The sequence below is a fragment of the Rania fehmarnensis genome (genome assembly GCF_056494185.1).
This window is the reverse complement of record NZ_CM151398.1, coordinates 9,244,052-9,301,722: the sequence shown is the minus strand read 5'-3', so window position 1 is coordinate 9,301,722 and position 57,671 is coordinate 9,244,052. Positions and strand designations below refer to the sequence as shown.

Genomic DNA, 57,671 nt, shown 5'->3' with positions numbered 1-57,671 from the left:
GCATTCGCACCGACGACATCATCATGCGCGCCGTGAAAGAACTGCAAACGAAGTGACCATGAGTAACCCGCTGCTATCGGCTGCCGATCGCGACAAGCTGGCTAAGTTGCAACTCTATGCGCGGCAAGTCGTCGAGGGTGTGACGGTGGGTATGCATCGTTCGCCTCACAAGGGCTTTAGCGTCGAATTCAAAGAGCATCGTCCCTACGTGCGCGGCGATGAAATTCGCTCGATCGATTGGAAGTTGTTCGGCAAAACCGACCGACTGTTCATCCGGCAGTATGAAGAGGAGACCAACCTCCGCTGCACCATTATTCTCGATCAAAGTGGTTCCATGGCCTATGGTGCCAGCGGGCCTCAGAAGATTTCCAAGCATGAGTTTGGTGTCCGACTGGCCGCGTCATTAGCCTACATGCTGGTCGGCCAACAGGATGCCGTAGGCCTGGTTACCTTTGACACCGACACGCGCGAGTATATACCGCCGCGCAGCAAGCCCAGCCACTTGCGTAGTCTGCTGACCACGCTCGTTGGAAGTGAACCGGCAGGTGAAACGGCTATCGGTGATGTGCTGACTCGCCTGGTGCCCAAGATTCGCAAACGCGGTCTGCTAGTGCTGATATCCGATTGTTTTGATGAAGTCGAAAATCTGCTCAAGACGCTTAGCTACTTTCGGCACGCGCGAAACGATGTCGTGGTGTTTCAAGTTTGGGATCGTGATGAACTGGAGTTTCCATTTCGCGGTCGCACTCAGTTTCGTTCGTTGGAATTACCAACCCATATGCGGATGCTCGATAGTTCGCTCCTGCGCAAGTCCTACATCGAGAATCTGGAACGCTTCCGCACAGCGTTGTCGCTCGGTTGTGGCAAACAAAAGATCGACCTGATTAGTTGCACGACCGATCAACCGCATGCTTCGCTCTTGGCGTCGTACCTGGCTGTGCGAGGCAAGCAGATATGATCTTTCTCAATGCGATGTTGCTGGCAGGAACCGCCGCGGCATCCATTCCGCTGATTATTCACTTGCTCAATCGCACGCGCTTCAAGCTAGTGGATTGGGGCGCGATGCACTTGCTCGAATCGGCCCTCAAGATCAACACTCGTCGCGTGCAGTGGCAGGCGCTCCTGCTCTTGCTGCTGCGGATGTTGATCCCCGCGATACTGGCCCTGTGCTTGGCGCGGCCTGTGCTGACTGCCTGGCGCACAGCAGTGGGCGGTAACGAGCACTCGGTTGTGCTGGTGATCGATAACAGCCTGAGCATGGAAGCCCCCAGTAATTCGACCGACAAAGATGCCGCCAACGCCACCTGCTTCGATAGCGCCATCGCCCAGGCTCAATCGCTAGTGGAACGTTTTGGCAAAGCGACCGAAGTAACCGTGCTGTCGGCCGGTGGCGGTGTGATCGATCAAACGTCGGGTGCTACCTTCGATTCCCAGCGCGTGCTGCGCCGACTGCGCGATGTGCGCGTGGGCACTGGCCCGGCTGCCATCGAAGAAGCCATCGCCACAGGCATCAATCGCCTGGCCAAAGCCAAACAAGCTCGTCGACACTTATTGTTGCTCAGCGATTTCCAGCGCACGCAGTGGGAGAGTCTTTCGCCAGAAGCCTTGAGTGCGTTGCGAACCAGCACACAATCCAAAGAAGCTCCCATCGAAATTACGTTCATTCCAATCAAGAGCAGCGGTCCAGATAATGTCTCAGTGCAAATTGATCGACCACTTGGCCCCAGCGTAGCTACGCCCCAGCAAACGCTCGAAGTTCGCGTAGCTGTACGAAATCATGGTCGTCAACGTGTCAAGAATTTGCCGGTGGTACTCTTTTCTGATGGCCAAGCGCTGGCGACCAAGAATGTGGAAGTCGCCGGTGACTCCCAGATATTTTTAGCCTTCGGTTGCCAGCTGCAAACGTTGGGCACTCATGTGCTGAGCGTATCGATTGGGGACAAGGCTCGCACCACGGATAACAAACAATCGACAGCCGTTAACCCGGCTAATCCCGTAACTGGTGACGATGTCTCGCGGTGGAGTGTCGAAGTTATCGAACCGGTGCGCGTAGGCATCGTCAGTGCCCGTTCACCCAACGCCAAGACGATCGATGATGCTGCCTATTTGAATTTAGCCTTGTCACCTTTTGCGGTCAGCCTGGTAGGCGCCGCTACTAGCGAAGAAGCCGCCGGGTGGGCGGAGGCTCACGCAGGGGCCGATCCAATTCAGTGCGAGATCATCGGTCCGCAAGAGATCAATGCCCAGTGGTTAGCAGATCGTCAAGCGGTGGCGCTGATGAACATACCCAAGCTGGATGATTCGACGGCGGTGGTGTTAGAAGAGTTTGTGCGCAGCGGCGGCATGTTGATGATCTGGGCCGGCGAAGGCTTGGATGCTCAGTGGTATAACAGTCGCTGGGGAGCAACCAGCAATTCAAAACTGCTGGCCGCCGATTACAGCGGGCTCTCACGGGCCAAGGATCGCTCGCAAGCTTCACTGAAGATTCAGAATCAATCGTACGAGCACCCTGCCCTGACCTTCTTCAATCGCAGCAGCAATGGTCGACTGGATAGCATCGATTTCACTACCTGGATGCAATTGAAGACAGCGCCCGGTTCCTTGCCGCTGCTCAGTCTTGAAAACGGTGACCCACTGCTTGTAGAACGCGTGGTGGGTCGAGGGCGCGTGCTGCAATGGGCGATCAATGCAGGCCAGCGCTGGAGCAACTTGCCTCTCCGCGAAGTGTTTGTGCCGCTGGTGCAGCAGATCGTACTCTATGGCGCGACATCTTCGATGCCACGATTGAATCTGGAAACCGGTTCGACGGTGGCCGTGGCTTTGAACGAAACCAACTCTGCACCGGCAACTCCCGCGACCAATGCCGAGATCGAACTGTTAACACCGGCCGGGTTGCGATTTCGACTTGAACCGCAAGTGCAAGGTCCCGAGCGCACCGTGCAGTTCGCTTTGACACACTTTCCAGGCGCTTATCAACTCAGCGGCGTACGCGAGCGACCGTTGGCGATTGCCATCAGTCCACCGGCCGCGGAGTCGATCTTGGATCCACTGGATGATGGTGCCATGAATGAATGGGCCAAGCGGTTGGATGCGCAGATTCAACCCTCGGCCGATGCATTTTGGGAAAGTGAACTCGTCAAGCAAACGGGTCGCGAGATCTGGCGGCCATTGTTGGCTGCGTTGGTGTTGTTTTTGATTGCTGAATTGCTGCTGCAGCAGAGCCTCACTCGGACGCCCACATGAGCAGTTTGCGATTCATTGGTGATATTCCACTCTGGCTGGGCTTGCTGCTAGCCTGCGCTGTGGCTGGCCTGTGTTGGTGGTTGTACTGGCGCGAAACGAAGGTCCTATCTGGACCGGTGCGGTGGTTGCTGCCGACGCTGCGCAGCCTGGCGATTGCTTTGGCCATTCTGGTGCTGACTGCGCCGGTGCTGCATCATCGCTATCGCGAAGGCGAGCCGGGGCGCTTGCGATTTCTGATCGATAGTTCACGCAGCATGTCGATTACCGATATGCATTTGGATGACGCCACCAAACAAAAGATCTCTGCCTCCTTGGGGTGGAGTGACCCGAGTCCCGTCGCCAGCAGCGACCCGTCTTTGGCCAATCCAACCGAAGATGCCACGCAACCTGTCACGGAGTTCGATCGAGCCACGCGCTACGAGCGAGCTCTCGAGCGATTGCTGGGTACCGAAGCAGGAGTGCTCAGCGAGTTAAGTGACGAATTCGAAATTGTGGTCGAACGCTTCGATGCCACGCGTACCAAGCTCTGGGAATCCACGCTCAGCGAAACTTCGCCACTACCCAAAGATCCTCGGCAGTGGATGCCGCCCAACTTTGCAGCTACCACGCAATTGGGCGCAGCTCTGGCAGGCAGCGACTCAACCAAAACCACCGCCAAGAATGCCAGTGCAACGAGTGACCCCGATGCAACACAAGAACTAGCGTTTAGCGGCGCTGCGGAAACTATTGTTTTATTGAGCGATGGGCGCAATACGGCCGGAGTTTCTCCGCTGGCGATCGCTGAAAATTTAGCCGTTGAACGCCGGCCCGTATTCTCGATCGGTATCGGCGGTACACAAGCACCCGCTGACGTCAGCCTGGTATCGATTGAACATCCCGAACGCGTCTTTGAAAAAGACATGTTGCGGGGCACGCTAGTTATTCGCCGGCGCATGCCACAGCCCACTCCGCTGAAGCTGACGATCAACCTGGCCGGCAGCCAGGAAACGTTGTGGGAAGAGACTCGCACCTTGGCCAGCGAAGAACGCGGACGTATCGATTTCGCCTTTCCGGTTAAAGCCATCGTCGAAAAGATTCAACAACAGGCCGGACGCTCCACCAGCTTCACCGCGGTCCCACTGCATTTGGAAGCCAAGATCGAACCACAAACTGGCGAAGCCGACCTGTCGAACAACGCGCGCGTCTTTCATGTGTCAGTCATAACCAAACGCAGCCGTTTACTATTGGTAGATGGTCGCAGTCGCTGGGAGACTCGCTATCTGCACAATATGTTTGATCGTGATCCAGCCTGGCAAGTTGATTTAGTTTTACCTGACTATCGCGATGCGCCACCGAAACTGCCGCGCGGTGGCGCTACCAATCAGTTTCCTGCGACCAAAGAGAAACTGATGGAATATGACCTGATCGTCTTGGGCGAATTGCCCGCTGGCGTGATGCCCAAAGAGACGCTCGAATGGATCAAGTCGTTTGTAGAGAACAGCGGTGGTGGTCTGATCATCGTCGATGGTGCTCGCGGCATGCTGCGCGATGCGGCGTTTCAACCTATTCAATCGATGCTGCCTATCGATTGGATCGAAGATAAAAAGATCAAGCCTGATCCGGTCCCTATTCGACTCACTTCCACCGCTCGGCAACTGGCTGCTTTCCAGTTAACCCCCAACGATCCGGTGAAGAACGAAGCGGCTTGGAGCAGTTTGCCCCCGCTGCACATGACCACTTCGGTGAAGTCCTTGCCCGGGAGTGAAGTGCTAGCCACTTATACGCTCGACGGCGAAGAGATGCCGCTGATGGCCACGCGTCAATTTGGGGCTGGTCGCGTTTTCTATTCGGGCACTGACGAGACGTGGCGCTGGCGGTACAAAGTTGCCGATACCTATCATCAACGCTTTTGGAATCAGATTGGTCGCTGGGTAATGCGCTTGCCCATGTCGGTTCAAGGTCAATTCGTAGCGATCGATTCTGGCAAGTTGGTCTATCAACCGGGTGAGACCATCGCCATTCGATCGCGAGTGCGCGACGCTCAAGGTCAACCTGCCAGCGACCTGGCGGTCGAAGCCATCATCACGGCTGTCGATTCGATTTCTGGTCCAGCGGCGACAACTGGGGCTGCGCCTGGCACAGTCGACTCTACCAATGCAGCCGGCACTATCAATGCGGCTAGTAGTGGGCGCGTGATCGCCGTCGTGCCTCTGTCGGCCGAACCGGCCATTGCAGGTGTGTATTCGGGTCAGATTAATGCACCGGCGGCGGGTAACTATCGCGTGTCGATTGTGGCACCAGGACTGACCAGCGATGCCCTGGCCGTGCATAGTGAGTTTGCGGTGATGGAACCCGATAGTGGCGAGATGGATCAACTCAGTTGTGATCAAGCTCTGCTGAAGAAGCTGGCCGAAGTTACGGGTGGTCAATTCTTGCCCGAAGAAGATGGCCAAGGCCTAATTGACTTGCTCCGCCCGCTCAGCCGCGGGAAAATCTTGGAGTCCGATACATTGCTGTGGCAGAGCTACTGGTGGTTTGTACCTATCGTGCTCCTGCTGACAATTGAATGGTGGCTCAGAAAACGCGTGGGGTTAATATGAGCGCAGCACTAGAACCGATCACGCGCCAGCGATTGACGCAGTTTCGACGTCGTTGGCAGACATTAGAAATTGCTAAGGGCATAGCGGTAGCTTTGCTACTGGGTGTCGCTTTCTTGTTGGTTGTAATCATTGTCGATGCCAGCCTGGTGGTACCGACTGCTGTGCGCTGGTTGCTCAGCAGTACGATCTACGTTGCCTGCCTGGCTGCGCTGCTGGGTACCTGGCTGCGGGTGGGGCGCGGTCAGCAACTGACCGCCACGGCTCGACAATTCGAAGCGCATGATCCACGTTTGAGTCAGCGTCTGCTGTCTGCTGTCGAGTTGAGCGAAGACAATGTGAGCAACAGTCTCTCGTCATCCAGTTTTCGCGAGCGCGTTCAAGCCCAAGTGGCCAAGGCGATTGCACCAGTCCGCGTCTCAGAGTTGTTGCCCTGGTCTTCCATCGCGCGCGGATTAATAGCAGCCACTGTTGGATTGGCCCTGATGACTGGCCTGGCGTGGGTGCCTGGTTTGCACTGGCCGCATCGCGTGGCTCGGGCTTTGTTGCCCGGGGCCAACTTGGGCCGCATATCGCAATTCGACATCACTGTTCTGCAACCCAGTCCCGCTTCGACACAATTGCCCGAAGGTTCGGTGGTCGCCATCGAAGCCAGCGTCGCTGGGCCACTGCCCGACAGTGTGATGTTGGAAACTCGGACAGCCGGCCAGGCTGATGCAGTCGCCATGCGTGGCGTGACGCGTGCGCAAGTGGCCTCGCCCACCGAGGCACGCTCCGGCTCACAGGCGACAGCCATCGAACTCAACGCCGATAACCTGGTGTACACCGCTAACCTGACGATGGAAGACGAGCCAATCGAATATCGAGTCGTGGCCGAAGATGCGCATACACCTTGGTACCAATTGTCCAGTCGTCCCAGGCCCACAGTCGAACGATTCGTGATGCGCATCGTGCATCCAGCCTACTCATTGCTACCGGACAAGCTATTGGACAGTGAGCTGGGAGACTTGGAGGCCCTGCGCGGCAGTCGAGTTCAATTGCAGTTGTTTTGCAATCAACCGATTGGACGGGCCTGGTTGAATGTCAGCTTGCCCGAATCAGCAGAACCAAAAAAAGTTCAGCTCGAGCCGCTGGCCAGCGAAGCCTACTTGATGAAGGCTGAGGCGGGCGAAACCATTTCCTACGATCGACGACTGTTCCAAGCAGAACTGCCCATCGATGGAGACTTTACTTATCGCGTCCATCTGGAAGCAGCCAACACAGGATTTACCAATGCGTTTAGCAGTGAGTATCAAGTTCATGCCCTGATCGACGATGCGCCGCAGTTGGCCTGGATCCAGCCTGAGGCCAGCATGCTCGTGGTTGAGCCCAATCAACTCGTACGCCTGGAATTGGAGGCCCGCGATGAGTTGCCGGTTGCCGAGGCATTGTTGATCAACAGTCTCAATGGCGAAACGCCAGTGACTTCGACGATTGATTTGAGCAAATCGCTGGAACTAAAGCAGACAGCTCCACCCCAGAGTGACGAAATCGCAGCTGATGAAGCCGAAGAGTCGACCTCGCCACTGGTACGCACGCCGGTTATTCAAGAGTTGGATCTTTTGAAATTGCAAGTGCGTATTGGCGATACGTTGCGCGTGGCTGTGCAAGTCAAGGATCGCGCGGGCCAGGTTACGATCTCGTCGCCCTTGGAGTTCATTGTGTCCAGTGCGGCAGTCGACCCAGAGCGTGGACCGGCCACCGCCCTGCGCATCGAACTGGCGGCCGAACTGCGCAAGTACGCCGAACAGATGCAACCGCAGCTGAAGCAGATTCGCCAACTACAGCAAACGCAGCAAGAGCAAGAAAAGCTGCCACCCGATCAACGCACCGACCATTGGGATGAAATCAAGGAAGTGAGCGCCCGCTTTGCCGAGCAAGCTCGCGATAACGCAAGTCAACTGCGCCAGAAGGTCGAAGCTAACCTGAAGCAACCACAAGATTCGGTCAGTTTGTCGGAGCTGGAACGCACCGGACAGGTACTGGCTCGCATCGAATCGCAACTGTCGGCCGAACTGGCAGGCTTGTCAGAATTACTTGATACATCAAGTAATTCTGCAGAGCAAATGAACGAACGTATGAACCGGGTGCGAAGTTCAGCCGAAAAGTTGGGCGACTCGATCAGCGTCATCGATCGCAGATTTCGTGAGTTCGTCGCCTACGATGTGCTGAGTGAAGTTGCCCGCGGCATGCGCACCATCCAGGATTACCAACAAGAACTCGTGGCTGGTGCCGAAGAGGCTTCACCTGCTCAGCTCAAGCGTCGTCAAGTTGTGGTGGCGCGGCAGCTGCGTGAACTGGAGCAAGTCATGGTGGATCGTTCGCCGCTGCTGCGCGAACAAGGCACCCACGGCTTGCGAGGCTGGATCGAATGGTCCGGGCAAATGGCCGAACGGATCGAACGCGCCGCCAGCGATCCAGACGATAACCCGAACTTTAAAGAGTTCAGCAAGCAAATCTTGGCCGAAGTCAAACAGCATCAAACCGTAATGAGCGTCGATGGCGGCCTGGATAGCGAGATCCTGAACGGTCGTCGCGAACTGGATGCGCGCAGCGATTCGTCGGCCACAGCCTTGGGCGAGCTATCCAACCTGGTGGCCGAAGCCACCAGGCAAGAAGGCGGCAAGTTGACACCTGCCCAGCGCGATCAATGGAATCGCGATCTGCAAATGTTGCAACATCGCAAAGAGCTGCAGCAGGCGCGCGGTGATGCCGATGCCCATCACGTCAGCGACATGGGCAATGCGATTCGCGCGACGCGACAATTGATGGATAGCTCCGGCGATCGCTTTACACCCGAACATGCGGCCACTATGCAAAGGACGAGTGGTGCACTCAGGAAGCTCGAAGCGGTACATAACTTCAACGAAGCCAACAAACACCTGGCCGATCTAGAGCAGATCGAACGCTGGAGTTCGACATCGATCGAGGCGCGAACCGAAAGTCCACGCGCGTGGGACGCGCTGAAGCATCGCATCGAACAAACAGCCCGCGCCTTGCGCGAAGCGGGTGTCGATGGCAAAATCGCCGAACAGGTCGATCGCGTTCGCTATGAAGCAGCTGCTAACGAAGCGGGACAGAAGATCCAAGCCCGCCGCTGGTCTCCTGATGCGGAAGCCTCAGCCGAAGCCGAGTTGGCTCACATGCGCGACCAAATGAATGCCGCTAAAGAACAACTGGATGCGGTAGCCCGAGATGCCCGCGTCGATCTGATGGAAGCTGCTCCGAGCGTTTCTGAATTGGCCCGCAAAGCTGCAGATAAGACCGAGCAACTGCAAAAGGAAACGGAAAAGCTGGCCGAGTCGGCCGCGGCCGATGAAGTGCCCGACGTGCGCCAAAGCGTTCAAGAACTGAGTCAACAACAAGAGCAAACGGGCCAACCGATTAACGATCTGCGCGATGCCTTGACCGAGATGGCCAGTACGCAGGACCTGCTGGACGATGGCGAGCGGGCCATCGCCCGCGATGCCGATACCAGTCAACAAATCATCGACCAGGCCAGCGAACAAATTGCCGAATCGATGAAGCCGGTCAAGGAAGCACTTACCAGCAACGCCGCCAAATCACCGCTCGAAAAAGCCGCTCAAACTCAAGGTGAAGCCAAACAGGCACTCGAGCAGATCGCCGATCACTTCGAGCGTTTGCAGTCGGGCAATATGGCGGCCGATGAACTGGCTGATTCCCGACAATCGCTCAAACAAATGGCCAATGAAATGGAAATGGCCGCCATGGATGAGTGGTACAAAACTGCCGAGTCCTTGAGCAACCTGGCGGGCGGTGATCCGCAACAGGTGCTAAAGAAGCTAGAGGAAGAACTCAATCGTAACGCGCGCATGCGCGAAGAACTGAGCGACATTGCCAAGAAAGCTCTGGATGAGTCGGTCAAGTCGCTAGCGTTTTCAGCCGACCAAGAACGCAACCTGCAATCGCAATTGGAACAGTCCGACCCGGCCTATGCCGCGCGCAAACAATTGCTGCAACAAGATATCCAGGCCGCCAATGAACGCATGCACCAGTGGATGCAGCAGCTATCCAGCGAAGCCCAAAATGTATCAGGTCGCGCCGGTGCACGTCAGCAACAACAAGAGTTGCATCAAATGCAACAACAGATGCAGCAGACGATCGCCGACGCCAGCGCTGCCCACAGCAGTTTGCCGCTGGAAGATCTGCAGCGCGTGGCCGATGCGGTGGTCAAAAGTCTCGAAGATGCCGAGCGCGAATTCAAGGGCATCGCCGATGATCTGAAAGAGGAAGTCGCTCAGCCCGCGCATGCCAGCGAACAAGAACTCAAGAATCGCAAACGCGATATGGAGGACTGGGAACGACGCATACTGCAGCAGCAGGCGCGTGGCGCTCAATCGGTTGAACGCTCGCATGAACAGCGAGCTCGCCAGGCCGATAACGCCGCTCGCAACGCGGAGTCGCTCAAACGCAATGCCGAACGCACTCGCGATGAAGTGGCCAAGCAACTGGAGGCCAAGCCTGATGCGCTAGATGTGAAACAACGTTTGTTAGAAGCTGAGCGCCAAGTAAGTCGCCTGGAGCGCGAAGCCGAAGTTGCCCGCGGTCGCGAAGCCGCTCTCAAAGAACGATTGGCCACAGCCAAACAAACACAGCAAGAAATGACGGCCCGCAAACCAACGGAACTGAGTAGTCAGAATCCGACCGCTGAATTAGCGACGCGCCTGGCCAACAGTGCCGCAACTTCGTCCGAGGTCATCGCGGCGGAACTGAAGAAGGCACTGGCCGATACAGGCTGGATGCAACAACTGGCTGCCGCCCAAGGGCAATTGGCGGCTGGTCAGCAGCAACAGGATCGAGTCGAGCAGAGCGTACAGGGTGTAGCGAACAATCTCCAGCGCGCCTCGCGGCATGAACAGCGACTGGATCATCCTCAAGCGGCCGAGCGCATCGGTCAGCAGGCATCGCGCGTGGAAACATCGCGCCGCGAAGAAGTGCATACGGCGCTAGAGCAACTGACAACTGCGGCCGAGCAGGCGCAGCAAGCGGCTGAGGCCAATGCTGCCTCCAGCGAAGCCAAAGATGCGGCACCGCCTGAGGCCTCGCTGGCCGCACGCGGGGCAGTTAGCGCAGCGGAAACCGAACTGCGTCAGCGCATCGGCGAACTAAAAGAAATGATCGATGGTCCGCAACCGGAAGAAACCGGTCCAGCCAAAGACCAGGCGATCGATGCACCTGCTCAACCCAGTGTGCCCTTGGATCCCAAGATGCTCGCCCGCATGCTCGATGAACTCGATCGTCAAGTAAGCGACGCGGAAAGCGATGCTCAGCCACAAGAGCCAGGCGACGAGAATCAACAGTCCGATCCTAGCCAGGCCGGCCAGTCTCAAGATGATAACAACCAATCAAGTTCCCAGCAGAGTTCGCCCACGGGCAAGAAAAAGAACTCGCAGACATCGACCATGCAAGAAGCCTCGCGGCAGCTGGCTCAGCAAATGAATCGCAGTCGTTCGCAAGGACGACAATCGACCGCCGCCTCGCGTCAAACCGGCAACACTGCCGACACGAAAGCGGCTGCTCCTTCCGCCGTCCGCGTTTTGAGTGTCGATCGTCGCAACGGCGAAGACTGGGGCAAGCTGCGCGAACAAGGTGCCGAACAAACAATCGAATCTGCTCGACAGACCATAGCGCCCCAATACCGCAATTCCGTAGAGACCTACTTCCGTGTACTCAGCGAGCGAGGCAAGTAATGAGTAGCCCATTGTCTCCTTTCGCTCCGCGAAAGGCATCTCGCAGAGTTTCACGCACGCTGATTGCCTGGCGTTGGTTATTGTTGATCTTTTGTATGCTGCCTTTCGCGGAGCGAAAGGAGACAATGGGGCAAGACGATGCGGTGGATCAAACGGTGGGTCGAGCGATCAAGTATTTGATCACCAAGCAGCGGGCCGACGGAGCGATCGTGGAGCATCAAAACGAAACCACGATGACGTCGCTGGCGATCATGGCCATGGCCAGTGCCGGCGCGACCACTTCGGAGAATTCGCCGCGCGGCGAAGCCATGCGCAAAGCACTCAGCTTCGTGCTCAGCGGTGATCGTCAAGACAAAGATGGATACTTTGGCAATCGAGATGGCTCGCGCATGTATGGCCACGGTATCACGACACTCATGCTGACCGAAATGCTGGGTATGGGTGCTAGCGCTGAACAAGATGTGCTCATCCACGATGGTTGCCAAAAAGCGATCAACCTGATCTTAAGCGCGCAGAAGCAATCCAAACGCGTTCAAGATCGAGGTGGCTGGCGATACACGCCTAATTCCAATGATTCGGATTTGTCGGTATCCGTTTGGCAATTGATGGCCCTGCGTTCGGCTAAGAATGATGGCCTGGATGTGCCGGCCGAATCGATTCAACAAGCCATCGATTATTTGAAGCGATCGTATACTTCGCGACTCGATTCGCGTGGAGTACCGATTGGAGGTCCGGCAGGGTTTAGTTACATACCGGATCAGAATAATCCCACCTACACGATGACCGCGGCGGGACTGCTGGCGATGCAAGTCTGTGGCGAGTATGAATCGCCTTTAGTAGCCGGGGCTGCGGACTGGTTAATGGCTCATCCTCCGCAATGGAACGAGCGGTTCTTTTTTTACGGCACGTATTACTACGCTCAGGGCATGTATCAGCGCGGCGGCGAACATGCCGAGACGGCCGATCGGCTGGTCAAGCAAATGTTGCTCGATCGGCAGCAGCCCGATGGCTCCTGGACGGCACCTAGCGGCGAAGAGGGTGGAGCAGGCAAGATTTATTCGACCAGCCTGGCCGTGCTCAGCCTCTCGGTGAAGTACCACTACCTACCGATCTATCAAAAATAGCCGTAGCGGATCTCGCCAGAGATTGGAAGCGATTCGCTCAAGCGTCGCTATCGAGTTTGGCGATTGTTTCGCTGATCATGCGTTGGACGCGGCCTCGTGCCACATAGACGCTGGAGATTTGTATTTGCAGGCGCTGGGCAACTTCGGCCCCTGGCAAGCCTTCGATGGCCGACAGTTCAAAGGCCTGCCAGGTAGCTTCGTGAACTCGCTGCTTGACCGATTGGAAGGCGATGTTGACCAGTTCGCGATGGGCTTCCTGATCGAAGCTATCGACCAATTTTTCGCAGGCCAGTTCGGTCGATTCAAGCGTGGCGGCACCGGCAGCCGGATTGCGCACGTAGTGTTTGATCAACTGAGCGAAGCAGCGGCGAGCGATCGTTTTCATCCAGCCGCGAAAGCTGCCTGTCCCACGATGTTCGAAATTCGCCAAGCTTGATATTACAGCGATAAGTGTTTCCTGGACGACATCGTCAATATCCGAACTACCCACGCCCCACTGCCTACACCAGGCTTTCAGCAAATTGGAGTATCGGGTGACGAATTCTTGCCAGGCTGGGTCAGCCGCTCCATTCTGACGCAGCCGATCAAGCATGCTGATCCGCGTGTCGAATCTCGAATCGTAAAGATCCATGGAAGAGCTCGGTGACATGATCAAAAGGAAAAGACGAGAGACATAGTGGGGAAACGAGAACAGTCAGTCTAGGCCAAGAGCGTTCTGTGTTAAGCGTTTTGCAGGTGGTTGGAGGAATTTGTGCCAGATTCTTGGCAAAAAAAATGCAAAACGGTGTCAGATTCCAGGCACAACCTGCCATTGATGGGTGTCGGCACACAGTTGATCGCGCCCGAGCGGCTGTGAACGGCCGTCGCTCATGAAATTTTCGTTCAAATTTTCAGAGGCGATTGTGACTGAGAGTAACTGGAGCTATCAGCGGGTCTTTCTGAGACCCAATGCCCGGCTGATGCCCAGTCTTCGCCCGAATGGGAAGCATGGGAGGTCTGGGTAGGCCAGATTTATGCCTGCAGATGAGCACCCGCTGTCTGCCTGGATTTCGCGTGCTTCCGATCTCAGACAACGTCATCAGGGGACCAAACTCTGATGATCGTCGCTCGACCACGGGTCACTTCTCAGGGGTGCCTTTACGCCTAAATCCCTGTGAGGTGCCCAAAGGTCGGGGCGATTCTAATTTCTCCAAGCAGTATTGCGCGCGTCTGGAGCGCTCATCGTTAAGGCTCGCACAATGCGAATGGTGCGGCGCTCCAGCCGCTCTTGCCGTGTTAGCTGAGCGTCAGGATCGGCTAACCGTTCAAGTTTGTCGTTGATGATGCGGTAGAACTCGAGTGTCAACTTGGCTTGATCTTGCAGGTCTACGCCCAGCTGTTCTTCCAGACTGGCCTCCGTATCCAACACTAACCAACGTGCTTCGTTGGGCGCCTGTTCCACTTGCACAAAGATGTCTTCGATGGCTTGATGATTGTCACGCAGCCATTGCCGAAACTCATCGGCGCTTAGTTCCACAGCGCTGTCGATGCCCCGCTCCAGCTGCCGCACGGTAAGTGTTTCGAGTTCTTCACGCAGCTGAGGCAAACGTTCAATCAGTGAGTGGCTGAAGTTTTGCGCGAGGTGAGGTGTCTGTTGCTCAGTCGCGCTGAGCCATTGGCGTTTGATCTCAGGGTAGTTTTGGATGACCGCTTGCTCGACGCGATCAACCAACCGCTGCGGCTGAGTTTCGCGGCGAATTTTGTGGTAGACGCTGTAGGTCAGGCCGCCACATTCGATGACAAGCACAAAGGCCAAGAGCGTCGAGAGCCAAGACAAACTGCGTGTCATGATTGGGCAATACACCTTAACATTGGTTCAGGAACCGTAAAAAAATAAATGTCCGGACTAATCGCATCAGAGGGAATGAGTTCTTGATTTTGAAATTGTTCGTTCATCACTGCAGGCATCGGTTTGAACCGCACGGTTGGGCATGGACCCGTTTTACCAATTTAACAGCCAAAACCGGCGATTCTTGCATCCAACTGTCGCAGCGAGCTGCATCGAACCGCTACTCTGCGTGCCAATGAACATTCTTGGCTTGAAGTCAATGGCTCTCCGCAGCACTGTCAGTCCGGACATTTATTTTTTTACGGTTCCTTAGCGTAGTTCAATCGGAGGCAGGCGCTGGCCGACTGACCGTCAACAACCAATCTTGAGCCGTCTGAGCCAATTGCTCTTCTAACGCCGGTTCATCGTATTCAGGTAGTCGGGCGGGCGGAATAGAACGCCAGAGATGTTCGGTGCGGGCAGCTTCTTGACGGAAATGGTCCAAGTAATATCGATCAACCAGTTCGGCAAAGGTGGCTTCGAACGCAGCCAGCACGCGCTGCACATTTTCCCGCGTGGCGTGTTCAGGAAATTCGCTCGTCAAAATCTGCCGATGTTGCATCAAATAATCATGGTAGCGAGTTTTGACTTTGACCAGAAAAGCGTCTTCGACGTTATTGAAGTACACGGAGCCTTCATGCTCCAGGCTTCGGGCCAGAAGTGGATAATCGTGGCGTGCTTGTTCGATCAACACTTGCTGGACGATTGGCCAGGTCTCTTCGGTGAGCTGGAAGGCTTCGCGCTCCAGATCTGTGCTGTGATAGCTCAGCCGCTCCGCAGCCGTTTCGGTCAACCGCGACACGTAGTCCGGATCGACTTTCGGCTCATAGAAATAGTGTACGTAAATGGCCGCACTGGTAACCGCTACCACCATCGCCAGCAAAATACAGTTGGTCAGCCCCAGCGCCACTTTGGTGCCGGCACCCGTTGAGTGTGTTTGAGCATCCATGATAGAGAGGGCCACAAGCAATTTGCGCGCCTTCTCGCATTGGCGAAGTGTGAACTGGGTTTATTCAGCCACTTGCTCAATAACTTGCATCGTCTTCCATTTCCCTTGAAAGTAGCGCAGGCCGAATACAACAGCCATGCCCAGCACCCAAATGGCGATGATGTACCACCACAGCATCAAACTGCTGCCCAAAATAAGCTCGCCGATCAGGCCCAGTCCAACCGATCCAAAGCCCAGGGCTGCGGTACCCAGCAGCACAAAAGTTGTATCGCCAGCACCTTTGATTGCGCCTACGAATACGATCTGACAGCCATCCAGGATGCAATAGAAAGCGATGATTTGTAGCAAGGGCATCAGCAGCGGACGAACTTCATCAAAGCGATCGTCGGAGCCCATGGCATAGATGCTCGAAACAAAGTCTGGAAAGCCGCCGAGCATGATCGCGCAGAAACCTGTATAGATGAGGGATAGCGCCAGGCCGCAGGTGACCGTACGTTGGGCGAGATCGACGCGCCGTTCCAACACATGTCGACCAACCAGCACACCCAAGCCAATACCCAAACCCATCATCGGTACAAAGGCCAAGACGTTCAGGCCCAGGGCCAGGGTCGTGGCCGTCATTGGCAAAGGTCCCAGGGCACCCACTTGCAACATGATGATCGTGAAGGCGGCGGACTCAGAGAGCATCTGCAGTCCAGCCGGCGCGCCGAATTGCACCAGCCTGCGCAGCATCTCTGGTTCCCAGGCCACGCGCTTGGTACTGCGACTGAGCGAACTCAATTCCGGTCGAACTCGAATCAGCCAGGCGGCCAAAGGCAACTTGAGCCAGAAGGCGATGGCGGTCGCTGCGCCGGCCCCCAGTACTCCCATGGCTGGAATGGGGCCGTAGCCAAAGATCATAATGAAGCTCAAGACAAAATTGACAATCGTCGAGATAGCGTCGATGACCAAGACCCAGCCGGTATAGCCCAGGCCAGTCATTAGCCCGCTTTGCGCACTATAAAATAGAACAGCGATCCCCCCGATGATCAGGGTTCGCAAGTACGTCGACTCCAGCGCTTGCATGGTTTCGGTATGGTTGAAATACCAAAAAGGAAAGTCAGCAAAGACGAAAGCCAGAACTAACAGCGGGACCATCATCCAAGAAAGTCGTTGGGCGTGACGATACGCGACGATGATCCGCTCGGGGCGTCCGGCGCCGATGTACTGGGATACAAAAGTGCTGAGGTAACTGAGCATGCCGGTCGGCAGGCACATCAATGCCCAGTAGAACGTGCCGGCGCCCATGGCCGCTGAGGCCGAATTGGTCTTGTCCCAATAGTACAGCAAGGTGCGGTCGGTGAAGAGCATTACGGAGGTCAGGCCGGTCGATATCACCAGCGGGAGAGCCAGGGCGATCAGCGGTCCGGGCCCCCAATCGCTCAGCCACCACTGCATGAAGCTGAGTGGCTCACGCGGCTGCTGGGCTGGGCCACTAGCCAGGCTGGATGGATCGGTTATGGTTAATTCGCTTGTGTTCTGACAGGGAGGTTGCATTAGAAAATTACTTTTGGGGTCGCTCGTTCGATGGCAGGTTCAACTCGTTCACTGGTCGGCTGGAACATTGTCCTGTGCTATCCAGTCGAGGAGCGGCATCGCGAGCAGATAGCTGCTGCGGCCCCGGGAGCTAGGATAGTAGACGCTGGCCAGGAAGGTATTGGCAAGGCCCTGCTGGAGGCCGATATCTTTATTGGTCATGCCAAAGTCCCGGTACCTTGGGACGATGTGGTACGACAAGGACGGCTGAAGTGGATTCAAAGTTCGGCAGCTGGCCTGGATCATTGCCTGGTACCAAGTGTGATCGAGTCATCCATTCCGGTTTGCAGTGCATCCGGGTTGTTTGCCAATCAGGTGGCTGAACAGACGCTGGCACTGCTGTTGGGATTGCTGCGCGGGTTGCCGACATTTTTTCGCCAAGCGCAATCACGTGAGTTTGTCCGTCGACCAACGGGTGACTTGCACGGACAGACGGTGGGGATTGTAGGCCTGGGCGGCAACGGTCGTCGGTTGGCTCAGCTGTTGGCCCCGTTTCGCACTCGAATTCTGGCAACGGATTATTATCCGGTTAGAAAGCCGGCTGAAGTGGCTGAACTGTGGCCAGCCGATCAGCTGATCGCGATGGCCGCCCAAGTTGACACCTTGATCCTTTGTTTACCGCTGAATGCTAGCACGGAGAAGCTGATCGATGCGAGTGTCTTTTCAGCGATGCGGCCGGGTAGTCGCTTGATCAACGTAGCGCGCGGGCAAGTAGTTGATGAAGTGGCCCTGGTGGCCGCGCTGGAGAGTGGGCATTTGGCGGGAGCGGGACTGGATGTGACCTATGTCGAGCCGTTACCGGAGAAGAGTCCACTGTGGACTCAACCGCAGGTCATCATTACCCCTCATGTTGGAGCTCAGGCGGCGTCGCGAGTTTGTGATTCGACGCGCTTGGCGTGCGAGAACTTGCGACGTTTTCAGAGCGGCCAGCCGCTTTTGAATCTAGTGGACAAACGCTTAGGATTTCCACATCCGGATGTGATGGCCGTTAACGTAATGTAAACGGCTAGTATCATCTTAAGCGCCGGGTGGTTATAGTCACTAGTAACACCCACAGCCAAGGAAGTGGCAATGCCGACAACAACGATGCTAGAGGAAGGCCGAACGCGAGCTCTTGATGGCGCGCAGGCGGTTGTACCAACTAACAAAGAGCTGATTGAACTCTACGATGCACTCATTTCGGGCGGCCGGGTTCAGTGGACCACGTACCATCAACTGGATCGCCAGCTAGGTAGCGGCGGCCAAGGAGTCGTGTTTCTGAGCGAGCGTCGCGGGGCTGATGGTTTCAATCAGCCAGTGGCGATGAAGTTCTTTTCGCCCGAACGTTTCCCATCGCCGGCAGCCTATGACAAAGCGATGGCTCGACTAGCGCGAGTGGCCTCGCGCGTCGCCTTGATTCAGCACGATAATGTGTTGGACGTGCAGGACTTTGTCGATCGAAGTCGCATTCGCATTATGGTCATGGAATGGATCGATGGTTATGACCTGCGACAGTTGATGGATCCGCGCCAGTTGGAGATGGTGCGCGAGCGATCGGCGACCAAGCGCTGGGAATATATCAACAGTGTGATCGCAACCTTCGGGCCCGAGCAAACGCGATTCAAAGCCGGTGTAGCCGTGGCGATTGTTCGGGACTGCCTGGCAGCCTTGGCGGCCTTGCATCGTGAGAAGGTGGTGCATGGCGACATCAAGCCGTCGAACATCATGCTCAAACGCACGGGGCATGCGAAGGTGATCGATATTGGTTCGGCTTTTGAGTTGGATGATCTGCCCAACCAGCGCGCCTGCACGCCGGCTTATGCTGCCCCGGAGGTTCTAGAGGGGTCTTGCTGTACACCGCGCAGTGACTTGGCAAGTTTAGGCTATGTGCTAATTGAAATGCTGGCTGGCCGGCCATGTTTTCCCGGTGATATGAATCTGCGAGATTTGCTGGAAGCCAAACGCAAATTGCCTCATCAGCTGCAGGATATGTTGCCGCAGGAAGTGACGTGCAACAATCACTTGATGAATTTATGTCGACGCTGCATTGCGCCGGATCCTGGGCGTCGTTTCCCCAGTGCCGAAGCGGCCGAGTTGCTCGAAGACGGCGCTGCGCAGTTTCATCGCCAATTGGTCTTTGGTGATTTGGCTAGCGAGTACGATCACGACATTCGCGTATGGCTGCAAGAGCTCCGCCACTTCGACCGTGCCGGCGAGTCGCCTGGTGACTCCAGTTCACTGCCGTCCTAAACTTGAATCGGCTAGTCATGTATTTTTTGCCGTTCCTTCGATGATTGTGGTTTGGAGGATGTCGTGGTTCCCGATGTCAACGCATTCATCGAGCAATCGCTAGAGGGATTGAAAGCGCAGACGGCCGCTCATACCGCGACCTGGCAGTTGGGCGAAGAAGAGACTTGGTCGGTCGACCAAGACACTGGGAAGATTACGCTAGTCTTCGCTGATGGCCGGGTGGCCACTGCTGATATGCAAATCGTCGGCACCTACAACATAGAGGATGGTACGTTTCTGTGGGGTTGGGATCATCCATCCGTGGAAGAGCCACTGCGTAAGCATGCAGAGTTGGCTCGTCGATTTGGCGAAGACCACGGTCTGCCTGAGTATTCCAACCGCATGATTGAGTGTTCGGAGGAAGACGCTTGGGAATTTACGGCGGTAACCGTCAGGCTGGCCCAAGCCAATGGTGCCTATTGCGGTCCGGCAGGCAGCACACTGGTCTACATGACCTTCGGCGATGTAACACTATCCAAGCCGTAGGCGTTAGCCGGCGTTAGCCTCGGTTTGCTTGGATCAAGTTTGACAATCGGCAAATCGTTTAACCCGTAGCCGCAGGCGAGGCGAACGCAGCGATTGACTCTCAGTTGGCAAATCACTGACCACTGCACGTGGATGCTCAGGTAAACGCAGACATGGTTAGAGGGTGCACCTCGCCTGGCGGCAAATCGTTTAACCCGTAGCCGCAGGCGAGGCGAACGCAGCGATTGACTCTCAGTTGGCAAATCACTGACCACTGCACGTGGATGCTCAGGTAAACGCAGACTTGGTTAGAGGGTGCACCTCGCCTGGCGGCAAATCGTTTAACCCGTAGCCGCAGGCGAGGCGAACGCAGCGATTGATCTTCAGGTGGCAAATCACTGACCAACGCCAGTGGATGCTCAGGTAAACGCAGACATGGTTAGAGGGTGCACCTCGCTTGGCGGCAAATCGTTTAACCCGTAGCCGCAGGTTTTGAAGTTGCGCCTTTTTTGCTTAAATCATACGGCTATCCTGTATTCTGTTGGAAGTGCTGCAGCCATCAATCGTTTGAGTTTGTTGATGCCTCCAGAAGTTTTTAGGCGGTCGTTGATGTACTTTAGTTCTTGGCCCATACTTTCTTGGCGGTAGGCTAAGCACAGTCCATGCAGTCGCTGCATGGCCCACCATCGTCGCCTCTCCTCGTCGAGCCTACGGTCATTCATTCTTGTGATACGCATATCTTCCAAGAACAATACCGTAGTAATCGCCAACTCAGTCCAAGTCTCCACAGCTCGGAAGTCTTTGAACGAGTACTGATCGAAACCGAGCGTAGACTTTAGTTCTTTGAAGAATAGTTCGATTTGCCAGCGGAGCGAGTACATCTCGATCACTTCAAGCACACTCAAATCAACAGCATTCGTCATCAGGATTTTGACGTCGTCGGAAGTCGCCTTCACTAGATTGGATTTCGTTGTCGAAAAAATCAGTAGCACTGAACCGACGTTCCGTACCTCTGCTTTTTCCTTGTGCGTATAGTAATCGCGATGTTTCGTTTTCGGCCCAATACGATACTTGGAAAGCCGCCGGTAAGAGGCGTACTTGCCCGTACTCGCGTGAAGCCTGGTTCGCTTGAGCGACAAACTCGTCCAATCCTTTAAACGAGACCGCAATTTGGGGCGGTTGCCCTTGGTGCCTTGATAAACTCTTTCCGAATTAGCCGGAAAGATCCATGTGTATCCTTTTTCCTCACAAGCTTCGCGTACAACCTGAGATTCATAGGCCGTATCGCCTATCACCACTACTTCCGCATCATCTGGCAATGGGAGCGTGCGGATCATTTCCGCAGCACACTCTGCCGTTGTCAGCATCGGAACTTTTCGATGCTCGCTGTATTCTTCCGTGTAGTGGGGCATTTGCCTTGGCACACGGATGCCACTGGGAGTGATCAGCACACCGCACGTGAAGCTGTGGATCGATTTAGCATCCGTCTTCACGCGCTTCCTGTTTTTACTATTCCCGTTCTTCTTGCGTTGGCGATTGCCAGCGCTACATATGTATGTGTTTTGAGATGTCTTACCAGACTGCGTCTTCTGCGTTGCATCCACAATGAAAAAGAATTTGCCGCGCTTCGACTCTTTCGCGAGCAGTGCCTTGGCCAGACCTTTATTGAAATCGAATTTCCGCCAACGTGCCTGCGCCAAGAAACGAGTTACCTCCCCGCGATGAACTGCCTCGGAGCAAATACTACCAGCAGCAGCCGAGCAACTCATTCGGCCGCGATGCAGAATAAAGGCGAGCACCATTCGCATGAACATCATCAATGCGCGTTCTTTGAGATTACATTGAGCCAAATACCCCTTGAGCGACTTGGCAGATTCGGCGACGATAATCATTGCGGGTCCTCCTCCATGTTTGGTGATATTCAACAAACTTTTCATGGAATGGACCCGCTTTTTTTGCAATAGCAGTTTTTTTGCTAGCATGAAAAAGGCGCAACTTCAAAAGCCGCAGGCTAGGCGAACGCAGCGATTGACTCTCAGTTGCAAATCACTGACCACTGCACGTGGATGCTCAGGTAAACGCAGACTTGGTTAGAGGGTGCACCTCGCCTGGCGGCAAATCGTTTAACCCGTAGCCGCAGGCGAGGCGAACGCAGCGATTGACTCTCAGTTGGCAAATCACTGACCAACGCCAGTGGATGCTCAGGTAAACGCAGACATGGTTAGAGGGTGCACCTCGCCTGGCGGCAAATCGTTTAACCCGTAGCCGCAGGCGAGGCGAACGAATCGATTGACTCTCAGGTGGCAAATCACTGACCACTGCACGTGGATGCTCAGGTAAACGCAGACTTGGTTAGAGGGTGCACCTCGCCTGGCGGCAAATCGTTTAACCCGTAGCCGCAGGCTAGGCGAACGCAGCGATTGACTCTCAGGTGGCAAATCACTGACCACTGCACGTGGATGCTCAGGTAAACGCAGACATGGTTAGAGGGTGCACCTCGCCTGTCGGCTACATCGTTTAACCCGTAGCCGCAGGCTAGGCGAACGAAGCGATTGACTCTCAGTTGGCAAATCACTGACCAACGCCAGTGGATGCTCAGGTAAACGCAGACATGGTTAGAGGGTGCACCTCGCCTGGCGGCAAATCGTTTAACCCGTAGCCGCAGGCGAGGCGAACGAAGCGATTGACTCTCAGGTGGCAAATCACTGACCACTGCACGTGGATGCTCAGGTAAACGCAGACTTGGTTAGAGGGTGCACCTCGCCTGGCGGCTACATCGTTTAACCCGTAGCCGCAGGCTAGGCGAACGCAGCGATTGATTCTCAGGTGGCAAATCACTGACCACTGCACGTGGATGCTCAGGTAAACGCAGACTTGGTTAGAGGGTGCACCTCGCCTGGCGGCTACGGGTTAAACGATGACGCCAGCAAGAAGCGTATGCCACACAGGCTGGAAGCCTATGCCACATGCTGTAGATCAAAGGATGCGATTGTAGGCGTGAGCGATGCGGCGGGCCATTTCGATGTCGGAGAAGCGGCTGCGATGGCGAGCCAGGGCAGCGCGACTGAGTGCGAGCCAACTCGTTCGGTCGCTGCACAACTGACGAATCTTGTCGGCTAAATCTGCTGCATTGCGTGGCTCGGCCAACATGCCTTCCTGGCCATGCCGCACTACTTCCGGTGTGCCTTCAACACGCGTGGCTACCACCGGTACGCCGGCCGCTAGTGCCTCGAGGACGACCATGGGCATGCCTTCGCCAAAGAGACTCGGCAGCACCAGCGCGTCGAGAGTGCGAATGGCGCTCGGCACATCGCTGGAGAAGCCGGTTAGTCGCACCACGTCTTGCAAATTCAAGTCGGTCAGCATGGTGCGAATTGAAGTTTCGTAAGCGGCTGTTTCGAAACCACCAATCAGATCCAGCGAGATCGGCTGCCCTTGCGACTTTAATTCTGCCATGGCTTTTAGCGCTACCTCAACTCCTTTGCGAGGCCGCATCAGAGCGATCAGGCCCAAGCGCCAGTTAGGCTGCGTCAATCGCTCTTCGGCTTTGATCGGTTCAATTGCTGCTACGCCGTTGGCCACTGCCACCAGTCGCGACCGCGCTACACCGCGCCGCAACATCTCGCGCCGCAAAGAACGACTGACGGTGATCAGCAAGTCGCAGGAGGCAATCGAAAATCGCTCGACCCAGTCATTGATACGGTTCAGCACGTTGCGAGTGCTATCGCGGGCGGCTGGAGAATGTACATGATAAACCCACGGCAACTGCAAACGATGCGCAGCAAACGCACACACCAGTGCGGCACGTGGCGTATGGGCGTGAAGTAGAAAACTCTGCGTCTCCGCCGCCAGTTCCACCACGCGATCTACTGCGCGCAAGTCGAATCGCCCGCGCATGGCGGCCAAGTGCACGCGGCCCGCCGGTAGTTCGCTCAGCTCAGGAAATATGCCGGGCTTGAGACACGCAAAATGGGCAGCGTAACCGAATTGATCCAACTGCTTGCCCAAATGCTGCTGCACACGCTCGGCGCCCGAAAAATGTTCGCCATTGATCACGTGTAAAATATTAACAGTCTGTTCCGTTTGCACTTTTCCGGAATTCGACGACGATTTGGCCTGATCGAGTCCCAGCGCAGTGAAATCAGAGTGCGCAAAATTCAGAGGTGCAGTCAACATGGTTTCATCCAAAGGGCGTAGTGCAGATCGGCAGATTTCGAGCGCGCCAATCGCACATCGGGGTCACGTGTTCTAAACTGTAGATTTTTCCCATGCTCCAGCACGGAACCGGCCACCACTATCACTCAATTGCTGAACTCTATTTGGTAGGGTCGTAGGGATTGTGTCGCCGATGATCACATCCCGTGATGCGGCATAAGCTCAAGTTAAAGATTTGAACAATCAGCAATTGGACGCATCCACGGGCTTAGACATTCCATGCAATCTACCATCGATATCGCGCATCGCTTGGCTCGAGAACTCAAACTTGCCGGACAGCGCTTGGTGCTAGCCGAAAGTTGTACCGCCGGCCAAGTGGCCGGTGCGCTGGCCAATATCCCAGGCGTCTCCAACAACTTGTGCGGCAGCCTGGTGGTCTATCGCAACGACAGCAAATCGGAGTGGCTAGGGATCGACCCTCAACTCCTGGATGATCCCGAGATCGGACCGGTCAGCTCAAAAGTTACGGAACTCTTAGCGCTGGCTGCATTGAACGCCACGCCCGAAGCAGACATCGCTGCTGCTGTTACTGGTCACATTGGACCTGGTTGCCCAATCGAGCTCGATGGCAGAGTCTTCTTCTGCTTAGCTTTTCGGTCTAGTCAAAAGACGATCCACCACTCCACCCATTTGAAATGCCCTGCCCCAGTCGATACCCAGGACATTGGCGCTCGCGCAGCACGTCTCGTCGAAGCTACACAGTGGGTATTGAGCCAGATCCTGGCCAGCGTTTCCAATCAGAGGCTAGATAGCTCCGGGTAGTCCGGCAAGGACATCACCACAGGAATATCGCTCAGCAAAAGTGGTAGTACCAACGACGATTGCCCATCGCTAAGCGGATGGATAAGTTCCTCGTTAGAAGTTAGCGCGGGACTATTGTTTACCGCGGCTGGATTCACTGGGCTGTCGGACACTGGGCTGTCGAACGCGGGGCCCATAAAACTCAGTATGGCTGGCAAGGTGAACCACGAATGCATCAAGCACAAGCCGACTCCGAACAGCAGCACCACCCCCAAGCTATGCAAGCCGCGATGGTCAGCCAGGCTCATGCAGCCAAAGCCAACCATCGTGGTCAAGCTGGTCAATAATATAGCCAGCGTCGTACTGCCCCCAAGACGATATCGGTGGCTGCCTCGGTGTGAAAAATCATGGATGACGTGGACGCCATCATCAATGCCGATGCCAATGATCAGCGGCAGTGCGATCATGTTGGCTGCATTGAAGGGAATCTCCATTGCGACTAGCCAACCGCAGAGTTGCACAAAGCTGATGCCCACTGGCACTAGCGACAGTACCACCAGGCGAATACTGCGCAAGTCGAGCATCAATAGTGCACTCACAATCAGCATCGCATAGATGCCGGCCTGGTAATAACTGTTCTCGAGTTCGCCGGATGCATACCAGGTTTGAATTGGATGGCCGGTTACGCGCGGATCGACCGATTCCAGTTCTCGTACGAACTGTTGTAGATTCTCGCGCTTCCATAGATTCTCTTTGGCGAAGATGCGCAGCAAGAAGGTCTGGCCATCGGCGCTCGACATTCGCATGCGGACGGCGTCAGGAAAGTCTGACAGTTGAGGCGGTTCCAAAGCGGACATGGCTGCTATGGAGTTAGTTAACTGCTGGATTTGATAGGCCAGCTGCGGATCGATGGATGGAGGCGATGGATGACTGGCCGGCAGGATTGAGCCTGCTTGCCCAAGCACGACTCCGGCTAGCGCGGCGCCCGAGTTTTGTTGGATACTGTGCGACAGCATCAATGCATTATCGCGACAGGCTTTGACCAGTTCGCGCTTGGAAGCATCGCGACTGTCCGCCAGCACTCCGCCGATCTCGTCAACTCTGGCCACGCTGGGTAGCTTGGAAAATTGCTCGTGCAATGCGCGGGCTGCGGCTGGAGATCGAGCCATACTGACGGCGAACCACGCGCTGTGTTGTGAGCGGGCTGTCAGTTGATGTTCGATTTGAACGCTGGGTGCATCTTCAGCTTGCAAGTTCAAAAGGTTGTGATCGTAAACCAAACGTGGAATCTGGGCTGCCGAGTAGATAGTCACTAGCGCAGTGCTGATCAACATGGGCGTGCGAAAACGCATGTTCGAGCGATTGCTCCATGCGAGCAGATGCATCATCCGCTGGTGAAACGCACTCAGCCCGCCGGTCCATGAGGCCACTTCGAACTTGGGCAAGTAACGAGCTTGCAAGACGATCAGCGCCGGCAGCACGGTCAAGGTCACCACCAGGCACGCTAAAGTTCCAAAGGAACAGATCAATCCCAGTTCAGTCATCCCTTTGAAAGGGGTGAGCACAGCAACGGCAAAGGCGGCGGCCGTCGTGACTGCTCCGGTCACGATGCCTTTGCCACAATAGGCAACCGCCTCACCCAAAGCTTGAGGCCACTCAGCCGCGTGACGTTGCAGTAGGTCTGTAGTCCGCAGTCGTGAAAGGAAGTGAATGGCGTAGTCAATGCCCAGGCCCGCGATGATGGCGCCAAAGGCAACGCTGAAGAGATTCAAGTGTCCAATAAACAAGGTTGCCAGGGCGACTGTCCAAATCAGTCCAATCGCCAGTCCGAGGACTGCCACGCATGGCATCCGCCATGATCCAAACCCAATCACGAAGATCAGGGCCACGCCAGCCAGGCTGAGCAGCGTGGCCTTCTGCATGTCGCGTTGGCTCGATCGACCTTCGTCCCATTCCAGAATGGGCATGCCCGTCATACCAAATTGAACATCAGGGTATTGCGGCTGCAGCTTGTCGATATGTTCGGTCAGCCGATCAATGACCGCTTGGGCTTGTTCAGGCTCGTCATCCAGGTGCGGCATGCGAACCAGGCACAGCCCTAGAGTGCCACCATCTTCCAGCAGCAGTGGTCCCTCGAGCGGAATGGAATCGGCCAATTCTGCCAGGCCCCTTTGAGCCTGATGGATCGCCGAGAAGATCGGCAAGTTGGAATTGTGGTGAAGACCTGACACATTCTCCACATGTCCCGCCCGCGTTACCGACGATGTAGAGTCGGCCGAGCTGGTCATGGTCGTTAAAGTTTGCAGCAGTTGCGTCAGCTGACTGAGGCGATCAGTCGGCATCAGGTACAGCGACTTGGAAGCCAGGTTGCCCAACGATTGGCGATACAACACCCCGGTCAGCTGCGAGTCTGCCTCGAGCCGCATGCCGACGTCCACTAGGGCGGTTGCCAAACGTTTAGGGTCGGTGTGGGAGACGACAAGGACCGCATCGTCTTGGCGACCGAAGCGGTCCAGGAACTGTAGCCAACGTTGGTTATAGGCGGCCTTGGGGTTGAGCAGGGCCAGACGGCTCGTCTGAAATTCCAGCCTCGAGGCCGTCAGGACAATAGCCAGGCAAGTCACCAGAGCAGCAGCACACGCCGTCCACACCGGGCGGCTAGCCGATTGGTAGGCGACGCGGCTCAACAGAGTTGCGAGCCAGTCGTGCCGAGGTGTTGGATCTTGCATGCTGAAAAGAAATCTAGAGTTTTGTAGTAGCCGAAGTCGCCAGACTTTGGACGCGTCAAACTTCACACATCCAATCTCTGGCGAGATCGGCTACGTCAAACTTCACACATCCAATCTCTGGCGAGATCGGCTACGGGAAATTCGACTCATCCAATCTCTGGCGAGATCGGCTACGGCTCCCCATAATCGGTCTGAGATGTACTGGTTGGCCTTGGCCAGTGACAAGAGCGAAATTACGACTTGCGAGCTTTCGGGCAGGCGGCTAAACTTTTGGGCTTCCCCGCTACTAGAGCGATTTCAACACAGGTTATTTCGGCCCTTACGGGTTCTGCCATGCCGACTTTCATGCAAAAGACTTACGTTGCCAAGCCTAACGAACTGCCACAAAAGTGGTTCTTGGCTGATGCCTCCAATCAGATTTTGGGCCGTTTGGCAAGCGATATTGCGATGATTCTGATGGGCAAACATCGCCCAACTTACACTCCTCACGTAGATACCGGCGACTTTGTCGTCGTTACCAACGCGGAGAAAGTGGTCATGACTGGCAATAAGATGGAACACCGGCACTACGCTTGGTACAACGGCTACACCGGTCAAAAGATGGAGAGCTATCAATCTCGCTTTGACCGCAAACCCGAGGATCTTATCCTGGAAGCCGTTCGCCGCATGCTTCCCAAGAACAAGTTGGGTCGCCATATGCTAGCTAAGTTGAAGGTTTACGTAGGCAACGAGCATCCGCATGCTGCCCAGTCGCCCGAGCCAATTGAACTTGGCAAGAAGGCTTCGTAAGAACTTACTTTCATTCAGTCACACACACGTATTTCTCTTGAGTTTGAAGCGTTATGGTTGCAGTAAAGAAAGACAAGGTCAGCGGTGATTCACTAGGCACTGGCCGTCGCAAGACCTCCGTCGCCCGAGTACGGATTCGACCAGGTTCCGGCAAGATTGTCGTCAACGGTCGCAGTTTGGACCAGTTCTTTCCTTGCGTTCAACACCAGAAGGCAGTGATCGAAACGCTCGAGCACGTCGGTCAGCAAGGCTCGGTCGATGTGGTCGCTCGCGTTCAAGGCGGCGGTATCAGTGGTCAGGCCGGCGCTGTGCGCATGGCCATCGCTCGTGCTCTCTGCAGCCACGACCAGGAATTGTTCCAACCTCTGCGCGATGACGGCTACTTGACCCGTGATTCACGCATGAAGGAACGCAAGAAGTACGGTCTGCACGGTGCCCGACGCGGTACCCAGTTCAGCAAGCGCTAAGCGCCCTGGACCCTCTGGCGATCATTATCTTTGGAAACTATGTAGAGCGGCTGTCCCCAGCCGCTCTAATTTTTTGTAGGTTTTGCTCCTACTCCTACTCCTACTCCTACTCGTACTCGATGCGTCAAGTTGGTTCGTCGAGCACGTAGCCGAGGTCTCTCCGAGACTCGGATTTGCGGTGAGTTACTTCGTGCGGTACTAGTAGTGCGCCGCTGCGCACAGATCTGCCCGATACACACAGGCTGGAAGCCTATGCCACAGGCTGGAAGCCTATGCCACAAGCGTTAGAAATGCTCATGTTCCAGCGCAGCTGACATCTCGTCAGGCAGCTTGGCAGTCGGGACCACGGGCGTAATGTTGACCTTGGTACGCTTCAGCTCTTCGATCTGCGCTACCAATTTCTGTAACAAGTTAGCAATCTCGGTTCCGGCCGCTTCGCCGATGTGAACGTTGAGCGCTTTGCGAGCTTGATAGCTCAGGCCAAGATTCGTATTCATCTGCTCGGGTTGCCTTCTGATGAGATGGGGATGTAGTCGGGCTGATGGTTACACAGGCTGGAAGCCTATGCCACACTTTCACAGGCTGGAAGCCTATGCCACATGTACACAGGCTGGAAGCCTATGCCACATTTACTCGACGGTGACACTCTTGGCGAGGTTGCGAGGTTTGTCGACATCACAGCCGCGTAGCGTAGCGATCTCGTACGCTAGCAATTGCATGGGAATGGCAGTGATGATCGGTTGCAAGAACTCTTCCGTTTCGGGCACGACAATGACTTCATTGGCCAGGCGATCGACTTGTGGATCATGATGATCGACGATTGCAATTACCGGGCCCCCGCGAGCCTTGACTTCCTGCAAGTTGCTTAGCACTTTGTCATACACGACACCGCGCGGAATGATAAAGACCGACGGCGTGTGTTCATCGACCAGGGCAATCGGACCATGCTTCATCTCGGCCGCAGGATAGCCTTCAGCATGGATGTAGCTGATCTCTTTAAGTTTCAGAGCGCCTTCCAAGGCACTCGGGAAATTCGTATTGCGACCCAGGTATAAGAAGTTCGTGGCACTCGCGTATCGTGAGGCAACTTCTTTGATTTGAGCGTGGCACTGCAGCGACCGTTCGACCAGTTCGGGCAGCTCTTCCAGTCGCGTGATGATGCGCTGACCGGCTTCGAAGCTCAGGCCGCGCAGCCGACCAAAGTGCAAAGCCAAGAGCGCCAGCACCGTTAGTTGCGATGTAAAGGCTTTGGTCGAAGCGACGCCGATCTCTGGACCGGCATGCAAGTAAATGCCACCGTCGGCCTCTTGCGCGATGCTGCTGCCAATAACGTTGCAGATGGCCAGCGTATGATGACCCTTGCGCTTCATCTCACGCAGGGCAGCCAACGTATCAGCCGTCTCGCCGCTTTGGGTAATACCGAAGATCAGGGTGTCGTGGTCGACCGGTGGATTGCGATAGCGTAGTTCGCTGGCATACTCAACTTCCACCGGCAACCTCGCCAGTTCTTCGATGATGTATTCACCCACCATGGCCGAATGCCAGCTCGTGCCGCAACCGGTCAGCAGCAAGCGACGTACGCTACGCAATTGCTGTGGGGTCAGGTTCAGTCCGCCGAACTTGGCAGTTCCGTTGTCTTTGTCGATCCGACCGCGCAGGGCATTGCGAATCGACTGCGGTTGCTCGTAGATTTCTTTGAGCATGTAATGGGCATAGCCATCCAAGTCGACTTCTTGCGTTTGTGCCGAGAGCGGCTGTACGTCGGGACGCACTCGACCTTCGTCGCGATGGATCACCTGAATCGAATCCGCTTTGAGCACAGCCAGTTGATGATCGGCCAGGTAAATAATGCGGTCGGTAAAGCCCACCAGAGGCGATGTATCGCTGGCCAAGAACTGCTCCCCGCGACCCACGCCAATAACCAGAGGGCTGCCGCAGCGGGCGGCGATCAGCATGTCGGGTCGATCGCGAAACACGATTGCCAGGCCGTAGGTGCCCCGCAGTTGGGTCAGTGTCTTCTGAATCGCTTCAACATAGCGGTCGACGGCATCCGTGGTATTGGAGCCACTGGGAGTCGTGGAGTTCTTCAGATGGTCGGCAATCAGATGGGCGATAACTTCGCTATCGGTAGCCGAATGGAACTGATAACCCCGAGCTTGTAGCGACTGTTTGAGGGTTTCGTAGTTCTCGATAACGCCGTTATGGACCAGCGCCAGGATTCCATTTCCACCCAAGTGCGGGTGAGCGTTTTCTTCAGTGGCTGGACCGTGGGTGGCCCAGCGTGTGTGCCCAATGCCGGCGGTCGCTACCTGCGGTCGTCGCGCCACAGCCTGGTCCAGTTGCTCGACGCGCCCGGCAACGCGCGTGACGCGAATGCCTTCAGAGTTGATTGTGGCTATGCCCGCGCTGTCGTAACCGCGGTATTCCAGGCGCCGCAAGCCGCCCACGAGAAACGGGCTGGCTTGTTTGCTGCCGATATAACCGACTATTCCGCACATGCCGAATATTCCAATGAGAACGCAGGGCTGATAACTATCGTTACCACCAACGTAGCTTGCGGAACGGGCGTGGGACCAGTGGGCAGCAGGTTTTTCAGCTGGAGAGGCGTTTCCAGCCGCTTATTAGCGTTTGGTCTTGCGACTCTTGGCGCCGCCTTGGCGGACCTTGTAGCGCGGGTTGCTCTTGCAGATTACATAGATCCGCCCGCGACGGCGGACAACCTGGCAATCTGGGTGGCGAAACTTCAGTGCGCCGATCGACGATACAACTTTCATGGCACGCTAGCCTTCGACTTAAGCAGTTTTCGGGTAATCTTTGTTTCGATGAAAACGGTGCCCAAGTGTCAGTATCCGGGCCTCCGGGAACTCCGAATTTTAGGCAACTAGCCCATTTACGCAACACCAGTTTGCCAAAATACCTCCGGCCAACAGAGATCGCACAGCTATTAACTATTAAATTGCCAAGGGTTTACTCCTACTCCTACTCGTACTCCTACTCGGAGATTTTTCGAGTAGGAGTAGGAGTACGAGTACGAGTACGAACAAGCAGGGTGACGTAAAGCCGTTCGCACAATCGACTTAAAAGCTGTACGATCTCGAGACGCTGGCGATGATTGAAAGCCTACCTGGATGGGTGGCTACGGGAAAACTTGATGAGTGACAATCTCAATTCAGAACAGGCCGCTGCGGTTGCAACACTCAGCGGCCCGCTGCTAGTGCTGGCTGGAGCCGGGACTGGAAAAACGCGAGTAGTAACGTTTCGCATCGCCAACTTGATCAAACACCGCACGGCACCCAACCGCATTCTGGCGGTGACCTTTACCAATAAAGCCGCCCAGGAAATGAAGGAGCGGGTTGCGCACAAACTGGGGAAACCCAAAAAAGTGCCCAAGGGTACCGAACCGCCGCCGGCACCCGTCATTGGCACCTTCCACTCCAATTGTCTGCAGATCCTCAGGCGGCATGCCCGGTTGATGGGGTATCCCGAACGCTTCGCCATTTACGATCGCAGCGATCAAGAATCGGTAGCTCGCGAAGTGCTGCGGCAGTTGCGTGTGGGCGACGGCGTGATGCGGCCGGGCGACTTGCTTTCGCACGTCAGCCGTTGGAAGAACTCAGGGGTCCGCCCGGCCGAAGCTGGTGACCTGGCTCGCACCGACGCCGAGCACGTGGCGGCCAGCGGCTATCGTCGTTATCAACAAGCCATCAAGCTGGCAGGTGCGGTCGACTTTGATGATCTGCTCTTGGTGACCGAAGAACTTTTCAGCCAGCATGAAGACGTTCGCCAAGCCGAAGCTTCGCGGTTTGATCATATCTTGGTCGATGAGTACCAGGACACCAACCAGTCGCAATATCGGATCATCAAATTCCTGGCCAGCGAGCATCGCAATCTGTGCGTGGTGGGTGACGATGATCAATCGATCTATGGTTGGCGCGGCGCCGAGGTGCAACACATTCTGAACTTCCGCAACGATTGGCCCGAAGCCAAAGTCGTGCGCTTGGAAAGTAACTATCGATCGACTGCCGCCATCATCGAAACGGCCAATCGGCTGATCGTGTTCAATCAGCATCGACACGATAAACAATTGCGTGCCAGTCGCATGGGCGGCATGGCACCCCGCGTCATGCAGTACAAGAACGAAGTGGAAGAAGCCAAGCAAATTACCTTCGAAATTCAACGTCTGCTCGATCGCGGCGTGCGTCAAGCTGGAGATGTGGCGATCTTGTTTCGCACCAATGAACAACCACGCGTCTTCGAAACGGAACTGCGCAAAGCGAAAGTGCCGTACGTGCTGATGGGCAGTCAATCGTTCTTCGATCGCAAAGAAGTTCGCGACGTGTTGTCGTACTTGCGGATCATTGATAATCCGCGCGATGAAGTCTCGATGCTGCGGATCATCAATACGCCACCGCGAGGTATTGGTGCCAAGTCGGTTGAATCGCTGCTCAGCCAGGCGGTCAACGCGGGTGAGCCAGTTTGGGAATTGATGCACCGCATCACGGTGACTAGCAAGTTGCCGGAGCCGGCGCGTCGCGGCTGTTTGTCATTGCAGCACATGATCGAGAAGTACAGCCATGCGCTCAGCGGCGGCATGCCGCTGGCCGACTGTGTGCGCGGGGTGATTCAAGATACTGGATACATGCATGAACTCATGCGACTGTATCCTGAACCGGAAGAGCGCGAAGCGCGTGAGGCTTCGGTCGAAGAAGTTGTCAATGCCGTGGCTCAGTATGAGGCTGAGGCCCGCGAGCCTTCGCTGGCGGGCTTTATCGATGAAGTCACCTTGGCCGGCCGCGAGTTCGGCAGTCCCAAAGAGAAGGCGGCCCAGCGCAACGCGGTCTGGCTGATGACCTATCACAGTGCCAAAGGGCTCGAGTTCCCGGTGGTGTATATGGTCGGCATGGAAGAAGGGATTCTGCCACACAGCCGCACTTTGCGCGATACGCCTGACGATGTCGACGAGGAGCGTCGGTTGTGTTACGTGGGCATCACGCGAGCTCAAGATGAACTCACGCTGTCGTTGCCTTTGGAACGCAACAAGTGGGGGCGGCCGCGACCCACGTTTCCGAGCCGTTTTCTGTATGAAATGACTGGCCAGGCTGACAATCCGAACCGCAAATCGGCCATCGACGGCGCGCGCAAAGAGCTGCGATCGGGCGGCAAGACCAAGGCCAAAAAGTGAGCCCATGCGTTAGCTATTTGGGAAAATAGCTGGGGTCTGCTATATTGGGTGGTTCGCTGGACGAGAGTGTTCGACTTGGCGGCGTATTTATTCTCCGGTGAGGCCTGGATTGATGAGTGTAGCGTCCGAACTGTTGGGTTCGCAGAGCCAAGCGCCTGCGGCTCAAGCTGCTGCGGTTCCTAAAAGAGTGCTGACTGGACGCAGCCGCATGGGACGCCTTACCGGTATCGAACTAGTATCGACCGGCGCCTATGTGCCTGAGCAAGTTGTCGACAATGCCGACCTGGCACGTCTGGGTTGCGACAGCGACTGGATAGTGCAGCGCACCGGCATTCTGCAGAGGCGCAAAGCGGCACCCGATGAAGCGGCCAGTGACTTGGCGATCCGGGCTGCCCAGCAGTGTTTGGATCGAGCCGGCGCCACGGCAGCCGATGTCGATCTGATCATCGTGGCCACCATGACCCCCGACCATCCCACGCCTTCGACCGCTTGTCACCTGCAACGCGCCTTGGGTTCAGTGGCACCAGCGATGGACGTCAACGCGGCCTGCGCGGGGTTCATGTATGCTTTGGTAACCGCTGCCCAGTTCGTACACACCGGCTCCAGTCAATGCGCCTTGGTGGTCGGCGCGGAGGTCATGAGCCGCACGATCAACCCAGCTGATGTCAAAACCTATCCGCTCTTTGGCGACGGCGCGGTCGCAGTTCTCTTGCGCAAGACAGACGATGCCACCAAAGGTCTGCTGAGCTTTACACTGGGTGCCGAAGGTTGTGGTCAGTCGCTGTGTATTCCAGGTGGTGGCAGTCGTTCACCGCTGACCGCTGACACGTTGGCTGCCGGCGAGCAGTATCTGAAGATGGAAGGTCGAGCGGTATTCAAGTGGGCCGTGCGCACGGTATCGGATAGTACGCATGATTGCCTGGCATATGCCGATTTAGGCTTTCGCGATTTGGACTGCGTGATCTTGCATCAAGCCAACTATCGTATTATTGATGCCGCGGTAGCTGATTTTGGAATCGACCGCGATAAGGTGTTTGTCAATCTAGATCGTTACGGCAACACCAGCGCCGCCAGCATCCCCCTGGCACTACATGAAGCGATCCTCAGCGGCAAAGCCCTCGCCGGCCACCGCATCCTCATGAGCGGCTTCGGCTCCGGCCTGGCCTGGGGCACCGCCATCGTTGGATTGTAGATCGCTCTGAAACTCGGCGCTGCTAGGCACCGTGGTGGTAACACAATTGCGCTCGAGATGCAGTTGTTCCAGTCGTTCAGGATTATACGACTCAGTTTAAGCACGATGGCAAGCTGCACGAGCTCGTTGTTCCCAACCTGGCTATTTCCACATGTTGTCATCTTCCTGGTGGACACAGCCACGCCTAACACCAACATCGACGAACTCGTAACCCTGATGTCTCGTCGATCACAAATTCGCAGAGAGCTGAGCGAGTCGTTTGATTGCCAGCAATAAGGAGTTGGACTTGATGGAGTGGGACATGCAGACGACATGGGGCGTCATCATAGGCGCAGGATTTTCTGCAGCAGCGAGGAACGGCGAGAGACCTTTCCCAATTACCGACGATGAGTGGATATTGAGATGCGTTTACGTTCGGAGTCTGGCTTGGTCTTGTCGTGGAGGATGCGTGTGCGAGGTTCAGTGCTTGGCCGATGTGCCGAGCTAGCCAGCCGTTACCTCCCAGACCACGGTTGGTCCCGCGGCTTGTCCCACTGTGGCAATTGGTCGAAGCTGGCAGCCCATAGCCGTGAAGGTTGTACACCGCTGATGTGCGTCTAGAACTTCATGTTTGTCGAAAAAAGTTCGAAAACCATCCACAGCGTTCGAACCATCTGTGACGATGTAACCCGGCTTTTGCAGCGTGGCCAAGACCTTGGCGAGCAGTCCATCGTGCTCATCAGCCTCGGAGCAGACAAAAGCCGATCTATTACGTAGTCGCTTGCATGTAACTGGCTACCAAATGGTCCTGTTTGAATTGAGGCAAACTCGCCAAGGGTACTTTCCTCCCAACTACTGGCCATTATCAAGTTCTCCAAACTCAGCCTCGATCTGTTCGATACTCGGCAGTGAAGACCGCAACTGCTCAGGCAGGTTTGCCGTGATCTGGTACTCGCTAACGCCAATCGGCTTATTCAAATCACGCAGCGAATACTCGACGGTGATGTCGCTCTTTGACTTGCAGATTAGAATCCCAATGGTCGGCCCGTCCTGGGGCATGCGGACTTGGCTATCAACTGCTGAAACATAGAAAGTCAGCTTGCCTGCGTGCTCAGGTTTGAATTTTTCCACCTTGAGTTCGACGACGACATAGCAGTGCAAACGAAGGTGATAAAACAGCAGATCGATGAAGTATTCATCGTCGTCAACCACTATGCGGTATTGCCTGCCGACATAGGCAAATCCCGCCCCAAGTTCAAGTAAGAACTTGGCCAAATGATCGACTAAGCCATCTTCGAGCTCACGCTCGTTGTATTGTTCGGTCAGCGTCAGGAAGTCAAAGTTATAGGGATCGCGCAGCAACTGCTGGGCTAGATCGCTTTCCGGCTTGGGTAAGGTCGCTTGGAAGTTGTTGATCGCCTGGCCTTCGCGCAAGTGCAGGCCGCTTTCGATTTGGTGCGTTAGCACAGCACGCGACCAGTTGTTTTGGATGGTCTTCTGCACGTAAAACAAAGCTTCGGCAGGCGTTCGCAGCTTCTCGAGAATGACGCCGTTGTGCCCCCATGGAATTTGCGCCACAAGCTGTGGCGCGATTTCGGACAAAGTGGCCACAGCCTGTGGCGCATTTGGCAAAGTTTGATTTTCCGCGTTCGTCCAGAACTGATACCAGCGTCGAATTCGCTGTAGGTTTCGAACGGAAAACCCTTTGATATCAGGAAATTCGGAAAGCAGATCCGTGCTTACTTGCTGAAGAAAGCCCTCACCCCACTAGGCGGTTTTCTGCTTTGCGGTGATCTGCTCACCCAGAAACCAGTAGAGCTCTACCAGTTCGCGATTCACTGCCACGGCGGCTTTGATTTGCGATGTCTGGATCCGCTCCTTGATGGAGACGATCCATTGCCGGTAGTCGTCACCATGAATTAGCTTGGTCATGGTTCCACCTTGATCTTGGCCAGATTTTCAGCGATTGCTTTGTTCAATTGGGCTTCTTCCAACAGCTGAGCCTCGAACTTGGCCTTGAGTGCCAGGAATCGTTCCACAAAGTTGAAATCGTCTTCCTCGTCGGGCAGACCAACATAGCGACCAGGTGTGAGGACATAGTCCAATTCGGCCACACGATCCAGCGGCACCACGTGCTTGTATTCGGCTGCATCGATGTTCTGGCGAAGCTTGTCAGCAGCTTTCCAGAGCTGCTTCTCCAATGGTTCTTCATTCGCCTCTGAGGACGATTTATTCTTGGCCACGAACAATCCAATACATGCTGGGGGCTAATGCTTGCTATCGAGTTGTAACTTAGCGGTCATTCGTTGCTTGGGTCAAGGTGTAGATTCAAGTTGTCCACAGGGTGGACTATGAACGTGGCAAGTGAGCGTGATATTTGCACGCTCATTCAGGCCATGTCTTGAACGCGCTCAGAGAAAGGAGGGGATGGGCCCCCTCAGAGCACTTGGATGAGTCAGTAGAGCACGTTGAGTTATTGCAATTGGAAGACAGCAATATACGAGTTTCGCGTTACCTGACAGAGTTGCCAGCAAAAGAATTGCTCGAACAAAAGCTGCACCAGGCAATCGCATTAGCGCGCGAGCGATTCGCCAAGCTGAAAGAGAAAGAAGCACCGGAATGAGTTCTGATGCGGATACCGAGGCATTCGCCAACATGTTCAATGGAACCGACGTTGGTTACACCTTAGGCATTTCGCCGACGACTAGGTTATCGTTTTCTTTTAGGTCGCCTTCGATCATTTCGGTGGTGCGGTTGTCGGAGATGCCGGTGATGACGGGGATGGCTCGTAAGAGGCCGTCGCGGGCTACCCAGACGTGGCGACGGGCGCGCTCTTTGGCCATGGCTGCTCGCTCGTCGGCCGAGCGATTCTGGGCTTGGTTGCTTTGGCTTTGTTGAGCGGAGTTGACCTCTTCGAGGCCGTCCAGGATCGAACGATCGTCGGGATGTACCCAGTCACGTTTGGGTGGATAGAAACGCAGAGCCGCATTGGGGATCTTCAGCACATCTTTCTTTTGGACGATCTGAAAAGAAAGATTGGCTGTCATCCCCGGTAGCAACAACAGATCTCTATTGGGTGAAGATACGATCACAGGATAAGTAATGACGTTTTGTTTCTCAGTACTACTCAAACGGATCTGTACGATCTTGCCTTCTTCGAACAGCTTGTCGGGATAAGCATTAATGCTAAAGCGCACCGTTTGTTGATCATCGCGGGCCTGGCGGATCAGACCGATGTCGGCTTCGTCTACCGCGGCATGCTAAACGTTTAGCTAGCATGTTCAATAACGCGCCGGAAGAACGGATGCTCCCATCACTACTTGATGCCGTCAGCCAGATCTGTCCAGAATGAGCATGTGGTCAAACGACATAGCGCAAAGAAGGTACGGACTACATGGCGAAATCGAAACCACTGAAAATGTCTCTCTCTGAGGCACAGCACATCGCGCCAGTAGCTCCCAACCTGCTTGGTGACATTCGCCGTTTGATCGAGGCTGCTCGCGAGCAGACCGCTCGCTCGGTCAATTCAACGCTGGTCATGATGTACTGGAAGATTGGGAAGCGCATCCTTGAAGACGTACTGCGGAATGAGCGAGCCGAGTATGGCAAAGAGATAGCGCAGACGCTGTCAACACAATTAACAGCGGAATATGGACCAGGATTTTCCAGATCCAGTCTATCAAGAATGGTTTCTTTTGCGGACGGATTCCCCGAAGAGCCAATTGTTGCGACGCTGTCGCAACAATTGAGCTGGAGCCATTTCGTCGAACTTATCCCGTTGGATAACCAGCTAAAACGCGACTTCTACGCAGAAATGTGCCGGGTCGAACGCTGGAGCGTTCGGACGCTGCGGCACAAGATCGGGCACCTTCTTTTCGAACGGACGGCAGTCGCCAAAAAGCCTGATGAGCTGATCGCTGATGACATCGCTGCACTTCGCGATGTGGATCGCTTGACACCGGATATGGTCTTTCGCGATCCGTACTTCCTCGATTTCCTGGGACTGAGCGGCTTTCATTCAGAAAAGGATGTCGAAGAAGCGATCCTCCGTGAACTGGAAGCCTTCATCTTGGAACTGGGTACCGACTTTGCCTTCGTCGCTCGGCAGAAACGGATCACGGTCGACAATGAAGATTACTACCTCGATCTGCTGTTCTACCACCGTCGCCTACGGTGCCTCGTGGCAATCGATTTGAAGCTCGGCAAGTTTCAAGCGGCGGATAAAGGCCAAATGGAACTGTACCTTCGATGGCTGGAGAAGCATGAAATGCATCCCGGCGAGGAACCTCCTATCGGACTGATTCTTTGCGCGGATAAGTCAGAAGAGCATGTTGAGTTATTGCGATTGGAAGACAGCAATATACGAGTTTCGCGTTACCTGACAGAGTTGCCCGCGAAAGAACTGCTCGAACAAAAGCTGCACCAGGCAATCGCATTAGCGCGCGAGCGATTCTCCAAGCCGAAAGAGAAAGAAGCACCGGAATGAGTTCTGATGCGGATACCGAGGCATTCGCCAACATGTTCAATGGAACCGACGGCTAGTTACACCTTGGGCATTTCGCCGACGACCAGGTTGTCGTTTTCTTTTAGGTCGCCTTCGATCATTTCGGTGGTGCGGTTGTCGGAGATGCCGGTGATGACGGGGATGGCTCGTAAGAGGCCGTCGCGGGCGACCCAGACGTGGCGACGGGCGCGCTCTTTGGCCATGGCTGCTCGCTCGTCGGCCGAGCGATTCTGGGCTTGGTTACTTTGGCTTTGTTGAGCGGAGTTGACCTCTTCAAGGCCGTCCAAGATCGAACGATCGTCGGGATGTACCCAGTCGCGTTTGGGTGGATAGAAACGTAGCGCCGCATTGGGAATCTTCAGCACATCTTTCTTTTGGACGATCTGAAACGATAGATTGGCTGTCATGCCCGGCAGCAACAACAAATCTCTATTAGGTGAAGATACGATCACCGGATAAGTAATGACGTTTTGTTTCTCAGTACTGCTCAAACGGATCTGTACGATCTTGCCTTCCTCGAACAGCTTGTCGGGATAAGCATCAATGCTGAAGCGCACCGGTTGTTGATCATCGCGGGCCTTGCGAATCAGACCGATGTCGGCTTCGTCCACCGCGGCATAGATGTGCATCTCTTCGTCCATGCGCGGAGCCACGATGAACAACTCAGGCGTCTGGAACTGAGCGGCGATCGTTTGACCCACATCGACTTTGCGCTGAATGATTATGCCATTGACCGGTGAGCGAATCTCGGTGTACTCCAAGTTGGCTTGCGAGTTACCGAGGTTGGCTTGGGCCTGCTCGACGGCCGTCTTGGCCACGCTCAGTTCAGCTTCTTGAACCATGCGATTAAATTTCAGTTGATCAATTTCGGTCGCAGAAATGAAATCCTGGCTGCGACGTTGCAACTCCAAAGCGCGACGTTCGTCGTTGCGAGCTTGTTGCAGTTTAGCTTCCGCGCGCAGCACTTCCGCTTTGCGCGTCTCCATCAAGGCTTCATCACGCTCGACGACCGGTTGATACAAACGTGGATCGACGCGGGCCAGCAGTTGATCCTTCTCGACGTGATCGTTGTAGTCGACAAATAACTCGGCAATGGGACCGCTGGCCGTCGAACCCACGGTAACGCGTTGGACCGGTTCCACCGTACCAGTCGCATTGACGTTTTGAGTGATATCACCTTTGGTCACGCTCTGGAAACGAAACACCGGTTTGCTGCGTTCCCGCATATAGCTGGCCAGTGGGAAGTAGCTGCCCACGCACACTGCAATCAAAGCGGTCAAGACTAACAGCCCACGGATTGTTCCACGCATGTATCTGGCTTTGGTTTTCGACTAGCGGATCACTGCCGCAACAACGACTAGGTATAACACTCTGTTTATCGTATTCGCTGGCCAGCTGGTTGTCTTGTTGATCTATAGGAAATTCTGTAGCCACCGCTGCCAAGCGGTGGTTAGCTGGTCCACCGCCTGGCGGCGATGGCTACGAAGATGCCGTCCATCGTTTGGCGGCGATGGCTACGTGGGGTCTACCCTGTCCACCGCCTGGCGGCGGTGGCTACGAAGATGCGGTCGGTACGATAAGCCTACGGATTGAAAGATCGCAGTAATTTGCGGCCGCGATATAGGGCCAATAGCAGGTCGGGCGTGAGGCTGGTGGGCCGAGTGTCGCAGGCCATGATCAGGCTCTCCAGCCCATCGTAAACGACACCCACACTTTGGCCACCGCGGCTGCCCACGGCCAGGATCGCCACTTCGCCAAAGAAAAATGTCAGGGCCAACAGCTGCAAATCATCGACGCCCTCATGGCGGATGCCCTCCATCAAACGCTCGGCCTCCTGAAGTTGAGCAGGATTGAAACTGGCTCGCGGCACTTCGTAAATGTCGGCATGTTCTGCTTGCCAGCCTGCAAACAGGGCGTACACGTCGTCGACTTCCATCCGCCGCAAATCGGCTTGAAAAGCCGAGACCATCGGACCGGCGATGATCAGGTTGCTCAAATCTCCTTGCGCGAAATGGTAGGTGAAACGATAGAGAAAGCAGGCTTGCGGATCTTCGAAGCTGGGCCAGTACTGCGTGCGCTCGTCGATCAGTTCCAGGTCGGCGGGCGGTACGCCGAAGCGCTGGGGATCAGCCAGCCAGCAGACGACCTCCGCTTCGGCCAAAGCCACCGGTTGGCGATAGTCTTCCAGCTCGACATCATCGATGTTCAACTCGTCCAAGTAGGCCAATGCCCGCAGGCGTGACGCTGGGTCTTGAACCATGTCTTTCAGTCGAGCCAGGCCAGCTGGGTTGCCCAAGCGGGCCAGAGCCCCGGCCGCTTCGGTCTGGATACGCCGATGTGATAGCTCCATCGCTTCGGTTAGTTGCTTGATCGCTTGCCCGTCACCGATCAGACCCAGCGTATCGCATAGCGAAACGGTCAAGGCGATGGCGTTGTTCAGTACGCGTTGGATCGTAGCGATGTCTTCGCCGAACTGTTGGGGGTTGGCTTCCATGCGAGACAATCTGGCCGTGGTCGAACTGAGCAATTCTCGCAAACGGGCTGCCTGCCCGGCCAGCGGATGCGGCCGCAAACGACCTTTGCGCAAGCTGTGGCCGGCCAGGTCCAGCAGTCCGCCAAGCAATTGCCAGTGCCAAATATCGTCGCCCACTATTTCGAAAACGACTCCTAGATCGTCCGGTGGCCATTGAAACAGTGGGCTGAGAGCCACAGCCACGCTCTGTTCGTCTTCAAGAGATTGACGCTTTAAAAATTCAGCCATGACCGTCAGCGACCGGCGATCGCCTTGAGCGGACATGATTTGCAGGCAGTGGGCGGTGGCAATCGGGCTGATCGAAACTAACTGACTGGCAAGTTCACCAAGCGTTTCTGGGGCAACACTGGCCGACAAAGGCAAAGGCGCGGCCGAGCTGGTTTGGCCATCCTGGCTGAGCCGCAGGCTGAGGACGCGGGCCGCAGTCAGTTGCAAAATCGTGCGCAAACGCAATTCTCCAGGTGCCGGTTTCCGGCTGGATTCGTCGCGAATTTCCCCTCGGGCGGTTATTTCCAAGGCGGGTACTTCGGTCGACAATTGGTCGAGCAATTCCTCCAGTTCCACTCCATTGGCTCCCGAAATTGCGTCGGCAAGCGCGCTGGGCAGGGGTTGGTTATGGCCGTCCAGCACCCATTGAATCGCTAAATCGGTCCAAGAATGGTGACTAGTGGACATATAAAAAATCTCCCCAATTGCAATCTAGTAGTGGTAGGCCGACAATGGGGTGAGCCAGTTGTCTCAGCAGGCCTTAAGTTTTACACGGAACCATCAACACGGAAAATCTCTCAACAGTGGACGACGCAACGGGAAAGGACATAACTTCTTTTGATCAGTTGGATTTGTCGCCGGTCATGCTGCGCTCTTTGCGGCGTGCAGGTTACACAGAACCAACTTCGATTCAAGCTCAAGTAATACCACCGGCTTTGGAATGCCACGACATTGTCGGGCAAGCTCGCACCGGCACCGGCAAGACCGCCGCCTTTGGTATTCCCATTCTCGAGATGCTAGATCCACTTTCCGAGACGCGTTATCCGCAGGCTCTGATCTTGGTACCGACGCGCGAACTGGCTGAGCAAGTCCATCAAGAGATTGTCAAACTGGCGTGGGGCTGTCCGACAGCCACGCTGGTAACCGCCGGTGGCAAGCACATGCGTCAGCAAATCGATGCGCTGGCCAAAGGTGTGCAACTGGTCGTCGGCACACCGGGTCGAGTGCTCGATCATATCGGCCGCCGCACTCTGCGCCTGGATGATGTGTGGTGCGTCGTACTGGATGAAGCCGACCGGATGTTGGACATCGGTTTCCGGCCCGCGATCGAACGCATCATGCGCGCCTGCCCGACCGATCGGCAGACCATGCTGCTCAGCGCGACCATGCCGCCCATTATCGAAAAACTGAGCGAACGTTACTTGCAAGAGCCAGTGCGCATCAATTGCTCGCAGAGTCAAGTCTCGGGCGAAACGATCGAGCAGCGCTACTTTACTGTTCGCCAAGATGAGAAGTTTCCACTGCTGCTCAATTTGCTGCAGCGCGAAAAGCCCCAGCAAGTAATTATCTTCTGCCGCACCAAGCGCGGCACGGATCGTTTGCATCGCGACATTCAAAAAGAAGGACATCGCATTCCCGAGCTGGGCCGCATGCGCATGGCTTGTATCCACGGCGATATGAATCAGCGCGATCGCGATCGCGTGTTCAATAGTTTGCGAGCCGGGGAATTGAATCTGCTCGTCGCGACCGATGTGGTGGGACGTGGTATCGACGTGTCGACCGTTTCGCACATCATCAACTATGACATTCCACTGGACTGCGATGACTATGTGCATCGCGTTGGTCGTACGGGCCGCATGGGCCGCGAAGGCATTGCCTTTACCTTCGTAACTGCCAGCGAAGGTCCGCAGTTGACGTCAATCGAACTGAACATCAATCGCTTGCTGATTCGCGATTCGCTGGAACCAGCTGGCAGTGTAGGTAGTGGTGCCGCTGGTGAACCGGTTGACCCAAGTTCTCTGGCTGCGATTCCCAAAGCCCTGGCCGAATTCAATGACCAGGCGGAAAGTGCGATCAAGGAAGCCAGCGCCAACGGTGAGGGCTCACCTGCGGAAAGCGCTAACGGCGCAGCCGACGCCAAGCCCAAGCGCCGTAAACTGTTTCCGATGAAACGACGTGCCAGCGAACGTATGGCTCGCATCTCCGGTAATCGAGAATAGCCACCGAGAATTACGAGTGACCAGAACGTGACAGAAGCCAGTAACGGTGGTCTACCGCTGCATGTCAAGATTCTGATTGGACTATTGATTGGTGCCGTCTTAGGCATCTCGGCAAATATCATCGCTGCCCAGTCGCCGGAGTGGACCGCTTGGGTTAAGTGGACCGCGCAGAGCATCTTTGAACCGCTCGGCCGAGTCTTTTTGCGGCTGGTCATCATGGTCGTAGTGCCGCTGGTTGTCTCGGCGCTGATCTTGGGCATTCTAGAACTCGGCGACCTGCGCAGCTTGGGACGCGTGGGTCTGCGCACGTTGGGGTATACCGTGGTCATGTCCCTGGCCAGCGTGTTTATTGGCGTGGCGCTAGTCAATGTGTTTAAGCCAGGCAGTAGCCTACCGCCGGAGAAGCAGACCGAGCTGCGCAATCAGTATGCCAAGGCGGCAGACGAGGCGGTCAAGAAATCACAATCGGCCAAGACCGTGCAGCAAACGCTCTTGGATATGTTGCCGGAGAATCCACTGCAAGAGATGGTCGGCGCCGTTGATGGCAGCAGCAAAGGCAACGGGATGCTGGCCGTAATGTTCTTTTCTCTAGTGGTCGGCGTCGCCCTAACATTGTCGCGCGAGCGCACCGGACCGCTGATCGGCGTGCTGGAAGGTCTGTTTGATGTCACGATGACGATCATCGGCTTCGCCATGAAGTTAGCCCCGGTTGGCGTGGGCTGCTTGATGTTTGCCATCACTGCCACAGTGGGCTTTGATATTTTGCGCGTGCTGCTCTGGTTTGTATGCACCGTTGTGCTGGGCCTGGCCATACAAATGTTTGTCGTTTATTCGGTGATGTTATGGTTGGTGGCTCGCATGTCACCCCGCGAATTTTTTTCGCTGACGCGCGAAGCAATTTTCACGGCTTTTGGAACCAGTAGCTCTAACGCTACGCTGCCCACAGCTTTGCGAGTGGCCAAAGAGAAGCTGAATTTGCGCCCCGATATCTCGCAGTTTGTGCTGACCGTGGGATCAACTGCCAATCAAAATGGTACCGCTTTGTTTGAGGGCGTGGTGGTGCTCTTCTTGGCGCAAGTGTTTGGGGTTGAACTGACGCTGATCCAGCAGGTAGTGGTGGTGATGATGTCGATTCTGGCTGGCGTGGGCACCGCCGGCGTCCCCGGTGGCTCGATTCCCATGATCGTTATCGTCATGGGCCAGGTTGGTGTGCCTCAAGAAGGAATTGCGATCATCTTAGGTGTCGATCGCATCTTGGACATGTGTCGCACGACGTTGAACGTTACAGGCGATTTAGTGCTGGCTACGTGTGTATCTCGCAATTCAGCACCGGTGCAGCCGATCTCGCCAGAGATTGCATAGGTAGCCGATCTCGCCAGAGATTGGAAATGTAGCCGATCTCGCCAGAGATTGGAGAGCGTTACGGTCGTTCATCCAAAGTCTGGCGACTTCGGCTACGGGAGAATTGGAGAGCGTTACGGTCGTTCGTCCAAAGTCTGGCGACTTCGGCTACGGGAGAATTGGGGAGCGTGGAGGTGGTTCGTCCAAAGTCTGGCGACTTCGGCTACGGGAGAATTGGAGAGCGTGAGGTAGTTCATCCAAAGTCTGGCGACTTCGGCTACGGGATTTAAAAATTGCGGCTGGCTTGACAAAATCGCCTCGGTAAGCGAGTGTTGTGCTTGCAACGCTGGGGAGCATGACGGTTTCCAGTGGCAGCCGTTGACCCATTTTGATCGATCGCCCCAGTCGCTCACTGTAAAAGCACATGTTCGTTGAATCTCCCCAGCCGAGGACCTCACCAACCATCATGGCGGTGTTCACTAAGGAAGAAGACTGGTTCGAAGGCGCATTAAGCGCGGAAGTACCCTATCGACCAGAGTGTCTGACCAAACCGATTCGAGCCAGTCAATGGTCCGATGACGATACGGGCGATGAACCCGACGTCGAAGACGACGCAGTCGAACTGCCTCTGGGTGCAGATCCAGTCGAAGAAGATCCGTTTGGTGATTTCGACGACGACGATTTCGATGACGATTTCGATGACGACTTCGAAGAAGAACTCGAAGACGATTACGAAATCGAACCCGACGATAGCGAAATGTTCCCCGAAGAAACCGACGACGATGACGAGTTAGACGACGAAGAAGTCATCGACGACGAACCATAACCGTTCACGAAATGCTTGACGCGTTCCGCTACCTATCGTGCGCCGGACCCAACCGACAAAGGATCTTGCGTAACAGTCACGAAACGCTTGACGCGTTCCGCTACGGACCATAGAGCTACGGACCACGGTTGTGGGCCGTAAATTTGACAAACGGTCGCAGGTCGAGAACAATGGACGGCTATGGGAACTCGAGCTGCAAAACGCGACCTAAACCTGCAATGGCGCAGTTGCCTCGTTTGGCTGCTGTGTCTGTGCAGTTGGCGTGCTCCTGTTCCCGTATTGCATTGTCATGGCGATGTGACTGCCGCGCTATCTGCGGCGCAGGCCGACGTGTCTGGATCGACCGCTCCGCTGCTGGAGCATCTGGAGCACTTTCACGCCAGCCTAACGGAACTAGCTGGCAGTCATTGGCACATTCATTTTGTGCTGCCTACGCCGACACCATCGCCTGATGGCAGTTCGGATCACGATACGATTCCGATTCCACCGTTGAGCCTGCCTGGCTCAGTGGCTCACTCGTTGATGGATCTAGCAGTCGAAGATTCGGCTCAATTGAATCAGCGCGGGATCGAAATCAATTTGAATGGACCAGCCGCCCTCTCTAGCGAAGCTCCACGGTTGATTCCGCTGGCGCCGCCGCGCGTCCGGCCTAAACGCCTGTCTCCCATTGTCGCCTTCTGCGTATCGCGATGTTGAGCGTTGCATAGCCCAGAGTCTTTATCTCTGAGTGCTAACTCTGTCAGTTCGCTGCCTCGAGTTGTTCCCCCCTGAGTCGTTGTCGGGCTCAGCTACGCAGAAACGCATTGTCATGAAAGCTCTTGTTCGGATAGCGCCCACACTGGGCGTCGTGGTGGGACTGTTGGGCGCCTGGGCTGCCTGGCACTATTACGCCACTCATTATTTGCATCCAGCTGATGTGCCCGAAGATGAAGTATCGCAAGTACTGCAGCGGACCCAAGTGGAACTTGGCGCGGAGAAGCTCGCTGCAGCCAAGGTTCAAACGCAAACGGTCGAACCTACTACCGCGCGTTTAGCAGTAGAAGTGCCAGGACGCCTGGCCTATGATCCCGCTCAAATGGCCGCCGTTCGCCTGGGATCAGCCGGCATCTTAACCAAGGTCATGGTTCAACCAGGTGAACAAGTCGCGGCCGGTCAAGTCTTGGCCACGATGAGCAGCCCTGAAGTGGGCAGTGCGCGCGCCGATCAATTGCAGCGCTCCGCCGAATTGGAACTGGCCCAGCGCCAAGCTACGTGGGACAAGAATCGCGCTGAAAGTGTTCGACAACTGGTCACAGCAATCAAAGCCCAAAAGACAGCTGAAGAAATTCGAACCGCCTTCAGCGATCAATCGATCGGCGATGCGCGCGAAAAGTTGCTGACAGCTTACAGCGAACTGAATCTGGCGGCCTCGTCATCGGCGCGCATGGCTTCGGTCGCCAGTTCGGGTGCGGTTTCTACACGCACCCTCGATGAACGCCAGATGCAATTGGCCAGCAGTCAAGCGGCGCTGGCAGCTGTAACGGAACAAACGCTCTTCGATGTGGATCGCGCCGCTAGCGCATCCCAGATCGCGCTCGAAGATGCACAACGGCGTTACGAAATCGCCACAGGCCGCGTCACGACACTGTTAGGCCTGGCCAGCGCAGCGGTAGGTGACCCAGCGCCCAATGCCGCCGAAGTTGTGCCAGCCACTGCGCTCACGCCCGCGTATAGTACAAGTGATGCCACCGATTTGTCGCTCATCGAAGTTCGCTCTCCCCGCGCTGGTACCGTCGAGAAACGCTGGTTCAACGAGCATGAACGCGTCGAAGCTGGCAGTACGTTACTCGAAGTGGCTGATACGCGTCGCTTGTGGTTGAAGGCGGATATCCGCGAGTCGCAATGGACCGCGCTGGGACTAAAGTCGGGCCAGCAGATCACCTGGTCCTCCCCTGCTTTGCCGGGCGAGGTCATGAACGCCACGGTTGTCATGATGGGTCGCGAAGTCGATCCGCAGACCAATGCCATTGCCCTGGTAGCAACCGTCGATAATGCCTATGGACGACTGCGACCGGGAATGTATGTCAAAGCAGAATTGCCGATGGGCGAAACGAGTTCGTCCATTGTGATCCCCGAATCAGCCTTGGCCGTTCATGAAGGCCAGACCTTCGTGTTTGTCACCAGCGATGATCGAACTTTTCAGCGGCGCGACATCCGGTTGGGACAGAGAACTGCCGACCAGGCTGAAGTCATCGCGGGACTGGCTGCCGGTGAACGTATTGCGGTGGGCGGAGTCTTTCATTTGAAGAGCGAATTGTTGCTCGAGCGAGAAGAGTAAACGATGCTCGAAAAACTGATCGACTTTTCGCTCACCAACCGCTTGATGGTGTTTGGACTGGTACTGCTGATGGCAGGCGCTGGCGTATATAGCGCCTTGCAACTGCCCATTGATGCTGTACCTGATATGACCAATACACAAGTGACGGTTATCACCGAGGCCGGTTCACTCTCTCCGGTCGAAGTAGAACGTTATGTCACTTATCCAGTCGAATCGGTCATGGGCGGTTTGCCAAAGCTGGAGGAGTTGCGCAGCATCTCGCGCTTTGGCATCTCGGTGGTCACGATTGTGTTCGAAGAAGACACTGATTTGTATTGGGCACGTCAATTGGTCAGCGAGCGCCTCGGCCAGGCTGCTGAGTTGATTCCCAACAACTATGGCACACCCAAGATCGGCCCCTTGGCCACTGCGCTGGGCGAGATACTGCAATTCGAAGTGCGCGGCGAGAACTATTCAACTACCGAACTGCGCACAATTCTTGAATGGGAGATCGCTCCTAAACTGCGGTCGGTGCATGGTGTCACCGAGATCAACACGCATGGTGGCTATTACAAGACATTTGAAATTCAACCCGACCCGGAACGCATGGCCAGCACGGGAATCACGCTGGAGGAATTGTTCAATGCGCTCGAGACCAACAATCGTACCGCCGGGGGCGGTTATGTGGTTCACCATAACGAACAACAATTCATCCGGGGCCAGGCCATCATCCAAAGTTTGGACGACTTGCGGCGCGTCGTTATTCGGCGCGGCAGCACAGGTACTCCCGTACTGGTGCAAGATGTAGCCCAGGTGTGCCATGCCGCCCTGCCCCGACAAGGATGTGTAACGCGTGATGGTCGCGGCGAAATCGTCACCGGGATGGTGATGATGCTGGTGGGTGAGAACTCGCGCACAGTGGTGTCGGCGGCCAAAGAGCGGCTGGCCGAGATTGAGCAAGTCTTGCCGCCCGGTGTCCAACTGGAAATCATCTATGATCGCTCGGCCTTGATTGGGCGTACGCTGGCAACGGTGATTACGAATCTGGTTGAAGGTGGCGCTCTGGTCGTTATCGTTTTGCTATTCATGCTAGGCAGTTTTCGCGCAGGCATCATCACTGCACTGGCCATTCCACTATCGATGCTCTTTGCGACCAACATGATGTACATGGTCGGCGTCTCGGCCAGTTTGATGAGCTTGGGTGCCATCGACTTTGGTCTGATTGTCGACTCGTCGGTCATCATGGTGGAGAACTGCATGCATCGCTTGTCGCATGCAGTTAACCTGCGGCAACGGATGAAGATCATTCGCGATGCTGCCATCGAAGTTCGCAAACCTACATTGTTTGGTGAGTTGATCATCGGCGTGGTGTATCTGCCGATCCTGACTCTGCAGGGCACCGAAGGCAAACTCTTTCGTCCGATGGCGCTCACCGTACTGTTCGCCCTGATCGGTTCGCTGGTGCTGTCGATGACTTTGATGCCAGCCTTGGCTGCGGTGGGACTGCCCAAACGCCCATCAAAAGAAGACGTGTGGTTTCTGCGTTGGCTAAAGAAGATCTACGCGCCGATTGTTACGGTTGTTGTAAGTCATCCCGTGGCTACCACGCTTATCGGTTTGGCCGTGGTCGGTGTCAGCATACCGGTGGCCTACAATCTGGGCGGTGACTTCATGCCCACGTTGGAAGAGGGCGACTTGCTGGTCGAGGCGCAGCGTTTACCCAGCGCATCGCTAGAAGGTGCAATCGAGCTGTCCGATCAAATCGAAGAACAACTGAAACAATTTCCCGAAGTGAAAACTGTCTTCTGCAAGACCGGCCGCCCAGAAATTGCCAACGATGTGATGGGCGTGCATCAAACGGATGTGTGGGTCATTTTGAAAGACAAACGTCTGTGGCCACAGCCCAAATCGCGCAATGATCTGATCGCGGAAATGGCTGCGGCCCTGGAGACCAATGTCCCCGGAGCCGTCTTTGGATTCACGCAGCCCATCCAGATGCGGGTCGATGAACTGGTGGCCGGCGTCAAGGCGCAGGTTGCTGTGCTGCTGTTCGGTGAAGACCTGACCATCCTGGCTGCGAAAGCCAAAGAGATCGAACGCGTGCTGAAGGATGTACCCGGGGCCTTGGATGTCAAAGCCGATTACCAGGCGAACCTGACAACAGTGACGATCATTCCCGATCGCGATGCGCTGGCCCGTTATGGCATCGAAGCCGAGAAGGTCATGAATGTAATCTCGGCGGCCGGCGGTCATGTGGTGGGCCAGGTCTTTGAAGGTCGCGCGAGATTCCCGATCGTGGTTCGTATCCCCGATCGATGGCGCAGCGAAATAGAACGCTTGCGTGAGTTACCTGTATCGGAAGCGGGTGGTAAAGCGGTTCCGTTAGGTGAACTGGCCATGATCAAGATCGAAGAAACGCCACCGGGTGTGGAGCATGAAAACAATCGACGTCGCACCTTCATTGCTGCCAACGTGCGTGATCGCGACGTCGCCAGTTTTGTGACCGATGCCCAGGCGGCGGTGAAGCAGCATGTCGAACTGCCACCTGGTTATGAAGTGCAATGGGGTGGCGATTTCGAAAACCTGCAATCGGCTAGCTGGCGACTGGCGGTTATTACTCCCATTGTGCTGTTGGTTATTTTCATGCTGCTGCATGCTTCATTGGGCTCGGTCAACATGGCGATGTTGATTTTCATTGCGGTGCCCATGGCAGCCTCGGGCGGAGTTTTTGCTTTGGCCCTCAGGCAAATGCCGTTCAGTATTTCCGCCGGTGTCGGGTTCATCGCGCTCTTTGGTGTGGCGGTGCTGAATGGTTTAGTGTGGGTGAGCGCCGCCGAGAACTTGCGCGCGCAAGGCGTACCGCTGCAACAACTGGTGCATGAAACCGCCTTGGCCCGCTTGCGTCCGGTGTTGATGACAGCCCTGGTAGCCAGTTTGGGTTTCTTGCCGATGGCCAGTTCGACCAGCGATGGGGCTGAAATTCAAAGACCACTGGCCACGGTCGTCATTGGTGGTTTGATCACTTCGACCATGCTCACCTGTTTAATCTTGCCAGCCATCTATAGTTGGTTCGTGCCGCGTACACTCCCAGCCGGAGTCGATAACGGTTAGAATCCGGGCAGCGAGTTCTCGGAATTCGTTTTTCACGCAGGTGGCGCACTCAAGTTCGATGCACGATCGATTTCGGAAGAATCGATCTACAGGGGTGATGATCAATTGGATCCAGCGTTTCTGTCTGGTAAACGTGTGGCCACCGTGGGCAAACTCGGTGGCACAACCAAGAAAGAGATGACGCGCCTGATTCGCGAAGCGGGTGGACGACTGGTCGATCGCCCGACGCCCACGACCGAGATTATCGTCGTGGGAGCAGATCAACCGCTGCTGTCGGATTGGACTCGCGATGTCGAGCCGGAAGTGGCCCAAGCTGTTCAGGCTGGCAACATCGAAGTTGTTCAAGAGACGGAACTGTGGCAGCGTCTGGGCGTCTCGGAATCGCAACCCGTCAAGCAACTCTACACCCCGGCCATGTTGGCGGATCTTCTGAATGTATCGGTGCGCGTGGTCCGTCGTTGGCATCGCATGGGATTGATCAAGCCTGCCAAAGAAGTCATGCGCTTGCCATACTTCGACTATCAAGAAGTGGCCACTGCCCGCCAATTGGCGCAGTGGTTGGCCGAAGGCGCGACCGTCCACAGCATCCAGCAGCAACTGGCCAACATGGCTCACCTGGTTCCCAGCGACGGCCGACCTATTCAGCAACTGTCGATCATCGCTGAGGGTAAGGTGCTGCTGTTGCGGCAAGGCGATGGCCTGGTGGAATCGACTGGCCAGATGCGCATCGACTTCGGCGCGCTGGATGACGAAGATCCGAGCGCCGTAGCGGAGATGAGTTCCACGATCTCGTTTGAAACCTTGACAGCTGCCAGTCTGAGCGCGACGCAGTTTGGCGAAGCACCGGCGTCGCTGGCCGAGATGCTCGAGCAAGCCAACATTGCCGAAGACGAAGATCGACTAGACGTGGCTGTTGATTGGTATCGCGCGGCGCTGGCCAGTCAAGGCGCGTCGGCTGACATCTGTTTTCAGCTGGCCGAGTTGCTGTATCGCATGAACGATCTGACCGCGGCGCGTGAACGTTATTACATGGCGCTCGAACTGAACCCAGACCTGGTCGAAGCCCGCGCCAACCTGGGCTGTGTGCTGGTGGAACTGGGACAACTCGAATTGGCTGTGGCTGCCTTTGAAGGCACGCTCTCGCAGTACGAAGATTATGCCGATGTGCATTACCACATGGCCCGCACGCTGGATGAACTCAAGCAGACCGAGCGCGCCGCCCTACACTGGTCGCGCTTTCTGGAATTGGCTCCCTCGAGTCCTTGGGCTGAAGAAGCAGAAGAGAGATTGAAGGGCGAACTGGACTTCAAATCGTAATTGGACAGCCCTGTAGCCACCGCTGCCAAGCGGTGGACCTTGCAGTGCCGTAGCCATCGCCACCAGGTGGTGGATCTTACTGTTTGAACCAATCGTTAATTGCATCTCTAGGTCGCGCAGGCGTATTGACCGGTGGACTGTTGGGCGAAGCTTGTGCAGCGGATGCAGCGTTGATGTTGCCGGTCTTCCAATTATCTGGCACGTTGCCGCCACGCGGTACAAATTGCGAGTTGCCCGCGATCTTCAAATCGCCGCTGGGTTGCAGACTGCGCGTGTTGATACTGCCTTGCCACAAACTCAGCACAGCCAAGGCATAACGCGAGGTATCGTCGGGGCGAAAGCGAATTTCAGCCGGAATCTGTGGATCACCGTTAATTACTACCAGTTCCTTGGATTGAATGTACGTGATGCGCGACGCGCGTCCGACCATTTCACCGCTCTCGGTACGCGTCTCGAAGTTGACGTTGCCGTTGGCTTCCATCTCCCAAGCACCTTCGGCCAGGCTGGCTGTGGGACCACGAACCAGGTCGGACGTATCATAGATGCGCAAGTGATCGCCGCGCAGCAAGGATTGTTCGGGCTGCAACGTGCGCATGCTGGCGATATCGATGAACTGCTCAAGGGACTGCAGTGGGCCGATGCCAACTTCGACTCGACCTCGGAAATCCAACATCTTGTCGACCAGTTTCAATTCCATGTAATCGCGGAACGTCAGATGCAAGCCCTGTAACTTGGCGGTCTGGCCTTGGCTGCTTCCAGCCAGAGTGCCGATGGGACCACCGGTGGATTGATGTTGCGAGTGAATCTCGCCCGGTCCTCGTCCGCGCAATATGTTCGTGGCGACTTCAAAGGTCAGCTCCGGCAACAAGATCTCTTCCAGCGAGATACGATTGCGTTGCAAATCTGTTTGAGCCGACTTGATATCGACATTGTCGCGCAGAGTAACGCTATGGATCGTCGAGGAGGTTTTACCTGGGTTGCCAAGATTGATGTTTTCAGTCAAACGCACCTCTACCGATTCACAACTGCCTTTCAAAAACAACAAGCGATCGGGACCGGTACGGGCATAACCGTCGAAGGTAATATGTCCGCGAATATTGGCAGTCAGACCATTGAATAACATGCCTCCATCCCAATGAACTTTGATCGGTTCGATCCACTCAATACCGGCTTGCGAACCCAGTGGACCGCCCGCCAATGGCGGGTTGTTGCCAGTGGCGTTGGGCTTGCTCATCAGTCCGACGGGCACGCAGAGCGTACCGGGTTGATCAATCCACAAGTGACCTGTGCGCTGGCTCAGTCGCACGACCGGTCCTTCGATCCAACCATCCCCGAAAGTGATGCGTGCCAGTGCATCGCTTTTGCCCACGATCTGCAATTCGTAATGTTCGTCAGTGCCGCCGTTGAGAGTGACTTCGTTACCGGCCACACGCCACACCGGTGCGCCTGGTTCCACCTCGCCATCGGGCGAAACGACGACCGGGCCAGTGATGATCAACTGATCGATCCACGGTTTGGGCGCAGCCATGATGATCTTGCTATGCAGCTCTTTACCCAAGATCAGCACCCGCGCTCCAGCCGGTGCAGTGGTTTGCGTGCTGGCCAGATTGCCAAGCGTTGCCGGTTGATTGGTGGCCGGTTGATTGGTGGCCGGTTGATTGGTGGCGGGCGCAAGAGACAGTGGAAGTCCAATCGGCGGTGCGGACAAGGACGTCGACTGCGCAGACGAAGTCTGTTCGCTCGGTGCAAGAGGCGTGTGGGGCGTGTTGGCGCCCAGGGCCGTTTGGCCAGCTCGACTCGAGTTCGTTCGCAGTTGTCCCGCTCCGCCGGTGCCCGGTGGCGGACCCACCCATTGTCGCATGGGTCGACCGGCAGCATCGGAGAGTTCTAGATTGTTCTTAGCAGCTGTGTCGCTGGCTTCTTGAGGATACAAAAATTCAAAGTGCAGTTTCTTAACTTGAATGTTCTGAGTGGGATTGCCCAGGATGACATCGCCCACAACTTCCTTGGTTGGGTCAGCGGTGCGATCGAGGCTAAAGGCATCCAAGCGTTCAACGCGCATACTGGTAGGATTGGACTGCGACGAATTGGCCCCAGTGGCCGGCGACGGCCGGAGCGAAATTACGATTTGATCACTGCGCAAATGCCCGCGATCATGGGCTTGCAGCTCGGCCATGCCGTCCAGCAGGATCAACTGCGCGTTGGGCACACTCAGCACCGCACCGGGCTGGCTGTTCAGTTCCCCAGGCCGCATGGTGAGCGTGGTTTTCCACCGAGCGGTAGCTTGTCCCACAGGTGAATCGGCGGCAGTTTGTACTTCGCCCGGTCCGTTGGATTTGAGCAGACTAATCTGCTGATCACCTGGTAGTTTCGAATAGTATAGGTCCGGAGCGCGAAAGACATTTCCCAGGTAGCTGAGCATGATTTGAGTCATACCCGAGCGTGCTCCTTCACTGCTGCGGCCATTGCGCGAGTCCAGAAAGAACTCTGTTTGTTTCGCTTTGAGTTTTACGCGCAGCCATTTGGCGACCAGTTCAGTGGCGATGTTCGGTGCCATGATCTGCACCGTGCTCTGCGCAGGTCGAGGACCAACGGAGTCAATGCCCAGTGCATCCACGCCTTCCAGCCTTAGAGGACCGACCATGACTGCTCCCTCATCAGGCGCGGCATTTGTTTCCGTAGCCGCGAAATGAGCGATCAGTTCATGGCACATGAACTGATCGGCATGTGCATCGTTTTCGAATCGATGCTCGACATCGACGTGGTCTGACAAGCTGGCTCGCGACTCATCGAAATCGAAGGCCAGTGAGCCTTTGCAACGCAGCGTTACGCGCGCAGGAACATTGGCATGGGCTTGAGCGACCTCGGGTCGACCAAGTTCGAAATCTTTCCACAGACCACCTGGCGGCAAATTAACATTGACTTCTTTGATGGTTCGCAATTCCAGATAGTCGAGCAAACCGAATTGACCCTCGGTGCTCGGGCCGGAACCCATCAAGTCGCGCTTCAGTCCGATCGCCAGATCTTTACCGATGGCCTGGCTATTGCCGGCAATGAACTCGACCTCGTGGTTCGTCCAAACTCGCCGACCTTCGATACGCACATGGGCTGTGCGAATCGACCAGGCAACACGCGAAGCGGTCGCTGGCACTTCGCTTTGGGGTTTGATGCCGGTGATTTGAATTTGCCCAAGCAACTGACCACGCACCACAGGTGGCTTGGGGCCTTTGGTCCAGTCGGGAACTTCGCGAAATTCAATTTCAGCGCCCTCTGGCGCTACGATCACGGCCAGTTCGGAATTGCGATAGACATTCAACGAGGCATTCAGATCGCCCACTTGCACCGAGCGGGCTGCTTGCGAAAGAGGGACGATCAGCGTTAGTGGACTCAGGTTGACTCGCTCGCCGGAATCCAATTGCTTGAGCGATTTAAACAGCAGCGTACCCTGCTCGGTCTGAATGACCATGGGCCGCTGGTTCTGCCAATCATCTGGTGCAAAGAGCTCACTCCACCAGCCTTCGACTTGATTGTCCGAAACTGCAACGGCCACCAGCGCAGGATCGCGTTTGGGTGATTGCAACCAAGGATCAACGAGCCAACTGTAGAGCGCCATCACCACACCAACAAGGCTGAGGCAGATCAAATATCGCTTCAGGGCTAAGGGCATGGTGATAAGTGGGACTCGTGGCTACGGACTAAGCGACAGTAATTTGGCGGCAATAAGTTGGCTGTACTAAGTTGATAGTGTCGACACGACAACCGAAAACGGTTTTAGTTTTTGGGTCGAATGGGCAAACACTCTTCCCAGCGGCCCTTGGCCTTCAGCAAACGTTCGATCAGTTCGCGCACGGCACCACGACCACCGGCAGCCGTGGTAACCCAGGCGGCAGCCTGGCGAACTTCAGGAGCGGAATCTGCTACCGCGACCGCCAGGCCGACTTCGTACATCACGGCCAGATCTTGTAAGTCGTCGCCGATGTAGCAGACTTCTTCGGCTGTGACTTTGGCTAATTTAAAAGTTTCGCGCGCGATCGGTAATTTATCGGCAAAGCCTTGGCGAACGATCTCGATCCCCAATTCTTGCGCCCGCAGTTTGACAGCTTGGGAATTGCGCGCGCTCAGAATGCCGAATGTAAAACCGGCCTTTTGCCAGAGCTTGATACCCAGACCATCGCGGACGTGAAAGACTTTGCTCTCGATGCCTTGGTTGTCCAGGATGATTGACCCATCGGTCATAACCCCATCGACATCCGACAGGATCAAACGAATCGGCCGAGCGCGTTCAGGGTCTCTTGGTGCCACAAATGCTCCGGGCTAGTGATCAGCCATGTGGTTGGGTGTCGACAGTGGATAGGAAATGACGCTGCCATCTTCGGCCACAGTCGGCAGCGAGGATCGGCTGTTTGCGTCGCTAGTGGACGAAAG

At 55.7% G+C, this 57,671-nt stretch carries 40 protein-coding genes and 2 pseudogenes (2 of these 42 running past the window's edge); 23 read left to right on the top strand and 19 right to left on the bottom strand.

The window, feature by feature from the left end; translation table 11 throughout:
- The 6 genes from SH573x_RS31430 to SH573x_RS31405 all read left to right on the top strand — a co-directional run.
- Positions 1 to 56: the end of an AAA family ATPase gene (locus tag SH573x_RS31430; RefSeq protein WP_479352192.1), read on the top strand. Its footprint begins 958 nt before the window's first position; only the last 56 of its 1,014 coding nucleotides appear in the window; its start codon lies beyond the left edge, outside the window; the stop codon is at positions 54 to 56.
- Between the two features lie 2 nt (positions 57 to 58).
- Positions 59 to 958: a DUF58 domain-containing protein gene (locus tag SH573x_RS31425; protein ID WP_479352191.1), complete on the top strand. Its 900-nt coding sequence runs from the start codon at positions 59 to 61 to the stop codon at positions 956 to 958.
- Entirely contained in the window at positions 955 to 3,243 is a 2,289-nt protein-coding gene (locus SH573x_RS31420) for a BatA domain-containing protein (RefSeq protein WP_479352190.1), read from the top strand. Before SH573x_RS31425 ends, SH573x_RS31420 begins: the two co-directional genes overlap by 4 nt.
- Positions 3,240 to 5,822: a glutamine amidotransferase gene (locus SH573x_RS31415; protein ID WP_479352189.1), complete on the top strand. Its 2,583-nt coding sequence runs from the start codon at positions 3,240 to 3,242 to the stop codon at positions 5,820 to 5,822. Before SH573x_RS31420 ends, SH573x_RS31415 begins: the two co-directional genes overlap by 4 nt.
- Positions 5,819 to 11,569, top strand: a complete 5,751-nt coding sequence (locus tag SH573x_RS31410; RefSeq protein ID WP_479352188.1) for a hypothetical protein — start codon at positions 5,819 to 5,821, stop codon at positions 11,567 to 11,569. The genes SH573x_RS31415 and SH573x_RS31410 overlap by 4 nt, the downstream gene beginning before the upstream one ends.
- A 125-nt stretch (positions 11,570 to 11,694) precedes the next feature.
- The gene (locus SH573x_RS31405) at positions 11,695 to 12,693 is read left to right on the top strand and encodes a prenyltransferase/squalene oxidase repeat-containing protein (RefSeq protein ID WP_479352187.1); all 999 of its coding nucleotides are present in this window, start codon (positions 11,695 to 11,697) and stop codon (positions 12,691 to 12,693) included.
- A gap of 37 nt (positions 12,694 to 12,730) precedes the next feature.
- Here SH573x_RS31405 and SH573x_RS31400 read toward each other — a convergent pair whose 3' ends face one another.
- The 4 genes from SH573x_RS31400 to SH573x_RS31385 all read right to left on the bottom strand — a co-directional run bounded on the left by SH573x_RS31400 (position 12,731) and on the right by SH573x_RS31385 (position 17,045).
- A complete protein-coding gene (locus SH573x_RS31400; RefSeq protein ID WP_479352186.1) occupies positions 12,731 to 13,324 on the bottom strand; it encodes an RNA polymerase sigma factor in 594 nt (197 codons plus the stop codon).
- 549 nt (positions 13,325 to 13,873) lie between these two features.
- Positions 13,874 to 14,521, bottom strand: a complete 648-nt coding sequence (locus tag SH573x_RS31395) for a hypothetical protein (protein ID WP_479352185.1) — start codon at positions 14,519 to 14,521, stop codon at positions 13,874 to 13,876.
- A gap of 319 nt (positions 14,522 to 14,840) precedes the next feature.
- Complete coding sequence (locus SH573x_RS31390) at positions 14,841 to 15,509, bottom strand: hypothetical protein (protein ID WP_479352184.1); 669 nt, start codon at positions 15,507 to 15,509, stop codon at positions 14,841 to 14,843.
- A gap of 60 nt (positions 15,510 to 15,569) precedes the next feature.
- Positions 15,570 to 17,045: an MATE family efflux transporter gene (locus SH573x_RS31385; RefSeq protein ID WP_479352183.1), complete on the bottom strand. Its 1,476-nt coding sequence runs from the start codon at positions 17,043 to 17,045 to the stop codon at positions 15,570 to 15,572.
- A 30-nt stretch (positions 17,046 to 17,075) separates the two neighbouring features.
- Here SH573x_RS31385 and SH573x_RS31380 point away from each other — a divergent pair, with 30 nt between their 5' ends.
- The 3 genes from SH573x_RS31380 to SH573x_RS31370 all read left to right on the top strand — a co-directional run bounded on the left by SH573x_RS31380 (position 17,076) and on the right by SH573x_RS31370 (position 19,838).
- Positions 17,076 to 18,086 (top strand): D-2-hydroxyacid dehydrogenase, encoded by a 1,011-nt coding sequence (locus SH573x_RS31380; protein ID WP_479352182.1) that lies wholly within the window; start codon positions 17,076 to 17,078, stop codon positions 18,084 to 18,086.
- 69 nt (positions 18,087 to 18,155) lie between these two features.
- Positions 18,156 to 19,313 carry a serine/threonine-protein kinase gene (locus SH573x_RS31375; RefSeq protein WP_479352181.1) on the top strand — a complete coding sequence of 386 codons (1,158 nt, stop codon included), beginning with the start codon at positions 18,156 to 18,158 and terminating at the stop codon, positions 19,311 to 19,313.
- Positions 19,314 to 19,376: 63 nt separating this feature from the next.
- The gene (locus SH573x_RS31370) at positions 19,377 to 19,838 is read left to right on the top strand and encodes a DUF6882 domain-containing protein (RefSeq protein ID WP_479352180.1); all 462 of its coding nucleotides are present in this window, start codon (positions 19,377 to 19,379) and stop codon (positions 19,836 to 19,838) included.
- Positions 19,839 to 20,335: 497 nt separating this feature from the next.
- Here SH573x_RS31370 and SH573x_RS31365 read toward each other — a convergent pair whose 3' ends face one another.
- Positions 20,336 to 21,709: a transposase gene (locus SH573x_RS31365; protein WP_479348747.1), complete on the bottom strand. Its 1,374-nt coding sequence runs from the start codon at positions 21,707 to 21,709 to the stop codon at positions 20,336 to 20,338.
- Positions 21,710 to 22,793: 1,084 nt separating this feature from the next.
- A complete protein-coding gene (locus tag SH573x_RS31360; RefSeq protein ID WP_479352179.1) occupies positions 22,794 to 23,993 on the bottom strand; it encodes a glycosyltransferase in 1,200 nt (399 codons plus the stop codon).
- Between the two features lie 258 nt (positions 23,994 to 24,251).
- Between SH573x_RS31360 and SH573x_RS31355 the strand changes: the two genes are divergently transcribed.
- Positions 24,252 to 24,794 (top strand): CinA family protein, encoded by a 543-nt coding sequence (locus SH573x_RS31355; RefSeq protein WP_479352178.1) that lies wholly within the window; start codon positions 24,252 to 24,254, stop codon positions 24,792 to 24,794.
- On the opposite strand, the gene SH573x_RS31350 is transcribed toward SH573x_RS31355, so the two are convergent.
- Positions 24,770 to 27,502 carry an MMPL family transporter gene (locus tag SH573x_RS31350; RefSeq protein WP_479352177.1) on the bottom strand — a complete coding sequence of 911 codons (2,733 nt, stop codon included), beginning with the start codon at positions 27,500 to 27,502 and terminating at the stop codon, positions 24,770 to 24,772. The genes SH573x_RS31355 and SH573x_RS31350 overlap by 25 nt on opposite strands.
- Before the next feature lie 333 nt (positions 27,503 to 27,835).
- Here SH573x_RS31350 and rplM point away from each other — a divergent pair, with 333 nt between their 5' ends.
- Together rplM and rpsI are read left to right on the top strand one after the other, a co-directional pair.
- Positions 27,836 to 28,291 (top strand): 50S ribosomal protein L13, encoded by a 456-nt coding sequence (gene rplM, locus SH573x_RS31345; RefSeq protein ID WP_479352176.1) that lies wholly within the window; start codon positions 27,836 to 27,838, stop codon positions 28,289 to 28,291.
- Positions 28,292 to 28,344: 53 nt separating this feature from the next.
- Entirely contained in the window at positions 28,345 to 28,758 is a 414-nt protein-coding gene (rpsI, locus tag SH573x_RS31340; RefSeq protein ID WP_479352175.1) for a 30S ribosomal protein S9, read from the top strand.
- Between the two features lie 284 nt (positions 28,759 to 29,042).
- On the opposite strand, the gene SH573x_RS31335 is transcribed toward rpsI, so the two are convergent.
- From SH573x_RS31335 to ykgO, 3 genes are all read right to left on the bottom strand, one after another.
- The gene (locus SH573x_RS31335) at positions 29,043 to 29,255 is read right to left on the bottom strand and encodes a hypothetical protein (protein ID WP_479352174.1); all 213 of its coding nucleotides are present in this window, start codon (positions 29,253 to 29,255) and stop codon (positions 29,043 to 29,045) included.
- 132 nt (positions 29,256 to 29,387) lie between these two features.
- Complete coding sequence (gene glmS, locus SH573x_RS31330) at positions 29,388 to 31,256, bottom strand: glutamine--fructose-6-phosphate transaminase (isomerizing) (protein WP_479352173.1); 1,869 nt, start codon at positions 31,254 to 31,256, stop codon at positions 29,388 to 29,390.
- Positions 31,257 to 31,379: 123 nt separating this feature from the next.
- On the bottom strand, positions 31,380 to 31,532 hold the full coding sequence (ykgO, locus tag SH573x_RS31325; protein ID WP_479352172.1) for a type B 50S ribosomal protein L36: 153 nt from the start codon (positions 31,530 to 31,532) through the stop codon (positions 31,380 to 31,382).
- Positions 31,533 to 31,909: 377 nt separating this feature from the next.
- Between ykgO and SH573x_RS31320 the strand changes: the two genes are divergently transcribed.
- Together SH573x_RS31320 and SH573x_RS31315 are read left to right on the top strand one after the other, a co-directional pair.
- On the top strand, positions 31,910 to 33,940 hold the full coding sequence (locus SH573x_RS31320) for an ATP-dependent helicase (RefSeq protein WP_479352171.1): 2,031 nt from the start codon (positions 31,910 to 31,912) through the stop codon (positions 33,938 to 33,940).
- A gap of 112 nt (positions 33,941 to 34,052) precedes the next feature.
- The gene (locus SH573x_RS31315) at positions 34,053 to 35,132 is read left to right on the top strand and encodes a beta-ketoacyl-ACP synthase III (RefSeq protein WP_479352170.1); all 1,080 of its coding nucleotides are present in this window, start codon (positions 34,053 to 34,055) and stop codon (positions 35,130 to 35,132) included.
- An 831-nt stretch (positions 35,133 to 35,963) separates the two neighbouring features.
- Here SH573x_RS31315 and SH573x_RS31310 read toward each other — a convergent pair.
- From SH573x_RS31310 to SH573x_RS31300, 3 genes and pseudogenes are all read right to left on the bottom strand, one after another.
- The gene (locus SH573x_RS31310) at positions 35,964 to 36,578 is read right to left on the bottom strand and encodes a PDDEXK nuclease domain-containing protein (protein WP_479356836.1); all 615 of its coding nucleotides are present in this window, start codon (positions 36,576 to 36,578) and stop codon (positions 35,964 to 35,966) included.
- Positions 36,552 to 37,043: pseudogene (locus SH573x_RS31305) on the bottom strand (DUF1016 N-terminal domain-containing protein); the annotation flags it as partial. The gene SH573x_RS31310 and the pseudogene SH573x_RS31305, both read right to left, overlap by 27 nt.
- Entirely contained in the window at positions 37,040 to 37,354 is a 315-nt protein-coding gene (locus SH573x_RS31300; protein ID WP_479352169.1) for an N-6 DNA methylase, read from the bottom strand. The gene SH573x_RS31300 and the pseudogene SH573x_RS31305, both read right to left, overlap by 4 nt.
- 203 nt (positions 37,355 to 37,557) lie before the next feature.
- Here SH573x_RS31300 and SH573x_RS31295 point away from each other — a divergent pair, with 203 nt between their 5' ends.
- Positions 37,558 to 37,734, top strand: a complete 177-nt coding sequence (locus SH573x_RS31295; protein ID WP_479352168.1) for a hypothetical protein — start codon at positions 37,558 to 37,560, stop codon at positions 37,732 to 37,734.
- A gap of 55 nt (positions 37,735 to 37,789) precedes the next feature.
- On the opposite strand, the pseudogene SH573x_RS31290 reads toward SH573x_RS31295, so the two are convergent.
- A pseudogene (locus SH573x_RS31290) lies at positions 37,790 to 38,353 on the bottom strand (efflux RND transporter periplasmic adaptor subunit); the annotation flags it as partial.
- A 152-nt stretch (positions 38,354 to 38,505) separates the two neighbouring features.
- On the opposite strand from SH573x_RS31290, the gene SH573x_RS31285 reads away from it, so the two are divergent.
- Positions 38,506 to 39,597 carry a PDDEXK nuclease domain-containing protein gene (locus SH573x_RS31285; RefSeq protein ID WP_479352167.1) on the top strand — a complete coding sequence of 364 codons (1,092 nt, stop codon included), beginning with the start codon at positions 38,506 to 38,508 and terminating at the stop codon, positions 39,595 to 39,597.
- 56 nt (positions 39,598 to 39,653) lie between these two features.
- Here SH573x_RS31285 and SH573x_RS31280 read toward each other — a convergent pair whose 3' ends face one another.
- Positions 39,654 to 40,925 carry an efflux RND transporter periplasmic adaptor subunit gene (locus tag SH573x_RS31280; protein ID WP_479352166.1) on the bottom strand — a complete coding sequence of 424 codons (1,272 nt, stop codon included), beginning with the start codon at positions 40,923 to 40,925 and terminating at the stop codon, positions 39,654 to 39,656.
- A 272-nt stretch (positions 40,926 to 41,197) separates the two neighbouring features.
- Positions 41,198 to 42,823 (bottom strand): HEAT repeat domain-containing protein, encoded by a 1,626-nt coding sequence (locus SH573x_RS31275; RefSeq protein ID WP_479352165.1) that lies wholly within the window; start codon positions 42,821 to 42,823, stop codon positions 41,198 to 41,200.
- Between the two features lie 116 nt (positions 42,824 to 42,939).
- On the opposite strand from SH573x_RS31275, the gene SH573x_RS31270 reads away from it, so the two are divergent.
- The 7 genes from SH573x_RS31270 (at position 42,940) to SH573x_RS31240 (ending at position 53,246) form a co-directional block, all read left to right on the top strand.
- A complete protein-coding gene (locus SH573x_RS31270; protein ID WP_479352164.1) occupies positions 42,940 to 44,355 on the top strand; it encodes a DEAD/DEAH box helicase in 1,416 nt (471 codons plus the stop codon).
- 27 nt (positions 44,356 to 44,382) lie between these two features.
- Positions 44,383 to 45,717, top strand: coding sequence for a dicarboxylate/amino acid:cation symporter (locus SH573x_RS31265; protein ID WP_479352163.1), 1,335 nt, complete (start codon positions 44,383 to 44,385; stop codon positions 45,715 to 45,717).
- A gap of 445 nt (positions 45,718 to 46,162) precedes the next feature.
- Positions 46,163 to 46,522, top strand: a complete 360-nt coding sequence (locus tag SH573x_RS31260; RefSeq protein WP_479352162.1) for a hypothetical protein — start codon at positions 46,163 to 46,165, stop codon at positions 46,520 to 46,522.
- Positions 46,523 to 46,702: 180 nt separating this feature from the next.
- Entirely contained in the window at positions 46,703 to 47,218 is a 516-nt protein-coding gene (locus SH573x_RS31255) for a hypothetical protein (protein ID WP_479352161.1), read from the top strand.
- 112 nt (positions 47,219 to 47,330) lie between these two features.
- Positions 47,331 to 48,839 (top strand): efflux RND transporter periplasmic adaptor subunit, encoded by a 1,509-nt coding sequence (locus SH573x_RS31250; protein ID WP_479352160.1) that lies wholly within the window; start codon positions 47,331 to 47,333, stop codon positions 48,837 to 48,839.
- Between the two features lie 3 nt (positions 48,840 to 48,842).
- Positions 48,843 to 51,929, top strand: a complete 3,087-nt coding sequence (locus SH573x_RS31245; RefSeq protein WP_479352159.1) for an efflux RND transporter permease subunit — start codon at positions 48,843 to 48,845, stop codon at positions 51,927 to 51,929.
- Positions 51,930 to 52,034: 105 nt separating this feature from the next.
- Positions 52,035 to 53,246 (top strand): MerR family transcriptional regulator, encoded by a 1,212-nt coding sequence (locus tag SH573x_RS31240; RefSeq protein WP_479352158.1) that lies wholly within the window; start codon positions 52,035 to 52,037, stop codon positions 53,244 to 53,246.
- A gap of 76 nt (positions 53,247 to 53,322) precedes the next feature.
- Here SH573x_RS31240 and SH573x_RS31235 read toward each other — a convergent pair whose 3' ends face one another.
- The 3 genes from SH573x_RS31235 to SH573x_RS31225 form a co-directional block, all read right to left on the bottom strand.
- The gene (locus SH573x_RS31235; protein WP_479352157.1) at positions 53,323 to 56,913 is read right to left on the bottom strand and encodes a hypothetical protein; all 3,591 of its coding nucleotides are present in this window, start codon (positions 56,911 to 56,913) and stop codon (positions 53,323 to 53,325) included.
- Positions 56,914 to 57,017: 104 nt separating this feature from the next.
- Positions 57,018 to 57,548, bottom strand: a complete 531-nt coding sequence (locus tag SH573x_RS31230) for a KdsC family phosphatase (RefSeq protein ID WP_479352156.1) — start codon at positions 57,546 to 57,548, stop codon at positions 57,018 to 57,020.
- Positions 57,549 to 57,560: 12 nt separating this feature from the next.
- Positions 57,561 to 57,671 carry the 3' end of a KpsF/GutQ family sugar-phosphate isomerase gene (locus SH573x_RS31225; RefSeq protein WP_479352155.1) on the bottom strand. Its footprint extends 1,023 nt past the window's final position, so the window shows 111 of its 1,134 coding nt (coding positions 1,024–1,134); its start codon lies beyond the right edge, outside the window; the stop codon is at positions 57,561 to 57,563.

Excerpts from the sequence above, each read along its gene's own strand:
- SH573x_RS31255 (WP_479352161.1), top strand. The coding sequence starts at position 46,703 with ATGGGAACTCGAGCTGCAAAACGCGACCTAAACCTGCAATGGCGCAGT.
- SH573x_RS31350 (WP_479352177.1), bottom strand. The coding sequence starts at position 27,502 with ATGCAAGATCCAACACCTCGGCACGACTGGCTCGCAACTCTGTTGAGC.
- SH573x_RS31235 (WP_479352157.1), bottom strand. The coding sequence starts at position 56,913 with ATGCCCTTAGCCCTGAAGCGATATTTGATCTGCCTCAGCCTTGTTGGT.
- rpsI (WP_479352175.1), top strand. The coding sequence starts at position 28,345 with ATGGTTGCAGTAAAGAAAGACAAGGTCAGCGGTGATTCACTAGGCACT.
- glmS (WP_479352173.1), bottom strand. The coding sequence starts at position 31,256 with ATGTGCGGAATAGTCGGTTATATCGGCAGCAAACAAGCCAGCCCGTTT.
- SH573x_RS31360 (WP_479352179.1), bottom strand. The coding sequence starts at position 23,993 with ATGTTGACTGCACCTCTGAATTTTGCGCACTCTGATTTCACTGCGCTG.
- SH573x_RS31400 (WP_479352186.1), bottom strand. The coding sequence starts at position 13,324 with ATGGATCTTTACGATTCGAGATTCGACACGCGGATCAGCATGCTTGAT.
- ykgO (WP_479352172.1), bottom strand. The coding sequence starts at position 31,532 with ATGAAAGTTGTATCGTCGATCGGCGCACTGAAGTTTCGCCACCCAGAT.
- SH573x_RS31415 (WP_479352189.1), top strand. The coding sequence starts at position 3,240 with ATGAGCAGTTTGCGATTCATTGGTGATATTCCACTCTGGCTGGGCTTG.
- SH573x_RS31420 (WP_479352190.1), top strand. The coding sequence starts at position 955 with ATGATCTTTCTCAATGCGATGTTGCTGGCAGGAACCGCCGCGGCATCC.
- SH573x_RS31260 (WP_479352162.1), top strand. The coding sequence starts at position 46,163 with ATGGCGGTGTTCACTAAGGAAGAAGACTGGTTCGAAGGCGCATTAAGC.
- SH573x_RS31335 (WP_479352174.1), bottom strand. The coding sequence starts at position 29,255 with ATGAATACGAATCTTGGCCTGAGCTATCAAGCTCGCAAAGCGCTCAAC.
- SH573x_RS31245 (WP_479352159.1), top strand. The coding sequence starts at position 48,843 with ATGCTCGAAAAACTGATCGACTTTTCGCTCACCAACCGCTTGATGGTG.
- SH573x_RS31390 (WP_479352184.1), bottom strand. The coding sequence starts at position 15,509 with ATGGATGCTCAAACACACTCAACGGGTGCCGGCACCAAAGTGGCGCTG.
- SH573x_RS31395 (WP_479352185.1), bottom strand. The coding sequence starts at position 14,521 with ATGACACGCAGTTTGTCTTGGCTCTCGACGCTCTTGGCCTTTGTGCTT.
- SH573x_RS31320 (WP_479352171.1), top strand. The coding sequence starts at position 31,910 with ATGAGTGACAATCTCAATTCAGAACAGGCCGCTGCGGTTGCAACACTC.
- rplM (WP_479352176.1), top strand. The coding sequence starts at position 27,836 with ATGCCGACTTTCATGCAAAAGACTTACGTTGCCAAGCCTAACGAACTG.
- SH573x_RS31355 (WP_479352178.1), top strand. The coding sequence starts at position 24,252 with ATGCAATCTACCATCGATATCGCGCATCGCTTGGCTCGAGAACTCAAA.
- SH573x_RS31280 (WP_479352166.1), bottom strand. The coding sequence starts at position 40,925 with ATGCGTGGAACAATCCGTGGGCTGTTAGTCTTGACCGCTTTGATTGCA.
- SH573x_RS31250 (WP_479352160.1), top strand. The coding sequence starts at position 47,331 with ATGAAAGCTCTTGTTCGGATAGCGCCCACACTGGGCGTCGTGGTGGGA.
- SH573x_RS31425 (WP_479352191.1), top strand. The coding sequence starts at position 59 with ATGAGTAACCCGCTGCTATCGGCTGCCGATCGCGACAAGCTGGCTAAG.
- SH573x_RS31375 (WP_479352181.1), top strand. The coding sequence starts at position 18,156 with ATGCCGACAACAACGATGCTAGAGGAAGGCCGAACGCGAGCTCTTGAT.
- SH573x_RS31315 (WP_479352170.1), top strand. The coding sequence starts at position 34,053 with ATGAGTGTAGCGTCCGAACTGTTGGGTTCGCAGAGCCAAGCGCCTGCG.
- SH573x_RS31365 (WP_479348747.1), bottom strand. The coding sequence starts at position 21,709 with ATGATTATCGTCGCCGAATCTGCCAAGTCGCTCAAGGGGTATTTGGCT.
- SH573x_RS31385 (WP_479352183.1), bottom strand. The coding sequence starts at position 17,045 with ATGCAACCTCCCTGTCAGAACACAAGCGAATTAACCATAACCGATCCA.
- SH573x_RS31410 (WP_479352188.1), top strand. The coding sequence starts at position 5,819 with ATGAGCGCAGCACTAGAACCGATCACGCGCCAGCGATTGACGCAGTTT.
- SH573x_RS31405 (WP_479352187.1), top strand. The coding sequence starts at position 11,695 with ATGGGGCAAGACGATGCGGTGGATCAAACGGTGGGTCGAGCGATCAAG.
- SH573x_RS31275 (WP_479352165.1), bottom strand. The coding sequence starts at position 42,823 with ATGTCCACTAGTCACCATTCTTGGACCGATTTAGCGATTCAATGGGTG.
- SH573x_RS31285 (WP_479352167.1), top strand. The coding sequence starts at position 38,506 with ATGGCGAAATCGAAACCACTGAAAATGTCTCTCTCTGAGGCACAGCAC.
- SH573x_RS31380 (WP_479352182.1), top strand. The coding sequence starts at position 17,076 with ATGGCAGGTTCAACTCGTTCACTGGTCGGCTGGAACATTGTCCTGTGC.